The 56,434-nt window shown below is 56.4% G+C and carries 56 protein-coding genes; 28 read left to right on the forward strand and 28 right to left on the reverse strand.

Features of this window, described 5'->3' with window-relative positions; all coding sequences use genetic code 11:
- Positions 1 to 182: 182 nt before the first annotated feature.
- The 4 genes from yidD to Q0N43_RS07140 are packed head-to-tail and all read left to right on the forward strand — an operon-like array spanning position 183 to position 3,546.
- A complete protein-coding gene (gene yidD / locus Q0N43_RS07125; protein WP_125230636.1) occupies positions 183 to 395 on the forward strand; it encodes a membrane protein insertion efficiency factor YidD in 213 nt (70 codons plus the stop codon).
- 34 nt (positions 396 to 429) lie between these two features.
- Positions 430 to 2,202, forward strand: coding sequence for a membrane protein insertase YidC (gene yidC, locus Q0N43_RS07130; RefSeq protein WP_295444555.1), 1,773 nt, complete (start codon positions 430 to 432; stop codon positions 2,200 to 2,202).
- On the forward strand, positions 2,199 to 2,819 hold the full coding sequence (gene yihA / locus Q0N43_RS07135; protein WP_295444557.1) for a ribosome biogenesis GTP-binding protein YihA/YsxC: 621 nt from the start codon (positions 2,199 to 2,201) through the stop codon (positions 2,817 to 2,819). Before yidC ends, yihA begins: the two co-directional genes overlap by 4 nt.
- 58 nt (positions 2,820 to 2,877) lie before the next feature.
- Complete coding sequence (locus Q0N43_RS07140) at positions 2,878 to 3,546, forward strand: glutathione S-transferase family protein (RefSeq protein ID WP_295444560.1); 669 nt, start codon at positions 2,878 to 2,880, stop codon at positions 3,544 to 3,546.
- A gap of 7 nt (positions 3,547 to 3,553) precedes the next feature.
- Here the strand turns inward: Q0N43_RS07140 and aroC are convergent, their stop codons facing one another.
- The 5 genes from aroC to Q0N43_RS07165 are packed head-to-tail and all read right to left on the reverse strand — an operon-like array spanning position 3,554 to position 7,907.
- On the reverse strand, positions 3,554 to 4,630 hold the full coding sequence (gene aroC, locus Q0N43_RS07145) for a chorismate synthase (protein WP_295444563.1): 1,077 nt from the start codon (positions 4,628 to 4,630) through the stop codon (positions 3,554 to 3,556).
- A 50-nt stretch (positions 4,631 to 4,680) separates the two neighbouring features.
- Positions 4,681 to 5,508 carry an enoyl-ACP reductase FabI gene (gene fabI, locus Q0N43_RS07150; RefSeq protein ID WP_295444566.1) on the reverse strand — a complete coding sequence of 276 codons (828 nt, stop codon included), beginning with the start codon at positions 5,506 to 5,508 and terminating at the stop codon, positions 4,681 to 4,683.
- A 7-nt stretch (positions 5,509 to 5,515) separates the two neighbouring features.
- Positions 5,516 to 6,478, reverse strand: coding sequence for a YihY/virulence factor BrkB family protein (locus tag Q0N43_RS07155; protein WP_295444569.1), 963 nt, complete (start codon positions 6,476 to 6,478; stop codon positions 5,516 to 5,518).
- Positions 6,471 to 7,397 (reverse strand): DnaJ C-terminal domain-containing protein, encoded by a 927-nt coding sequence (locus Q0N43_RS07160; protein WP_295444572.1) that lies wholly within the window; start codon positions 7,395 to 7,397, stop codon positions 6,471 to 6,473. Before Q0N43_RS07160 ends, Q0N43_RS07155 begins: the two co-directional genes overlap by 8 nt.
- A gap of 54 nt (positions 7,398 to 7,451) precedes the next feature.
- Entirely contained in the window at positions 7,452 to 7,907 is a 456-nt protein-coding gene (locus tag Q0N43_RS07165; protein ID WP_295444574.1) for an ABA4-like family protein, read from the reverse strand.
- Positions 7,908 to 7,970: 63 nt separating this feature from the next.
- Between Q0N43_RS07165 and pdxH the strand changes: the two genes are divergently transcribed.
- Genes pdxH through Q0N43_RS07185 form a run of 4 tightly spaced genes read left to right on the forward strand, consistent with a single transcriptional unit; the run spans position 7,971 to position 10,647 of the window.
- Complete coding sequence (pdxH, locus tag Q0N43_RS07170; protein ID WP_295444577.1) at positions 7,971 to 8,567, forward strand: pyridoxamine 5'-phosphate oxidase; 597 nt, start codon at positions 7,971 to 7,973, stop codon at positions 8,565 to 8,567.
- Between the two features lie 10 nt (positions 8,568 to 8,577).
- The gene (locus Q0N43_RS07175; protein ID WP_295444781.1) at positions 8,578 to 9,531 is read left to right on the forward strand and encodes a cation diffusion facilitator family transporter; all 954 of its coding nucleotides are present in this window, start codon (positions 8,578 to 8,580) and stop codon (positions 9,529 to 9,531) included.
- Entirely contained in the window at positions 9,521 to 10,321 is an 801-nt protein-coding gene (locus Q0N43_RS07180) for a PhzF family phenazine biosynthesis protein (RefSeq protein ID WP_295444580.1), read from the forward strand. Before Q0N43_RS07175 ends, Q0N43_RS07180 begins: the two co-directional genes overlap by 11 nt.
- Positions 10,322 to 10,356: 35 nt before the next feature.
- Complete coding sequence (locus tag Q0N43_RS07185; protein ID WP_295444583.1) at positions 10,357 to 10,647, forward strand: hypothetical protein; 291 nt, start codon at positions 10,357 to 10,359, stop codon at positions 10,645 to 10,647.
- Positions 10,648 to 10,727: 80 nt separating this feature from the next.
- Here the strand turns inward: Q0N43_RS07185 and Q0N43_RS07190 are convergent, their stop codons facing one another.
- Entirely contained in the window at positions 10,728 to 11,177 is a 450-nt protein-coding gene (locus Q0N43_RS07190; protein ID WP_295444605.1) for a peptidylprolyl isomerase, read from the reverse strand.
- A gap of 201 nt (positions 11,178 to 11,378) precedes the next feature.
- Between Q0N43_RS07190 and mgtE the strand changes: the two genes are divergently transcribed.
- Positions 11,379 to 12,743 carry a magnesium transporter gene (gene mgtE / locus Q0N43_RS07195; protein WP_295444784.1) on the forward strand — a complete coding sequence of 455 codons (1,365 nt, stop codon included), beginning with the start codon at positions 11,379 to 11,381 and terminating at the stop codon, positions 12,741 to 12,743.
- A 24-nt stretch (positions 12,744 to 12,767) separates the two neighbouring features.
- Positions 12,768 to 13,172: a DUF1489 domain-containing protein gene (locus Q0N43_RS07200; RefSeq protein WP_295444608.1), complete on the forward strand. Its 405-nt coding sequence runs from the start codon at positions 12,768 to 12,770 to the stop codon at positions 13,170 to 13,172.
- Here Q0N43_RS07200 and Q0N43_RS07205 read toward each other — a convergent pair.
- The 4 genes from Q0N43_RS07205 to Q0N43_RS07220 are packed head-to-tail and all read right to left on the reverse strand — an operon-like array spanning position 13,169 to position 17,100.
- Entirely contained in the window at positions 13,169 to 13,843 is a 675-nt protein-coding gene (locus tag Q0N43_RS07205) for a DsbA family oxidoreductase (RefSeq protein WP_295444611.1), read from the reverse strand. The two genes, Q0N43_RS07200 and Q0N43_RS07205, sit on opposite strands and share 4 nt — an antisense overlap.
- A complete protein-coding gene (nudC, locus tag Q0N43_RS07210; RefSeq protein ID WP_366845951.1) occupies positions 13,840 to 14,742 on the reverse strand; it encodes an NAD(+) diphosphatase in 903 nt (300 codons plus the stop codon). The genes Q0N43_RS07205 and nudC overlap by 4 nt, the downstream gene beginning before the upstream one ends.
- The gene (locus Q0N43_RS07215) at positions 14,726 to 16,027 is read right to left on the reverse strand and encodes a serine hydrolase domain-containing protein (protein ID WP_295444615.1); all 1,302 of its coding nucleotides are present in this window, start codon (positions 16,025 to 16,027) and stop codon (positions 14,726 to 14,728) included. Before Q0N43_RS07215 ends, nudC begins: the two co-directional genes overlap by 17 nt.
- The gene (locus tag Q0N43_RS07220) at positions 16,024 to 17,100 is read right to left on the reverse strand and encodes an A/G-specific adenine glycosylase (RefSeq protein ID WP_295444618.1); all 1,077 of its coding nucleotides are present in this window, start codon (positions 17,098 to 17,100) and stop codon (positions 16,024 to 16,026) included. The genes Q0N43_RS07215 and Q0N43_RS07220 overlap by 4 nt, the downstream gene beginning before the upstream one ends.
- A 22-nt stretch (positions 17,101 to 17,122) precedes the next feature.
- On the opposite strand from Q0N43_RS07220, the gene Q0N43_RS07225 reads away from it, so the two are divergent.
- From Q0N43_RS07225 to Q0N43_RS07245, 5 genes are read left to right on the forward strand one after another with little or no spacing between them, the layout of a single operon-like run.
- Positions 17,123 to 17,662, forward strand: coding sequence for a DciA family protein (locus tag Q0N43_RS07225; RefSeq protein ID WP_295444790.1), 540 nt, complete (start codon positions 17,123 to 17,125; stop codon positions 17,660 to 17,662).
- 53 nt (positions 17,663 to 17,715) lie between these two features.
- Positions 17,716 to 18,390, forward strand: a complete 675-nt coding sequence (locus Q0N43_RS07230) for a thioredoxin domain-containing protein (protein ID WP_295444621.1) — start codon at positions 17,716 to 17,718, stop codon at positions 18,388 to 18,390.
- A gap of 41 nt (positions 18,391 to 18,431) precedes the next feature.
- Complete coding sequence (locus Q0N43_RS07235; protein ID WP_295444624.1) at positions 18,432 to 19,169, forward strand: thioredoxin domain-containing protein; 738 nt, start codon at positions 18,432 to 18,434, stop codon at positions 19,167 to 19,169.
- A gap of 52 nt (positions 19,170 to 19,221) precedes the next feature.
- Positions 19,222 to 22,635: an AAA family ATPase gene (locus Q0N43_RS07240; RefSeq protein ID WP_295444627.1), complete on the forward strand. Its 3,414-nt coding sequence runs from the start codon at positions 19,222 to 19,224 to the stop codon at positions 22,633 to 22,635.
- The gene (locus Q0N43_RS07245; protein ID WP_295444629.1) at positions 22,632 to 23,501 is read left to right on the forward strand and encodes an alpha/beta hydrolase; all 870 of its coding nucleotides are present in this window, start codon (positions 22,632 to 22,634) and stop codon (positions 23,499 to 23,501) included. Before Q0N43_RS07240 ends, Q0N43_RS07245 begins: the two co-directional genes overlap by 4 nt.
- Here Q0N43_RS07245 and Q0N43_RS07250 read toward each other — a convergent pair.
- Together Q0N43_RS07250 and Q0N43_RS07255 are read right to left on the reverse strand one after the other, a co-directional pair.
- Complete coding sequence (locus Q0N43_RS07250) at positions 23,498 to 25,066, reverse strand: cisplatin damage response ATP-dependent DNA ligase (protein ID WP_295444632.1); 1,569 nt, start codon at positions 25,064 to 25,066, stop codon at positions 23,498 to 23,500. The two genes, Q0N43_RS07245 and Q0N43_RS07250, sit on opposite strands and share 4 nt — an antisense overlap.
- Positions 25,066 to 26,073: a ligase-associated DNA damage response exonuclease gene (locus tag Q0N43_RS07255; RefSeq protein WP_295444793.1), complete on the reverse strand. Its 1,008-nt coding sequence runs from the start codon at positions 26,071 to 26,073 to the stop codon at positions 25,066 to 25,068. The genes Q0N43_RS07250 and Q0N43_RS07255 overlap by 1 nt, the downstream gene beginning before the upstream one ends.
- A gap of 118 nt (positions 26,074 to 26,191) precedes the next feature.
- Between Q0N43_RS07255 and Q0N43_RS07260 the strand changes: the two genes are divergently transcribed.
- Both Q0N43_RS07260 and Q0N43_RS07265 read left to right on the forward strand, forming a co-directional pair.
- A complete protein-coding gene (locus tag Q0N43_RS07260; RefSeq protein WP_295444634.1) occupies positions 26,192 to 27,433 on the forward strand; it encodes a putative DNA modification/repair radical SAM protein in 1,242 nt (413 codons plus the stop codon).
- Positions 27,430 to 28,818 carry a UdgX family uracil-DNA binding protein gene (locus Q0N43_RS07265; protein ID WP_295444637.1) on the forward strand — a complete coding sequence of 463 codons (1,389 nt, stop codon included), beginning with the start codon at positions 27,430 to 27,432 and terminating at the stop codon, positions 28,816 to 28,818. The genes Q0N43_RS07260 and Q0N43_RS07265 overlap by 4 nt, the downstream gene beginning before the upstream one ends.
- On the opposite strand, the gene Q0N43_RS07270 is transcribed toward Q0N43_RS07265, so the two are convergent.
- The gene (locus Q0N43_RS07270; RefSeq protein WP_295444640.1) at positions 28,800 to 30,998 is read right to left on the reverse strand and encodes an alpha-galactosidase; all 2,199 of its coding nucleotides are present in this window, start codon (positions 30,996 to 30,998) and stop codon (positions 28,800 to 28,802) included. The two genes, Q0N43_RS07265 and Q0N43_RS07270, sit on opposite strands and share 19 nt — an antisense overlap.
- Before the next feature lie 68 nt (positions 30,999 to 31,066).
- Here Q0N43_RS07270 and Q0N43_RS07275 point away from each other — a divergent pair, with 68 nt between their 5' ends.
- The 3 genes from Q0N43_RS07275 (at position 31,067) to dapE (ending at position 35,278) form a co-directional block, all read left to right on the forward strand.
- Positions 31,067 to 32,596, forward strand: coding sequence for an SLC5 family protein (locus tag Q0N43_RS07275; RefSeq protein ID WP_295444642.1), 1,530 nt, complete (start codon positions 31,067 to 31,069; stop codon positions 32,594 to 32,596).
- The gene (locus Q0N43_RS07280; RefSeq protein WP_295444645.1) at positions 32,593 to 34,059 is read left to right on the forward strand and encodes a glycerol kinase; all 1,467 of its coding nucleotides are present in this window, start codon (positions 32,593 to 32,595) and stop codon (positions 34,057 to 34,059) included. The genes Q0N43_RS07275 and Q0N43_RS07280 overlap by 4 nt, the downstream gene beginning before the upstream one ends.
- A gap of 79 nt (positions 34,060 to 34,138) precedes the next feature.
- The gene (dapE, locus tag Q0N43_RS07285) at positions 34,139 to 35,278 is read left to right on the forward strand and encodes a succinyl-diaminopimelate desuccinylase (protein ID WP_295444646.1); all 1,140 of its coding nucleotides are present in this window, start codon (positions 34,139 to 34,141) and stop codon (positions 35,276 to 35,278) included.
- Positions 35,279 to 35,431: 153 nt separating this feature from the next.
- Here the strand turns inward: dapE and Q0N43_RS07290 are convergent, their stop codons facing one another.
- The 3 genes from Q0N43_RS07290 to Q0N43_RS07300 form a co-directional block, all read right to left on the reverse strand.
- The gene (locus Q0N43_RS07290) at positions 35,432 to 36,754 is read right to left on the reverse strand and encodes a sorbosone dehydrogenase family protein (protein ID WP_295444649.1); all 1,323 of its coding nucleotides are present in this window, start codon (positions 36,752 to 36,754) and stop codon (positions 35,432 to 35,434) included.
- A 12-nt stretch (positions 36,755 to 36,766) separates the two neighbouring features.
- Complete coding sequence (locus Q0N43_RS07295; protein WP_295444653.1) at positions 36,767 to 36,949, reverse strand: hypothetical protein; 183 nt, start codon at positions 36,947 to 36,949, stop codon at positions 36,767 to 36,769.
- Positions 36,950 to 37,416: 467 nt separating this feature from the next.
- Positions 37,417 to 37,782 (reverse strand): glycine zipper 2TM domain-containing protein, encoded by a 366-nt coding sequence (locus tag Q0N43_RS07300; protein WP_295444656.1) that lies wholly within the window; start codon positions 37,780 to 37,782, stop codon positions 37,417 to 37,419.
- A gap of 163 nt (positions 37,783 to 37,945) precedes the next feature.
- Between Q0N43_RS07300 and Q0N43_RS07305 the strand changes: the two genes are divergently transcribed.
- Complete coding sequence (locus Q0N43_RS07305; RefSeq protein WP_295444658.1) at positions 37,946 to 38,971, forward strand: esterase-like activity of phytase family protein; 1,026 nt, start codon at positions 37,946 to 37,948, stop codon at positions 38,969 to 38,971.
- 38 nt (positions 38,972 to 39,009) lie between these two features.
- Here the strand turns inward: Q0N43_RS07305 and rpmB are convergent, their stop codons facing one another.
- Complete coding sequence (gene rpmB / locus Q0N43_RS07310) at positions 39,010 to 39,300, reverse strand: 50S ribosomal protein L28 (protein WP_295444661.1); 291 nt, start codon at positions 39,298 to 39,300, stop codon at positions 39,010 to 39,012.
- A gap of 131 nt (positions 39,301 to 39,431) precedes the next feature.
- Here rpmB and tadA point away from each other — a divergent pair, with 131 nt between their 5' ends.
- Positions 39,432 to 39,887, forward strand: coding sequence for a tRNA adenosine(34) deaminase TadA (gene tadA / locus Q0N43_RS07315; protein WP_295444664.1), 456 nt, complete (start codon positions 39,432 to 39,434; stop codon positions 39,885 to 39,887).
- Here tadA and yghX read toward each other — a convergent pair.
- Genes yghX through Q0N43_RS07330 form a run of 3 tightly spaced genes read right to left on the reverse strand, consistent with a single transcriptional unit; the run spans position 39,884 to position 42,733 of the window.
- Positions 39,884 to 40,789, reverse strand: a complete 906-nt coding sequence (gene yghX, locus Q0N43_RS07320; protein ID WP_295444667.1) for a YghX family hydrolase — start codon at positions 40,787 to 40,789, stop codon at positions 39,884 to 39,886. The genes tadA and yghX overlap by 4 nt on opposite strands.
- Before the next feature lie 10 nt (positions 40,790 to 40,799).
- Positions 40,800 to 41,600, reverse strand: a complete 801-nt coding sequence (locus Q0N43_RS07325) for a LytTR family DNA-binding domain-containing protein (RefSeq protein ID WP_295444669.1) — start codon at positions 41,598 to 41,600, stop codon at positions 40,800 to 40,802.
- Positions 41,597 to 42,733, reverse strand: a complete 1,137-nt coding sequence (locus tag Q0N43_RS07330) for a histidine kinase (protein ID WP_295444672.1) — start codon at positions 42,731 to 42,733, stop codon at positions 41,597 to 41,599. The genes Q0N43_RS07325 and Q0N43_RS07330 overlap by 4 nt, the downstream gene beginning before the upstream one ends.
- Before the next feature lie 89 nt (positions 42,734 to 42,822).
- On the opposite strand from Q0N43_RS07330, the gene Q0N43_RS07335 reads away from it, so the two are divergent.
- The 3 genes from Q0N43_RS07335 (at position 42,823) to Q0N43_RS07345 (ending at position 45,448) form a co-directional block, all read left to right on the forward strand.
- On the forward strand, positions 42,823 to 43,416 hold the full coding sequence (locus Q0N43_RS07335; protein ID WP_295444675.1) for an HD domain-containing protein: 594 nt from the start codon (positions 42,823 to 42,825) through the stop codon (positions 43,414 to 43,416).
- A 137-nt stretch (positions 43,417 to 43,553) separates the two neighbouring features.
- Positions 43,554 to 43,679 carry a hypothetical protein gene (locus Q0N43_RS07340; protein WP_295444678.1) on the forward strand — a complete coding sequence of 42 codons (126 nt, stop codon included), beginning with the start codon at positions 43,554 to 43,556 and terminating at the stop codon, positions 43,677 to 43,679.
- A gap of 425 nt (positions 43,680 to 44,104) precedes the next feature.
- Positions 44,105 to 45,448, forward strand: a complete 1,344-nt coding sequence (locus tag Q0N43_RS07345; protein WP_295444681.1) for a dicarboxylate/amino acid:cation symporter — start codon at positions 44,105 to 44,107, stop codon at positions 45,446 to 45,448.
- Here the strand turns inward: Q0N43_RS07345 and Q0N43_RS07350 are convergent.
- Positions 45,445 to 46,182 carry a class I SAM-dependent methyltransferase gene (locus tag Q0N43_RS07350; protein WP_295444684.1) on the reverse strand — a complete coding sequence of 246 codons (738 nt, stop codon included), beginning with the start codon at positions 46,180 to 46,182 and terminating at the stop codon, positions 45,445 to 45,447. The genes Q0N43_RS07345 and Q0N43_RS07350 overlap by 4 nt on opposite strands.
- Before the next feature lie 173 nt (positions 46,183 to 46,355).
- Here Q0N43_RS07350 and Q0N43_RS07355 point away from each other — a divergent pair, with 173 nt between their 5' ends.
- Positions 46,356 to 47,657: an MFS transporter gene (locus Q0N43_RS07355; RefSeq protein WP_295444687.1), complete on the forward strand. Its 1,302-nt coding sequence runs from the start codon at positions 46,356 to 46,358 to the stop codon at positions 47,655 to 47,657.
- On the opposite strand, the gene Q0N43_RS07360 is transcribed toward Q0N43_RS07355, so the two are convergent.
- The 6 genes from Q0N43_RS07360 to Q0N43_RS07385 all read right to left on the reverse strand — a co-directional run bounded on the left by Q0N43_RS07360 (position 47,654) and on the right by Q0N43_RS07385 (position 54,095).
- Positions 47,654 to 48,943 carry an adenylosuccinate synthase gene (locus Q0N43_RS07360; RefSeq protein ID WP_295444690.1) on the reverse strand — a complete coding sequence of 430 codons (1,290 nt, stop codon included), beginning with the start codon at positions 48,941 to 48,943 and terminating at the stop codon, positions 47,654 to 47,656. The two genes, Q0N43_RS07355 and Q0N43_RS07360, sit on opposite strands and share 4 nt — an antisense overlap.
- Positions 48,944 to 49,081: 138 nt before the next feature.
- The gene (locus Q0N43_RS07365; protein ID WP_295444692.1) at positions 49,082 to 50,194 is read right to left on the reverse strand and encodes an ATP phosphoribosyltransferase regulatory subunit; all 1,113 of its coding nucleotides are present in this window, start codon (positions 50,192 to 50,194) and stop codon (positions 49,082 to 49,084) included.
- Between the two features lie 56 nt (positions 50,195 to 50,250).
- Positions 50,251 to 51,834: a phosphoglycerate dehydrogenase gene (gene serA, locus Q0N43_RS07370; protein WP_295444694.1), complete on the reverse strand. Its 1,584-nt coding sequence runs from the start codon at positions 51,832 to 51,834 to the stop codon at positions 50,251 to 50,253.
- 128 nt (positions 51,835 to 51,962) lie between these two features.
- Positions 51,963 to 53,087, reverse strand: a complete 1,125-nt coding sequence (locus Q0N43_RS07375; RefSeq protein ID WP_295444697.1) for a phosphoserine transaminase — start codon at positions 53,085 to 53,087, stop codon at positions 51,963 to 51,965.
- A 103-nt stretch (positions 53,088 to 53,190) separates the two neighbouring features.
- A complete protein-coding gene (locus Q0N43_RS07380) occupies positions 53,191 to 53,505 on the reverse strand; it encodes a PepSY domain-containing protein (RefSeq protein WP_295444700.1) in 315 nt (104 codons plus the stop codon).
- A 2-nt stretch (positions 53,506 to 53,507) separates the two neighbouring features.
- Positions 53,508 to 54,095 carry a ferric reductase-like transmembrane domain-containing protein gene (locus Q0N43_RS07385; RefSeq protein ID WP_295444703.1) on the reverse strand — a complete coding sequence of 196 codons (588 nt, stop codon included), beginning with the start codon at positions 54,093 to 54,095 and terminating at the stop codon, positions 53,508 to 53,510.
- A gap of 103 nt (positions 54,096 to 54,198) precedes the next feature.
- Between Q0N43_RS07385 and Q0N43_RS07390 the strand changes: the two genes are divergently transcribed.
- Positions 54,199 to 54,858 carry an extensin family protein gene (locus tag Q0N43_RS07390; protein ID WP_295444708.1) on the forward strand — a complete coding sequence of 220 codons (660 nt, stop codon included), beginning with the start codon at positions 54,199 to 54,201 and terminating at the stop codon, positions 54,856 to 54,858.
- A 39-nt stretch (positions 54,859 to 54,897) separates the two neighbouring features.
- Positions 54,898 to 55,764: an LOG family protein gene (locus Q0N43_RS07395; RefSeq protein WP_295444711.1), complete on the forward strand. Its 867-nt coding sequence runs from the start codon at positions 54,898 to 54,900 to the stop codon at positions 55,762 to 55,764.
- Between the two features lie 10 nt (positions 55,765 to 55,774).
- Here the strand turns inward: Q0N43_RS07395 and Q0N43_RS07400 are convergent, their stop codons facing one another.
- On the reverse strand, positions 55,775 to 56,383 hold the full coding sequence (locus Q0N43_RS07400) for a cytochrome c family protein (RefSeq protein ID WP_295444714.1): 609 nt from the start codon (positions 56,381 to 56,383) through the stop codon (positions 55,775 to 55,777).
- Between the last annotated feature and the right edge of the window lie 51 nt (positions 56,384 to 56,434).

The following is a 56,434-nucleotide window of genomic DNA, read 5'->3' on the forward strand; positions in this document are numbered from 1 at the left end:
ACAGGAAATGCTCGGACAAAATGGCAAGGCTGGCGCCGATCATATCCTCATTGGCCGCGATAGCGGGATCGAGCGGGACTTTGGCGAATTGCGCGCGGATATGGTTAAGGCGTTGGGGAAGTTATGCGGTTGACGGACGATAAGCCGAATTCGCGCCTTCGACTTGCGATGGGATCGATGACATGATCGCCAAGCTCTTCATCCTTGTTGCGCGGGCGTGGCAGATCGGCCCATCGCGCATCTTGCCGCCAACGTGCAGATATAGCCCAAGCTGTTCGGCTTATGCGATTACTGCGCTACAAAAATATGGCGCAATTAAGGGTGGCTGGCTGGCCATCAAACGGCTATTGCGCTGCCAACCTTGGGGTGGGCACGGATATGATCCCGTGCCATGACGCTCCATTTACGGATTAACGGGGAATTTTAGACGTGGACGATAAACGCAACCTGATATTTGCAGTATTGCTGACGGGCCTCATCCTGTTCGGTTGGCCCTATGTCGCCAGCTATTTCTTCCCTACACCTCCTCCAGTCGCCAGCACTACAGCATCTTCCGCGACGCCAGCAGGCAGCGCAACGTCCGAAATTCAGGTCGAAGCCGCCCCCGCCAAGGTTCAGGCCATTCCACTCGGCACTGCCCTGCAATCTTCGGCACGCATCATGGTCGAAACGCCAAAGCTGAAAGGCTCGATCAATCTTGAGGGCGCGAAAATCGACGACCTCGTGTTGCTGACCCACCGTACGGAGTTGGCCAAGGATTCGGCTCCCGTTCGCCTTTTTGCGCCATCTGGTACCCAAAACGCCTATTTCGCGCGCTTCGGCTGGGCGGGCACAGGCATCATAGCGCCAGACGACAAGACCGTGTGGACACCCAGCGGTACTAAGCTGACGCCATCCACGCCCGTGACCTTAAGCTGGACCAATGCCCAAAGTCAGAAATTTGAAATCGCACTGTCGATTGATGACAATTTCATGATTACGGCAAAGCAGCGCTTCACCAATGGAAGCACAGCCCCCGCCGAAATCGCCAACTTCGCATTGCTCAGCCGCACCGGTAAGCCCGCCGACGCGACGTCGGGTGGCTCGATATTCACGCACATCCACATCGGCCCGATGGGCGTCTTTGATGACCAGCCCAATTATGACTGGGGCTATGTCGATGTTACCGAAAACAAAGGCGAGGCTGCGTTCACCAGCACAGGCGGCTGGCTGGGCTTTACCGACAAATATTGGCTCGGCGCGCTGATTCCAGATCAAAAAACGCCTGTCTCGGCCAAGTTCCGCGCGAGCGGCGATGTGTATCAAGCGCAAGTCATCCCAACGCGTTATACCAGCGTTGCCGCAGGCGCGGCATATGACAGCAATTCACGTCTGTTTGCCGGCGCCAAGGAAATGGCTGTCCTCGCCGCTTATTCGCAAGATTTGGGCATTCCGTATCTGGATTATGCCATTGACTGGGGCTGGTTCTGGTTCATCGCCATTCCGTTCTTCTGGATACTCAATTGGCTGTTTGGCCTACTCGGTAACTTTGGCTTTGCGATTATCGGGCTGACCATCATTGTCCGCGGGTTCATGTATCCGGTCGCGCAAAAGCAATTTGCTTCAATGGCGCAAATGCGTGCAGTGCAACCTAAGCTCAAGGCGCTGCAAGAACGCTGGAAAGACGACAAGCCGCGTCTGCAGCAGGAAATGATGGCTTTGTATAAGGAAGAGAAAGTGAATCCGCTCGCGGGCTGCCTTCCCGTTTTGCTGCAAATTCCGATCTTCTTTGCGCTGTATAAGATTCTCTTGTTGTCGATTGAAATGCGGCACCAGCCATTTATATTGTGGCTTCAGGATTTGTCCGCACCCGATCCCTCGGCGCAGTTGCTGTTCGATCTGCTTGGCACTGGCATCATCTTGCCAGCCTTCATCGCCATCGGTGTTCTGCCGATCCTACTCGGCGTGACAATGTGGTTGATGCAGAAGCTCAATCCGCAGCCAATGGACGATGTGCAAAAGCAGGTCTTTGCGGTGATGCCATGGTTCCTGATGTTCATCATGGCCCCATTTGCCGCTGGTCTTCAGCTCTATTGGGTGATGTCAAACCTCGTTTCGATTGCCCAGCAAAAATGGCTATATTCGCGCCACCCTGTCTTGCGTGAACAAATGGCGCGCGATGCCGAAGATAAGGCGCAGGCAAAAGCGAATGCCAAGGCGTGACCGAAACGACGACTAAGATTTTTTCAGGACCAATCAGCTTCCTGAAATCCGCGCCGAAACTTGAATTTCTGCCCGAACCAACGGTGCCGGAAATCGCCTTTGCGGGTCGGTCCAATGTCGGCAAGTCGAGCCTTATTAACGCGCTTGTTAACCGCAACAATCTGGCGCGCGCGTCAAATACGCCGGGCCGCACGCAGGAATTGAACTTCTTCGACGTGGGCGACCCTGCGACATTTCGCATCGTGGATATGCCGGGCTATGGTTACGCCAAAGCACCGATCAAGACCGTGCAGCAATGGCTTTACCTGATTAACGATTATCTGCGTGGCCGCGTGGTATTGAAACGGGTGTTCGTCCTGATCGATAGCCGCCACGGCATTAAAGATGTCGATCATGACATCATGTCGATGCTCGATAGTGCCGCAATCAGTTACCGTATCGTGCTGACCAAGACCGACAAGATCAAGGCCAGCGACTTGGCCGCGGTTGAAACCGACACGATGGCAAAGCTGCGCAAGCATGTTGCGGCTTATCCTGACCTATCGGTGACCTCCGCCGAAAAGCGCGGCGGGATTGAAGACCTACGAACTGCGGTGTTGGAAGCCGTGGCCTCTTAACAGGCTTTGCTGTTCTGCCCCCTCGACACAATCTCAAACAGCCGCCATTAATGCTTTCATGACCTTAAAACTGATCATTGGCAACAAGGCCTATTCAAGCTGGTCGCTGCGCGGCTGGCTCGCGGCCAAGCAATCCGGCCTGCATTTTGCAGAGGTCATTGTTCCGTTGTTTACGCCGGACTGGGAACAACGCAAACGCGGAGCAGACCTTGCGCCATCGTCGGGCAAAGTGCCGATCTTGTGGGATGGTGAGGCGGTGGTTTGGGACAGCCTTGCGATCATCGATTATCTCGCCGACAAGGTCGGGCGTGACCGTTATTGGCCCAAGGACGCGGTCGCGCGCGGCATGGCGCGGTCGATGGCTGCCGAAATGCATTCGGGCTACATGTCCTTGCGCCGCGAATGCCCGATGAACACGCGCAAGACCTTCACTGACGTAACATTGTCCGAAGAAACCCGCGCCGACGCGGTCCGCATATTGCAAAACTGGGCAGAGGCGCGGTCACGCTTTGGCAAGGATGGGCCATATCTGTTCGGCACGTTCAGCGCGGCCGACATCATGCTCGCGCCGGTGGTCACGCGCTTTGTGACCTACGGCTTTACGCTTCCCGGCTTTGCCCAAGCTTATGCCGATGCCATCATGGCGCATCCATGGATGGAAAAATATTATGCCGCCGCTGCGCAAGAGCCGTGGACGATAGAACGCATTGAGCGCGCTGTTACGTAATCCGCTTTTATCCGCACTGCGCCCGGTGCAGCAGCTTTTGATCCGCCAGCACCAGCGCCATCATTGCCGCGACCACGGGCGTGCCCCTGATACCCACGCAAGGGTCGTGGCGGCCCTTGGTGACGATGTCGGTGGCGTTGCCATCGCGTGTGACGGTTTCAACGGGCGTAAGGATGGAAGATGTCGGTTTGAACGCGACGCGCACCAAAATAGGTTGCCCAGTCGAAATGCCGCCCGCGATTCCGCCTGCATTATTCGCAAGAAATTCCGGGTGGTTTGACCCTTCGGTGGCTGGCCGCATCCGGTCAGCATTTTCCTCACCGCGCAAACGCGCTGCGCCAAAACCTGCGCCAATCTCCACGCCTTTTACCGCGTTGATGCTCATCATGGCCGACGCAAGCTCGCTATCGAGCTTTGCATAAAGCGGCGCGCCCCAGCCGGGGGGAACGCCCATGGCAACGCATTCGATGACTGCGCCCAGCGAGGATCCAGCCTTGCGCGCTTCATCGACCAATTTTTCCCAACGACCCGCCGCAACTTCATCCGGACAAAAGAACGGGTTTTTATCAATCTGTGACGCTTCAAAATTATCGCGATTAATCGCATCGCCGCCGATTTCGGCAACATAGGCCATGATGCCCACATCAGGTATGACGGCGCGCGCGACTGCGCCTGCTGCCACGCGCGCGGCCGTTTCACGCGCGCTGGACCGGCCACCGCCGCGATAGTCACGAAAGCCGTATTTGGCGTCATAGCTGTAATCGGCATGGCCGGGACGATAGGCCTTGGCCACGTCGGAATAATCCTTTGACCGTTGATCCACATTTTCGATCATCAGCGAAATCGGCGTACCTGTCGTCCGGCCTTCAAATACGCCGGACAAGATACGCACCGCATCGGGTTCCTGCCGCTGCGTGGTGAAGCGCGACGTGCCGGGACGCCGTTGGTCCAAAAATGGCTGAATATCCGCCTCAGACAAAGCAAGGCCCGGGGGACAGCCATCGACCAACGCGCCCAGCGCCGGACCATGCGATTCGCCCCATGTCGAAAAACGGAAGACGCGGCCAAAGGTATTAAAGCTCATTTGCTGTTTCCGTTTTCTTCATATGCGCCAAACGCTATGCCCCTCGAACATTAGGAGATAGCAATATCAGGAGCATCCTCCTGCTTCATGCCGACGGTGTGGTAGCCTGCGTCAACATGGTGGATTTCGCCCGTCACCCCTGCGGCAAGATCGGACAGGAAATACAGCGCCGAGGAACCGACATCATCAATCGTGACATTACGGCGCAGCGGCGTGTTCAGCTCATTCCATTTCAATATATAACGGAAATCGCCAATGCCCGATGCCGCCAGCGTCTTGATGGGGCCAGCCGAAATGGCGTTGACGCGAATGCCCTGCGGCCCCACGTCATTGGCCAGATATTTGACCGATGTTTCCAATGCAGCCTTTGCCACGCCCATGACGTTATAATGCGGCATAACCTTTTCCGCGCCATAATAGCTCAGCGTCAGCAGCGATCCGCCACCTTCGCCCGTTTCGGGATCGAGCGGCTTCATCATCGCGGCGGCACGCTTGGCGACAGCGGTAAAGCTGTAAACGCTGATGTTCATGGTCATCAGGAAGTCTTCCAAACCGACCTCAAAATACTTGCCGCGCAACGCCTCTTTATTGGTGAAACCAATGGCGTGCACAACGAAGTCGATAGTTGGCCATTTCTCAGCCAGCGTTTCAAACGCGCGGTCGAGATTGGCCATGTCCGCAACGTCGCAGTCGATCAGGAAATCACAATCAAGTTGCGCCGCCAACGGCCGGACGCGTTTCTCCATGACTGCACCCTGATAGCTGAAGGCCAGTTCAGCACCTTCGGCATGCAACCGCTGTGCGATACCCCATGCAAGCGATTTGTCATTGGCAAGCCCCATAATCAGCCCGCGTTTGGCCGCCATCAATCCGGTCATAATATCCTCATTCGTCAGCTATATTTACTTTGCCTTGCCTTAGTCCATTTTCATGTGCGTTGGCCAGCGCCGCGTTTAACTGCGCCCCTGTTACCAAGCCAAGGCCAATCAGGTAAAAGAAAATCAGAGCCAGCATCACCCCTGCCAGACTGCCGTAAGCAAGGTCATAGTTGCTCACACTGGATAAGATCATGGGCAGCAACGCGGTTAACCCAAGCCACCAAATGCTCACAAGGGCCGACCCGGGCCATTTTGGAAAATCCGAAGAGCGATATTTGGACGGCGTCAGCCCTGCGAAAATGACGTAAATTGCGGCAAACAAAGTGACAAAGGGAATGATGCGGCCCCATGCGAAGTAGCTCGCCACCGTCTGCGCCGTGGGGATGAACCGATAAACCAAATCCTCCGCCGCAGTGACCATCACCTGCGCGGAAAACGCGACCATCGCCAGCACGACCGAAGCAATAATCGCACCTAGCGAGCCCAACCGGTAATGCCAGAACGCACGCCGTGGTGTTGCGCCATAAGCGCGATGCAAAACGTCGCGAAAGGTTTCGATAAGGCTTGCCGCCGTCCAAAGGCTGACACCCGCACTGAACCACAATAACGGTCCCGAGCGTGCGGTCATGGCGGACTGGATAGGTTCTTGAAGGGCGCTAGCGACGCTTGGCGGTACCGTTTTAAAAAATGCGTCGATTAACGCGAGGCCAGATTCGGTTTGGCCAAATGCCCCGGCGATCGCCGCCGCCACGACGCAAAAGGCGAATAACGACAGCAACGACAGATAGGCAAAATTGCCCGCGTGAATGAAGCCATCGCTATAAACGCCAACGCCAACGCGCTTGATCACCTCAATGACCTGACCCGGAAGGCCAAGCCGCGAAAACCATGTGGCTTCGCTTTCATTGGGATGCGTTGTCGCCGGAAAGTGCGCCCGCGCCTCCGGTGACAGAGGCGAAATTTCAGACACGCATATTCTCCCGGACAGGGCTGTCCGACAGAATGTCACTTATCTGCGCAAGTTCCGCCGGGTCCGTCGGCAGATGGATCATCAACGTCACAAGTTGATCACCCCGCGCGCCGGTCTTGCCGGTAAAGCCGCGTCCCTTGATTCGCAGGACAGCGCCAGAATTGGTGCGCGGCGGCACGGTCAACATGACTGCGCCATCCACCGTTGGCACTTTGACTTTGCCGCCTGCCACCGCCTCTTTCAACGAAATCGGCAGGTCGATGCGGATGTTATCGCCATCACGCACCAAATGCGGATGCTTCCCAATCTGGAGCGTCACCATCGCGTCGCCATGGCCGCCGGGGCCAAGCTGTCCTTTGCCCGGAATACGGATTTGCTGTCCCGCAACCATGCCAGCGGGCAGTTTGAATTCCACCGTCTTGCCATCACTTAGGGTGATGCGTTGTGGCGCAAGCGTGGCGACGTCTGTGAACGACACCAAATGCGCATAGGCAATGTTCGCGCCCTTGGGCGGCGGCGCTTGCTGCGGACGTGGGCTGGGTCCAGCACCGGGGCGTGCACCACCTGCGCCACCAAATAGACCATCAAATATATCGCCCAAGTCAATGCCGCCACTGCCGAAGTCGAAATTGCCACCCGCCGGACCACCTTGGCCAGGGCCGCCACCGCCGCCAAAAGGATTGCCCGCAAAGCGTGGCTGCCCGTTTTCATCAATCTCAGCACGATCATATTGACCGCGTTTTTTGGGGTCGGACAATAGGTCATAGGCCTGCGTCACTTCGCTGAACCGGTCCGACGCCTTCGGATTGTCCTTGTTCTTGTCGGGGTGCAATTCCTTCGCCAGCTTGCGATAGGCGACCTTGATCGCCTTGTTGTCTGCCCCCTTGGACACACCTAATATGGAATAAGGATCTGCCATTCTTGTCCCTGTTACTCTGCCAAGCGTCTTACATTGGTATTACAGCGCCGGGAGTCAACTTGGAAGCACGGAATTATTGGGTTTTTCGCCCTTTATCTGGCGTAGCAGAAGATAGAGCAGCAAGCCAATCGGTCCCGCCATCAGGGTAAAAAACAATATCGGGGCCTGAAGCCAGCGGGATATTTTATGCGCGTCTGCGTTACGCGCGATCCAGATGCCGACGAACAGATCAAAGGCCAAATAATGTATCCAGCCAATCGTTGCGCCGCCGGGCGAGTCAAACAACGCCATCATGCCGGCCAAAGTGGTAAGGTCCGCTGGCGGGCGTCCCACGGGTCCACCGTCCGAAATCAGACCTGCCATCAACGGGATGATGAGGCCCGCATAAAGGCACGCGAGCAAGACCGCGCCTGCAAAAAACACTAAAGGAGCAATAATCGCGCGTTTCGGCGCAAGCGCCAGTATCACCCAGCCAAGCAACGCCCATGCATTGGCGATCCCAAATATCATGTCCCAGTTCATTTTATCGTCTAGCCCCTTTTAACCCGCATCAGTCTAGCCTATCGGTGGATTATGGAAAGACCTGATCCCTTTAGCCTGTTCGACGCATGGTTTGCCGAAGCGCGCACCACCGAAGTCAATGACTCCAACGCAATGGCATTGGCGACCACAGGCGCAGATGGGCAGCCTTCGGTGCGCATGGTCCTGTTAAAAGGCCATGGCCGCGACCTTGGCACACATGGCGGATTTGTATTCTACACCAATTTTGAAAGCCGCAAGGCCACGCAATTGTCCGACAATGCGCAGGTCGCTTTGCTATTTCACTGGAAATCTTTGCGGCGGCAAATTCGTATTGAGGGTGCGGCCAATCCCGTCGACGACGCGACCGCCGATTCCTATTTTGCCACGCGCTCACGCAATTCTCAGCTTGGCGCATGGGCGTCGGACCAGTCGCGCCCGCTTGCCGACCGCGCCACGTTTGAAGCGCGCTTTGCCGAGGTGGAGGCGCGCTTTGACGGCCAAGACGTCTCTCGCCCCCCACATTGGTCCGGCTGGATGGTGAACCCAAAACGTATCGAATTCTGGCAGGACCGTGAATTCCGCCTGCACGAACGCTGGCTGTATCAACGCGATGGCGACGGCTGGACAAGTGGTATGCTCTACCCATGATGTTACCGCGATGAGCCTGGGGCATAATCACCATCAATATGCGCATGGTGATTTAACAAAGCGCGCGGCCATAGCCAGCGTATCGGTAGCTCTGTTTCTGCTGGCGCTGAAGATTTTTGCGGCAACCGAAACCGGGTCGGTTGCGTTGCTGGCCTCATTGGCGGACACAGGCTTTGATGTTTTGGCATCCTTGCTAACCCTGTTCAGCGTCCGTTATGCCGCCATGCCCGCTGATGATGACCACCGGTTCGGCCATGGCAAGGCAGAGGCGCTGTCTGCGCTGTTTCAGGTGATATTGATCATCGTATCAGCGATATTGATAGCATGGCGCGCCATTATGCGCTTAGGCGCGCAGGAACAGACCGCGCATCCCGAATATGGCATTGGCGTTTCGGTCATTGCCATCGTCGCAACCTTGGGATTGTTGGCCTATCAACGGCACGTGGTCCGCAAAACCGGGTCAGTCGCGATTCAAGCCGACCATGTGCATTATCAAAGCGACCTTTTGCTCAATTTGGCGGTGATCGTTGCGATTGTGCTCGACAGCATGCTGAATGTGCGGGGGGCCGATCCTGCATTTGGAATTGCAATTGCCGCTTGGTTGTTGTGGGGCGCCTATCGCGCGGCGCGCTTGGCGCTTGACCAGTTGCTGGACCGCGAGTGGCCGGAGGAGAAACGTCAGCGTTTCATTGAAGTCGCGCTGCGCCATCCTGAATTGCGCGGTATTCATGACATACGCACCCGTTCCAGCGGCGCGCATGATTTCTGCCAATTCCATGCATGGGTTGACCCAAATATGACGGTTGCGGCAGCCCATGATATCATGGACGAGTTGGAACAAGCGTTGATGGACGAATTTCCGGGCGTCGAAGTCTTGATTCACCCTGACCCCGAAGGCCATAAGGACGAGATGGGCTATATCCCGTCAGAAACGATACAGCGTGCCGAGCAACATGACGATTGAACTGCCTTATTATCACGTAGATGCGTTTGCGGACCGCTGCTTCACCGGCAATCAGGCCGCCGTGATGCCGCTTTCGGAATATTTGGATGACGCCGTGCTTCAGGCGATTGCGGAGGAGAATAATTTCGCCGAAACCGCCTTTTATGTGCCAGACGCAACGGGCGCGGCGGATTATGAACTGCGCTGGTTTACGCCTGAGGTGGAAATTCGCCTTTGCGGCCATGCGACATTGGCAAGCGGGCATATCATTTTGAGCCAAAACCCTACGCTTGACCGCGTAAAGTTGCGCACGCGCAAAGCCGGGATTTTGGAAGTCCGCCGCGAAGGCGATGGATATGCTGTCGCGCTACCCGCCATTCCGACCGAAGAAGTCGACAATCCGGAGATGATGGCCGCGATGGGTGGCACACCTTTGTCGATGCGCAGCAACCCCGACAGCTATAATATGTTCGTCTATGCGACCGCTGCCGAGATATTGGCGCTTAAGCCCGATATGAAGGCGCTCGCGACGTTGGGCGATGACAGCTTCACCGCCACCGCGCGCGGCGACGACACCGACATCGTCAGCCGCGTATTCGTCCCCGGTGCGGGCATTGATGAAGACAGCGTCACGGGCAGCGCCCATGCGGTGATCGCGCCATATTGGGCATCGGTGCTTGGCCGCGACAGCTTCACCGCCTATCAGGCATCGGCGCGCGGCGGGTATTTAGGCTGCCAATTGGAGGGCGACAAAGTTTGGTTGTCAGGCCACTGTTTTACGGTAGTAAAGGGCGTGTTCAGCTTGCGCTGAATATCAACGACATTCCATAGTTCAAAGGATCATTCATGCTAAAGTCATTCGCCGTCTTATCGGCACTCCTGCTTTCAACCGCCGTCATGGCGCAAGATGCACCGCCGGCCCCACCAAGCGGTAGCGGACCACAGCCAGAGCAGATTGTCGCATTCATGGACGCCAATAAGGACGGCTTCATTGCCAGAGACGAGGCGCAAGGCCCGTTGGTTCAATATTTTGCGAATGTCGATGCCGATAAGGACGAAAAGATTTCAATGGAAGAACTGAAAACCGCTATGGCAGCGATGCGTCCGCCAGAGCCCACACAGAGCGGCAGCCAATAATCACTGCTTGATTTGTAACCACATAAAACGCGCGGGAAGCCAATAGGCCTCCCGCGCGTTTTTGCTTATATGTTTGCCTATCAAGCGACCTTCGCCTTGCGGATTACGCCGGGGTTCGCAGGTGGCTCACCCTTTGGCAAAGCGTCAACATGCTCCATGCCGCTGATCACTTGGCCCCAGACGGTGTATTGACGGTCCAAGAAGCTGGCATCGTCAAAGCAGATGAAAAACTGGCTGTTGGCGGTATTGGGATCATTGGTCCGCGCCATGGAACATACGCCGCGCACATGTGGTTCCGCGTTAAATTCCTGCTTCAGATTTGGCTTCGGCGAACCGCCCATGCCGGTGCCATTGGGGCAGCCGCCCTGCGCCATGAAGCCGGGGATGACGCGGTGGAACTTCACGCCGTCGTAAAAACCTTCACCAGCAAGTTCAGTGATGCGGGCTACGTGGTTAGGGGCAAGGTCAGGACGCAGCTTGATAACAACGTCGCCGCTATCGAGCGAAAGGGTAAGTGTTTCATCGGCCATATTGATATTCCTTCAGGCTTTTAAAATGGATGATGGCCGCCCTAGGGGATGGATACCAATGGTGCAAAGCCAAAATCATTGCTTTTTGACGCCGCCTGCGTAGGAGGGACGGATTCTTACTATAACGTCTCAGATGGAAACACGGGAGGCACGCAATTGACCAGCGACATCGCCAACCCGGCCATCATTGACACCGAAATCATGGAAACGCTGGACGAAGACAATCGCCTGACGCGCGATTATGTCGACCGCGTTCTCGATGCGGTCGAGGACGGCAATCTCGACGAAGTTTACCGGCTTGTCGAACCCCTGCACGAAGCCGACATTGCCGACCTTCTTGAACTGACGCCATCCGAACGGCGCGGCGTACTCGCCATTAGCCTTGGCGACCTTATGAGCGCCGAGGTGTTGGCCGAGGTCAACGACTATGTCCGCGAAGACATTATTGATGCCCTGCCCGCGTCACAAGTGGCGGGACTTGCCAGACAGTTGGATACCGATGACGCGGTTGCGATTATCGAGGATATGGAGGCGGCGGACCAGCGCGCCGTTTTGGCCGAATTGGACCCCGAAGACCGCGCAGTCATTGAAGATGCGCTGTCTTATCCCGACGAATCCGCTGGCCGCATCATGCAGCGCGAGCTGGTCGCGGTGCCGGAACATATGACCGTTGGTCAGCTCATCGATTATCTGCGTGACCATCAAGATCTGACCTCAGAGTTTTGGGAAATCTTTGTCGTCGATCCGCAGCATAGGCCCGTTGGCACATGCAAATTGAGCTGGATCATGCGCAGCCAGCGCAAGGTTCCGGTCAGCGAAATCATGATGCATGAACAAACGCTCATCCCGGTCGATATGGATCAGGAAGAGGTCGCATTACGCTTTCAGAAATATGCGCTCATTTCCGCCGCTGTTGTCGATGGTTCTGGCCGGTTGGTGGGGGTCATCACCGCCGATGACATCGTCCACATTGTTCAGGAAGAAGCCGACGAAGATATCCTGCGGCTGTCGGGTGCAGGCGAAGGCGACATTAACGAGCCCATTTCGGAAAGCTACAAGGCGCGCGTGCGCTGGCTGATTGCCAATCTGGGCACGGCGATGGTCGCAAGTTTCATCATTGCGCAATTTGGCGCGGCGATTGAAACGATGGTTGCGCTGGCGGTTCTGATGCCCATCGTTGCATCCATCGGCGGCAATGCAGGCACGCAGACATTGGCCGTGACGGTGCGCGCGCTGGCCACCAATCAGTTGACCCAATCCAACACTATGCGCTCGATTTGGCGCGAGATCCGGGTCGCCTTGCTTATTGGCGCAACGATCGCAGTGATCGCAGGTGTGGGTGCGGGCGTGATTTTTGGCAACTGGCTGCTGGGTAGCGTCATTGCGGTCGCGATATTGTGCAACATTTCGCTTGCTGGATTGTCCGGCGTTGCCATTCCAGTAGTGCTGGACCGGCTGGATCAGGACCCTGCGGTTTCAAGCTCGATCTTTGTGACGATGATAACCGATTCTATGGGCTTCCTCATCTTTCTGGGCCTCGCAGTGTTCAGCGGCCTTGCCGGTTAACCGCGCAGTTCCCAAATAACCCTTATGCCCTTGAATATGACCAAAATCGCCTTTGGCGCGCAAAGCCCGCAGCATTTGCGGGAACGGCTTGCCGCTTATGCCCAAGACGGCGAAGTGCGGATTACCACCCGCTATTTGCCCAAGCGTGTCGCAGAAATGGCGGGTGGTTCGCTCTATTGGATTCACACGCACACGATCATCGGCAGAAGCCCGATTATCGGCTTTATGGAAAATGGCGCTGGTCGGCATTGGATCCGCATTCAGCCCCAGCTCATCACCGTCCGCTCCACACCCAAGCGCGCGCATCAGGGCTGGCGCTATCTCGAAGAAGCCAACGCCCCGCCAGATCTCGACTCAATCGAAACCGACGGCCGCGACGAAATGTCGCCGAAGATGCTGAACGACCTGATGAAGATGGGGTTGGTTTAAGCCGCTGCCCGCTTCGCCAAGACCTTGTTAATCACATCGGCGAAGGTCTCGACGCTTTGGGCGCCGGGGACCATATATTTTTGGTCGAAGATGATCACAGGAACGCCAGTGATATTCTGGTCGGTCCAATGCGCCATTTCTGCCCGCACGCTGGTCGTGAGCGCGGCATCGTTGATCCATGCCAGGGCCACATCGCGGTCCATGCCCTGCGCTTCGGCGGTATCGCACAAAACGTCGGTGTCGCTGATATCGCGGCGGTCCTGAAAATAGGCCGTGAACAACGCCATTTTCAACGCGGTCTGCGCGCGCCATCCGCGTTCACTGCCAAAAATGGTCAGCAATTTATGCGCGTTGAAGGTGTTATAAATGCGCATGCCGTCGCCATAATTGAACGCAAAGCCGACATTGTTGCCGATGTCCGACAGCCTGTTCCGGTTGGAGCGGCTTTGTTCGGGCGTGCTGCCATATTTGCGCGCGATATGCTCTGCGGTATCTTCGCCTTCGGGCGGCATATTCGGGTTAAGTTCGAACGGATGCCAGCAGGTTTCGGCGGCAATGTCTTGGCCAACGAGCGTGAGCGCCTGCTCCACTTGCTTCAGGCCAATGATGCACCAGGGGCAGACCACATCCGAGACGATGTCGATGCGCAATGGAACCGCGTTGGGGTTCACTGCGACACCCAATGGCGCAGCAGGCTATGCGCGATGGCAAAGGGCGGCGGCGCGTTGAAGCGGCGGTCGGTGTACCCTGCCAATGCGGCAATCGCCTCATCCTTCGTCACCCACATCGCATCTTCAATCTCGTCCGTGTCGAGCGTGAGTACGTCGCCCAACGCATCGGCGGTGCAGGCAATCATCAACTGCGACCCGCCAAAGGGCCAAGGCTGGCTGGTCACATAACGCACCGCGCCGCAGGTCACGCCGGCCTCTTCATGGATTTCACGGCGGACGGCCTCTTCAATGCATTCGCCGGGTTCCAAAAAGCCCGCCAGCGCCGAATAATTGCCCGGCGGGAAGCGGGATTGCCGTCCGACCAGTGCCTTGCCTTCAAATTCGGCGAGCATGATGACCACAGGGTCAGTGCGCGGATAATGTTCCTTTTCGCAAGTGCCGCATTTGCGGCCCCAGCCAGCGCGGAACAGCACCGTCGCTGCGCCGCAGCGTCCGCAGAAACGATGCCCATTATGCCATTCGATCAGGCTACGCGCCGTGCCATAGATTGCGGCGTCCTCAGCGGGTAGCATGGATAAGGCGCGCCAGATGGCAGGCGAACGTAACGCATCGCCGGTTGCATCAACCAACGCCACAAAATGCGGCTTGCCATCGGACAGGCCAAGCAGGATGAGCTCTTCCGAACCGTCCAGTTCGGCCAAGGAATGCCAGTGCAGGCCGCCTGCATCGCTGACCCGCGGGTCAAGCCCGTCAAGCCCCAACAGCCGCGCCCGCCAGTCCCCCAGCAGCAGGCCATAAGCCTCTGCATCATTGCGCACGCGGTCAGCGCGGTCGAGCGGTGAACCCGTAAAACCTGGAGCCATCATCAGATCATGCACCGGTTCAGGCTGGAAAACCAAGGTCCTTCAGGACCCATTTGGCGAAGTCTTGATGGAACGGATAGGCACTGCTTGGCATATATTGCGCCATGCACACGGCGCGTAGCTTGCTTCTGGGGTCGACAAAAGCCACCGTTCCAGCCGCGCCGCCCCAGCCGAACACGCCTGCATTCATGCCCTTGCCAACCCGGCCACCCGCGCCAAAGCCAGCGCCGTCGGCATAGGTGCCGTCGGTTGAAACCGCCGATGGCAGTAAATCGGACATGGCAAGTTTTGCGGTCGCGGTCGACATCACGCGGACGCCATCCAACTCACCATGATTAGCGAGCATATTGAGGAAACGGTCATAATCGCGCGCCGAAGTCACCATGCCAGCGCCGCCAAAGGCAAAGGGCGACTTATCGAGGTAAATGCTGGTCGTTGCCGGATCGATTGGGAACAAGACGCCATTAACCGGCGCGTAATTGGACACGAAGCGCTTGGTTTCCGACTTGGGCACTTGGAAATAGCTGCTGGTCATTTTCAACGGTTCAAAAATGCGCGCCTTCAAAAACGCCTCAAAATCCATACCGCTTGCCACTTCAATCACACGGCCAAGCAAATCGAGCGAAATAGAATAGATCCATTTTGTGCCCGGCTCGGCAACCAATGGCAGCTTGGCCAGCCGTTCGGAAAATGTCTTGATATCTGGGGTCGGCGCGCTTGCTGCCTGACCGGGAATAGGAAAGCGGCTGACGATGCCCGGCGTGATACCATTGTCCAGATAGGCCTGCAGCAATGGTCCCTTTGTGATAATTGAGTAGCCCAGACCGGCGGTATGGGTCAGCAAATGGCGCAGGGTAATCTGCGTCTTGGCTGGCACCGCATCCAGGCTGTTGTCCGGATCGGTCAGCACAGTCATATTGGCAAATTCTGGCAGGAAATCGGCAATCGGCTGATCCAGCTTCATCTTGCCTTCATCCACCAGGATCATCGCGGCAATGCCGGTGACAGGCTTTGTCATCGAATAAATGCGCCACAATGTGTCGATATTCACAGGCGTCGTTTCGCCCAGCCCTTGCGTGCCAACGGCGACAACATCGGGCATTCCGGCTGCACGACCAATGGTAGCAAGAACACCGGGGAGCTTGCCCGAAGAGACATAGCTTTCAAACTGCGTCCGGATGGTCGGATACAAATCGGCCGCCTGTGCCCAAGCGCGCGCAGGCGCAAATGCGCTTATGGCACCTGCTGCTGCCAATTGGCCGCCCCATGTCAAAAACCCGCGTCGACCAATCATGGCCTGACCACTATCCTGCATATTCATACTCGCTCCCCTGCGTTCAAAACCGCCTCTGCTGCTTTTCTGAATAGGGTTGGCAGACCGGCCTTGTCGAGCGATTTTAATGGCCACCAGACGCCATCGCCGGGGTCGTCAGCGTCCATGGGCCATGACGTAACGGCAATGTCGAGAAGAAGCGAAAAATGGGTAAAAACATGCGACACATTCACGGGCAATTTTTGCCAGTTGGCAGGGACAGGGGGGATCGCATCGCCATCCAATCGTGCGGTCCATTGATCATCGGGTAAAGCGCGCATCCCTGCCAAAAGGCCCTTGTCGTCGCGGCGCACCAACCAGACATGTCCATCCCGCTCAATCCAGTAGGCGCGCCCGGTCCGTTGCGGCTTGGCGGCCTTGGGCGTTTTGGCGGGATAGACCTCCGGATTGCCCAAACGCGTGGCATCGCAGGCAAAGGCAACAGGGCAAAGCAGACAAGACGGCGCGCGCACCGAACATATGCCCGCCCCTAAATCCATCATCGCTTGCGCAAAGTCGCCAGAATGGGTGTCGGGCGTGATGCCATCCGTCGCTGCGCGAATCAGCGGCTTTGACTGCGGCAGCGGCGTGGAGACCGCAAATAGCCGCGACACGACCCGCTCGACATTGGCATCCACCACCACCGCCCGTTGCCCGAACGCAATCGCAGCGATGGCAGCGGCGGTATAGGGACCAATGCCGGGCAGTTTCAGCAACGCCGCCTCGGTCTGCGGCAAGCGACCTGCATACTCCGCCACAACCACCCGCGCGCATTTCAGCAAATTGCGCGCGCGGGCATAATAGCCAAGACCCGCCCATGCCGCCATGACATCTGCATCCTGCGCCGCCGCCAAAGCCTCAAAGTCCGGCCATGTTTGCGTGAATTTTTGGAAATAGGAACCCACCGCCGCGACCGTCGTCTGCTGCAACATGATTTCCGACAGCCAGACATGATAGGGGTTGGCAAATCCCTGACCCGGCGGCGTGCGCCAAGGCAGGGTCCGTGCATGCGCGTTATAATGCGTAAGCAAGGCCTGCGCGATATCCCCAGATTTATAGAAGGCTTGTTGGACGGCTGGCATGAAAAATGGCATGAATGACGGGATGGACAAAGGCAAGTCACCACCACCGCCAAAAGGCACCAAAAAGGCGCTGACGCCCAAAACATTTCAGCGCCCGCGTGGTGGTGAGGCGAAATCTGTGTCGTCGCTTATGCCCGACATCGGCCGTGCCGCGTTTCGGAAATTCGGCTTCGTGCAAAGCTCTGTCGTGAGCCGTTGGGACGAGATTGTTGGCGCGCGCTATGCCGCTGTCTCCGCGCCTGAGGCAATCCGCTTTCCAATTGGCAAGAAATCCGACGGCACACTTGAACTCACGGTGGAGGGCGCGCACGCCACGATGATTCAGCATGTGCTTCCCGAAATCATTGACCGCGTGAACCGCTTTTTCGGTTATGGGGCCGTGGCGCGAGTCAAAGTCCGCCAAGGCCCCGTCGCCAAGCCGAAAGTCCGCCAACCAACCGCCGCGCCCATGTTGAAACCTGTACCAATGGAATTGGGTGAATCCTTGCGTGAAATTGGCGATCCGGAGCTTTTTGCCGTCCTCGAAAGCCTCGCAAAAAGCCTTGCCAAAGGCGGCAAGTAATACCAGATGCGCAAGATAAAGTTCAAAGCATGAGGTCCATCGGTATGTCGCATATGAAAAAATATCTAGGCGCAATTTTGGTGGGCGCACTGACGCTCTCGACCGCGCTCATTGCCGCGCCTGCACCAAGCAAATGGCTGTCGACCGTGACGGTGACGGACAAGGGCGCGCATATCCTCGGCAACCCGGCTGCGCCAAACAAAGTGGTCGAATATTTAAGCTACACATGCGGGCATTGTGCAGACTTTGAAGTGAAGGAATCGCCTGCATTCAAGGCGCAATTTGTAGCCACCGGCAAGGCCAGCCTCGAAATCCGTAACATGGTGCTCAATCCGGTCGATCTGACTGCTGCCATGTTGGCGCGCTGCGGCGGTAAGGCAAAATTCTTCGGTAATCAGCGGCATTTGCTCGCGACTCAGGCGATCTGGTCTGGCAACACCAATAAAATCAGCGCCGCCACGCGCGACAAATTAAAGGCGCAGGATTATACTGGGTTCATGGTCGGCACCTTTGACGAAATCGGCCTTGGCCCGATCATGCAACAACGCGGAATCACGCCAGTACAGGCAAAAATCTGCTTGGCCGATAAGGCTGCGTTTAATATTGTAGTGGGTATGACAGAAGCAGGATCCGCGCTTGGCGTGCGTGGCACGCCATCATTCATAGTGAACGGCGTTTTGCAAGACCATGTCCATAATGCTGCCGAATTACAGGCGGCCATGAAGTAAACCGACATCCCCGACAAAAAGGCCAGACAGAAGGATATCACATGCGTATCAAGACATTCATTTTGACAACTGCCGCCGCCATGGCCCTCGCTGCTTGTGGCGGAGCAGATACCGCTGGCGCACCAAAAGGAGAGCCGCTTGCCAAGGTTGCCGCCCCTGCGGATAAGGCGTGGGTAGATGTCGTCACCAAAACCGAAATTGGTGGCTATCAAATGGGTAACCCCAATGCAAAATTGAAGCTGGTCGAATATGGCGCGATTTCGTGCCCGGGCTGTGCGCAGTTTTCGGTGCAGTCGACCGAGGAATTGCACAAGCTGGTTAATGACGGCACCGTGTCGATGGAGTTCCGTCCATTCTTGGTCCATGGTATTCAGGACATTCCCGGCTTTCTTTTGGCACAATGCAGCGGTCCGGAGGCATTCTTCCCCCTGACTGACCAGCTCTATGCCGAACAGGCGTCATGGCTCAGTAAAATCAGCAGCGTGACCGAAGCGGACCAACAGGCGATGCAGAAAATGTCGCCTGAACAAATCTCAACTTTGCTTGGCACCAAAATGGGGCTGATCGAATTTGTGAAGTCGCGTGGCATTAGCGAAGATCAAGCCAAAGCCTGCTTATCTGACAAGGCCGCGATTGACGGCCTGATCAAAACAACCGAGCGCGGCACGAAGGAAGACAAGGTTTCTGGCACGCCATTCTTCCTGCTGAATGGCGCGAAGTTGGACGCCAGTTCATGGGTGCAGGTGAAAAGCAAGCTGGTCGAGGCCGGCGCACGCTAAATATGGCTTGGGGAGGTCATGACCTGCCATCATCCGCAACGGGGGTTGCCTGTTGCGGATAAAGAAGCTGAAACTTGTCGGCTTCAAAAGCTTTGTCGAGCCCGCTGAACTCCGGATCGAAAGCGGGCTTACCGGCATTGTCGGGCCAAATGGCTGCGGCAAATCTAACCTGTTGGAAGCCATCCGTTGGGTGATGGGTGAAAGCAGCGCCAAATCAATGCGCGGCGCAGGCATGGAAGATGTGATCTTCGCCGGGACCGCGTCACGTCCGCCGCGCGATTTTGCTGAGGTCACGATATTGGCCGAACGCAGCGACGACACTGCCGACAGTGCCAGTGACGAAGAATTGGAAGTCACCCGCCGGATCGAGCGCGGGGCAGGTTCCGCCTATCGGTCCAATGGCCGCGACGTCCGCGCGAAGGATGTGGCGCTTATCTTCGCGGACGCCGCAACGGGTGCGCATTCCCCTGCTTTGGTGAGCCAAGGCCGCATTGGCGCAATCATCTCGGCCAAACCGCAGGAACGCCGCCAGATGTTGGAGGAAGCGGCTGGAATCTCCGGCTTGCATGTCCGGCGCAAGGATGCCGAACAAAAGCTGCGCGCCGCCGAAAGCAATTTGGCGCGGCTGGCGACCACCCTTGCCGATATGGACGCGCGCGCAGGCCAGTTGCGCCGCCAAGCCAAGCAAGCCGAACGCTATCGCACGCTGACCAAAGACATATTGCAAGCAGAGGCCCGTTTGATCTTCGTGCGCTGGCGTGAGGCCAAGGCAGCGGCAGAACTGGCACGCGCTGAGGCCAATATCGCGGCTAAAGCCGTTGAGGACGCTGCCGTCGCTCAACGCGCCCTCACGGACAAGCAGCAAGAGGCGGTGCGACAACTTGCCGACGCGCGGGCACTGGCGATGGCGGCGCGCGATGCGGCCAGTGAACTGTCGAACCAGCTTGTCCAACTGACGGGCGAACATGAACGCATAATCCGGCGCCAATCCGACCTAGCGGCGCAAGCGGCGCGCATGGCCGACGATGGCGCACGCGAGGGCAGGCTGACGCATGATGCGGCAGATGCGCTTGCCCGGTTGCAGGCCGAAAGCGTAAAGCTGGCCGACCAGATTAAAGCGCAAGAGGAGGAACGCCCTGCTTTGCTGCGCACCGCAGAAAACGCCGAACGGCAAGCGCGTGAGAGCGAAATAGCCTTGGCCAATGCATCCGCAGAGCAAGCACGTGCGGATGCCGAGTTGCGTGTTGCACATGCTGCGCTGGCGGCGGCAACGACGCGTGAAGGGCGGGCTGAGCAAGCCTGCGCGCGGATCATATCGGAACGCGATGCGTTGGGGGATGAGGCGCAATATGCCGGAGCCAAAAGCCAAGCCGATACAGACGTGCAACGCTTGCAGACACAATTGCAAGCGGACAATTATGCGCATGAAGCCGCCGAGGCGCAGCGTGCCGCTGTCATCTCCGCCCGCGATGTTGCCCAAGTCGCAATCGCAAGTGCCAAGGCGGAACTGGCCGCGTTGTTGACCGAACAGAGCGCGCTGCAGCGGTCCTTGACCAAAAGCCAAGGCAACAAAGCGATTGACCGCATTTCGGTCAAGCACGGCTATGAACACGCTTTGGCCGCTGCCCTGGGTGAGGATGCAGATGCCAGCATTGGTGGGGAAACCGGACGCCGCTGGCTTGGCGGGGCTGCTGCGCTTGATAAGGTCGCCGATACGGCCCTGATACATTTTGTCGATGCGCCGCCAGAGCTTGCCGCGCGATTGTCTATGGTGCGCGTCGTTGAGGCAGATAATGGCCAAGCGCTTGCCCCAGGCGAACGTCTGGTGACGTTGACAGGCAGGCTGCGCCGATGGGATGGTTTTGCGACCGATGGCGATGGCGCGACGATTGCAGAGCAATTGGTCCGCGCCAACCGTTTGGCCGAACTGGATATGCTCATCGCGCCTGCGCAAGACGCGCTGAATGCGCAGGCGCAACGCCTGTTGCAGATGACGGATAAGATTGAAGTTGCGCAGGACGCGGTTCGCGCGGCGACGGCGGCGCGTGTAGTGACTGAAGGCCAGTTGCGCCAAGCACTGCGCGCTGTGGATCAAGCCGAAGACGCGTTGACGCGGCTAAAATCTGCAAAGGCGGCGCTTGGCGACCGGATGGCAGCCGCCGAGCAAGATTTGGCCGAGGCGCAAGCGGAGCGCACAGCAGCCGAGACGGCTCGCGATGCCCTGCCCGATGGGTCGCATCATGCCGACCGCGTCCAAAACCTTGCTGCGGCACATGATGCAACGCGCGATTTGTTGGCGCGCAATCAGGCGGACCTGTCTGCACTCGAACAACGCATAGCGCAAAGTCGCGAGCGCCGCGCCGTGGCGATGGCCGAAATTCGCAGTTGGCAGGAACGCGCAGGCGAAGCCGAACGCCGGATCGCCGAAATGAACACACGCAGCGCCGATATCGCTACTGAGCAAGCAGAGCTGTCGGGAAGGCCGGAAATACTGGTCCGCGACATTGCTACTTTGCGAGCCGATAAAGCGCAGTTGGCCGAGAAGCTCGCTGGCCTGCAAACCACAGAAACGGCGCATGAGACAATGTTGCGCGCACTGGAAAGCGAATTGTCGGCAGCAGCCGAGATGCTATCTGTTGCCCGCGAAACCCGCGCAGGTGCAGAAGCGCGTGCCGAAAATCAGGAACAGCGCCGCGTCGAAATGGGCCGGATTTCGGGGGAACGATTCGAATGTCCGCCGCCAGTCCTGCCCGAAAAACTGAACTTTGATGAAGATGCGATGGACGATACGGATCGGGAATCGAACCGCCTCGACGGCCTACAAAATGACCGGGAACGGATCGGGCCTGTAAACCTGATCGCCGCCGACGAACTGGCCGAACTGGAAACGCAGCAAGGCGCAGGCCTTGCCGAAAGCGAAGAGCTTACCCTTGCCATCAATCGCTTGCGCGGTGCCATCGGCAGTCTGAATCGCGAAGGCCGCGCACGGTTGCTTACGGCTTTTGAGGCGGTAGACGGCCACTTCCGCCGCCTGTTTTCGACTTTGTTCAATGGCGGACAAGCGCATCTGGCGTTGATCGACAGCGATGACCCGTTGGAGGCTGGCCTCGAAATTTTCGCGCAACCACCGGGCAAGAAACTGCAGTCGCTCACGCTTCTGTCGGGCGGCGAACAGGCGCTCACCGCTGTCGCGCTCATCTTTGGGCTATTCCTCACCAACCCAGCCCCTATTTGCGTCCTCGACGAAGTTGACGCGCCTTTGGACGACGCCAATATCGAACGTTTCTGCGATTTGCTAGACGCGATGACGCAAGAGACTGAAACTCGCTATTTAATCGTCACCCACAATGCCGTTACGATGAGCCGGATGCACCGTTTGTTCGGCGTGACGATGATTGAACAGGGCATTAGCCGACTGGTATCGGTTGACCTTGGGGGCGCAGAGCAATTACTGGCCGCAGAATGACTTTACATGGCCCCATCACCAACAGCTTTATCTCGCAACGCCTTCGGCTAAATTATGTCGACTGGGGCAACCCCGACGCGCCGCCTTTGCTCTTGGTCCATGGCGGCCGCGATCATGCGCGCAGCTGGGATTGGGTGGCGGAGGAATTGCGCCACGACTGGCATATCATTGCGCCCGACCTCAGGGGCCATGGCGACAGCGCCTGGTCGCCCGATGGCAGCTATGAAATGTCGACCTTTGTCTATGACATGGCGCAATTGATCCATCAGCTGAACCTTGCCCCCGTCAGCATCATCGCGCATTCAATGGGCGGCAATATCGCGACTCGCTATGCCGGCCTCTTCCCAGAAAATGTCCGCAAGATGGTCAACATCGAAGGACTGGGCCTGTCCCCAAAGATGCAGGCCGAGCGTGATGCCATCGGCATTCAAAACCGTTTTCGCCAATGGATCGAGGACAAACGCAACGCCGCCGGTCGCACGCCTAAACGCTATCCCAATATCGAAGCCGCGTATGAACGGATGAAGACCGAAAACAGCTATTTAACCGACGAACAAGCGCGGCATTTGACGGTGCATGGTATCAGCCGCAACGAGGATGGTAGCTGGAGCTGGAAGTTCGACAATTACCTCAATATCTGGGCGATCTTTGATATGCCGCGTGAGGATTTATTGGCCATTTGGCAGTCGATCACTTGCCCCATGTTGATGATGTATGGCGCAAATAGCTGGGCCTCAAACCCTGAAAAGGATGGCCGTATCGCGCATTTCCCGACGGCAGAGGTCGTGGAATATGAAAATGCCGGCCATTGGTTGCACCATGACCAGTTCGACCGCTTCATGGCTGATGTCAGGGCATTCCTCTAACCAATCATCGCGCGTAAGGCCGCAATAGTATCCGCCTCATCGGCTGGCTTGTCGCTGCGCAGGCGCGAGATGCGCGGGAAACGCATTGCAATGCCCGATTTATGGCGTTTAGATTCGTGCACCGCGTCAAACGCGACCTCAAGGACCAGCGACTTTTCGACTTCACGCACTGGACCAAAGCGGGCAACCGTGTTGTCGCGCACGAAACGGTCAAGCCATTTCAGTTCCGCATCGCTGAACCCGGAATAAGCCTTGCCCACGGGCAACAAAGCGCCGTCGGGGGTCCAGCAGCCAAAGGTATAATCCGAATAATAAGACGAGCGTTTCCCGCTCCCGCGCTGCGCATACATCATCACGCAATCGGCGATGAGCGGTTCGCGTTTCCATTTGTACCAGAGGCCAACCTTGCGGCCCGCCAGATAAGGCGAATCGCGCCGCTTTAACATGACGCCTTCAATCGCCGCCTCACGCGCACCGGAGCGCATTTCCGCAAGATGGTCGAAATCGCGCGCTTCGATGATCGTGGACAGATCGAACCGAACCGTGTCAAGTTTGGCAGCGAATAATTCCAGCCGTTCCCGCCGCGCACTCCAAGGCTGGCTGCGCACATCCTGCGTCCCGTCGAACAATATATCGTACAGGCGCACAAACACCGGATATTCCGCCTGCATCGCCGCGGTCACATTCTTGCGGCCCAAGCGTTGTTGCAGCGCGTTGAAGCTTGCCGCCTCCCCGCCTTGCACATCGCCGCGAACCAACAATTCGCCATCGACAACGCCGATGCCGTCAAAGGCAGCGGCGATTTCCGGAAACGCTGCGGTCACTTCATCGCCACCCCGGCTAAACAACCGCGTTTCGCCGCCCGTTGACGCAATCTGGATGCGGATGCCGTCCCATTTCCACTCAGCCGCAAATACGCTGAGCTGGACAGTGCAATCCTCCAATGGATGGGCAAGCATGAAGGGCCGGAAAAACGCGCTGTCCGCAGGATCGGGGCGTTCGGACTTGCCCTCGCCCCACGCAAACAGCTCCGCATAAGGCGGACGAAGCACGTGCCAGACCTCTTCAACATCGTCCACTGAAAGGCCAAAGGCCATCCCAAAGGCGGTTTTGGCCAACCGCGCCGATATGCCCACGCGCATGCCGCCTGTTGCCAGCTTCAGCAGCGCATAACGGCCATTGGCATCCAGCCTGTCCATCAGTTCCGCCAGAACGATTGGCGCGCGCGCACGGCTTGCGCTGTTGAGCAGGTCAATGACTTCAGACACCGTCGGTGCCACGGCATCCGTTTTAACATCGGGCCACATCAGCGCGACGGTTTCCGCTGTGTCGCCGACATAATCGCGGCTCATGCGGAATAGCATAGGGTCAAAGCGTTCCTCGGCCATAATGCGAATCGCCGCCGATTTCACCGTTGCAATGCTGAGCGTGCCCGCGAGCGCCGCCAGCGCCCAACCGCGATCCGGATCAGGCATATCGCGCAGATATTCTGTGATCAACCGGATCTTAAGGTCGCGTGATCGTGTGTAGATCAGCCCATCAATCAACGCGGCGAAAGCCTGCATCAGCTCTCATCCTCGTCTTCACGGCCAACAAGATCGAGCGCGCGCGCTTTCAACTGATGGAGCTCACACCACCGACCAAGCGCGTCAGTGCGGCCATGGGTAATCCATGTTTCTGTGGGCCGAAGCTCCAACAAAGTTTCGGTCAGCTCGTTCCAATCTGCATGGTCGGAAATGACCAAAGGCAGTTCAACATTGCGTTGTCGCGCCCGTTGCCGCACCCGCATCCATCCCGATGCCATGGCGGTTATCGGGTCGGGCAGACGCTGCGCCCAGCGGTCATTCATCGCCGATGGCGGGGCAATGACAATCGCGCCTTTCATCTCTGCCTTGGCAAGTCCCGTTGCCAGTATGAGATCGCCCAAGGGAACATCATGCGCCGCATATAGATCACACATTTTCTGCATCGCGCCGTGGATATAAACTGGCGCGTCATAGCCAGCGCGCCGTAGCTCTGCGATCACCCGCTGCGCCTTGCCCAGCGCATAGGCCCCTATCAATATGCACCCATCGATATTGGCCCCGCGCGCGGCGAGCAATTTGGCAATCTCAACCTCAATCGGCGGATGCGTGAACACGGGCAAGCCAAAGGTCGCTTCGGTTATCAGGATATCGCAAGCCACAGCTTCAAACGGCGCGCAGGTCGGGTCGAACCGCCGTTTATAGTCGCCTGTCACCACCACGCGCTCGCCTGCATATTCTAACAGGATCTGCGCCGACCCCAGAACATGCCCGGCGGGGTGAAAGCTGATCTTCACACCATTTGCTTCAAACCCGTCGCCATAGGGCGTGGGCGTGCCTGTTTCGGTGCCATAACGCAGCGCCATGATAGCCAGCGTCTCTGGCGTTGCCCAGACGGCTCCATGCCCACTGCGCGCATGGTCGGCATGGCCGTGCGTCACCAAAGCGCGTTCGGCGGGGCGCGACGGGTCAATCCACATGTCCGCTGGCTTGACATAGATGCCATGCGCCTGAGGCTCTATCCAATGTTGGGCAAGGGTTTGCGCGATAGTGACGGTCCTTTTCTAACGCCAGATATGGGGCGCAGTGGGGCCGATGTAAACCAATTGCACCGAATGATCTGCATTGTGCATAGACATTGCGAGATTTAGAACATAAATAGAACAAATGTCACAGATTCAGATATCCGAAAAGCTGGCCATTCTTGCCGATGCGGCGAAATATGATGCGTCCTGCGCGTCATCCGGCACATCGAAACGATCAAGCAACAAATCGGGCGGGATTGGTTCGACCGAGGGCATGGGTATTTGCCATGCTTATGCCCCCGATGGTCGGTGCATATCGCTGTTAAAAATTCTGCTGACCAATAGCTGCATTTTCGACTGCCATTATTGCATCAACCGTAAAAGCTCCAACGTCCGCCGCGCGCGTTTCACGCCTAAGGAGGTGGTTGATCTCACGCTCAATTTCTACAAACGCAATTATATTGAGGGGCTGTTTCTGTCATCAGGTATCATCAAAAGCTCCAATTACACGATGGAGCAAATTGTTGAGGTCGCGCGTAGCTTGCGTGAAGACCATGATTTTCGGGGGTATATCCACCTAAAGACGATCCCCGATGCAGACCCAGAATTGCTTGAGGCTGCGGGCCGACATGCCGACCGATTGTCCATCAATGTCGAATTGCCCACGCGCGCTGGCTTGCAAAAGCTGGCGCCCGAAAAATCGGAAGAGCGGATTGAAGGCGCGATGGGCGGCCTTAAAGAGGCCATTCTCGATGGGCGCGATGCGAAGAAGAAATATCGCAGCGCACCAAATTTCGCGCCTGCGGGACAATCGACACAAATGATTGTTGGTGCCGACACCGCAACAGACAGCGACATCGTGCGCCGCGCCAATGGGTTATATGATCGCTTTGGCCTTCGCCGCGTCTATTATTCGGCGTTCAGCCCCATTCCAGACGCAAGCGCGGTTTTGCCGCTGCAACGCCCGCCGTTAATGCGCGAACATCGCCTGTATCAGTCCGACTGGCTGATGCGTTTTTATGGCTTTGCCCCGCACGAGGTGATCGACGCGGCAGAGGCCGATGGCAATTTGCCCTTGGACATTGATCCTAAGCTTGCATGGGCATTGAAGCATCGCGCCCAATTTCCGGTAGATGTGAATGCTGCGCCAAAGGCACTGCTGTGGCGTGTGCCCGGGCTTGGCACCAAAGCCGTGGACGCAATCGTTAAGGCGCGGCGTTGGCGGCGGCTGCGGCTGGAGGATGTGGGCAGACTTACCGTGTCGATTACTAAGATCCGCCCGTTCATCACCGCCGAAGGGTGGAGCCCCGGCGCGCTGACCGATATGGAACATTTGCGCGCATCGGTTGCGCCCAAGGTGAATCAGTTGGAACTGTTTGCGTGATCACCGCGCGGTTGGACAGCGAAGATGACTTTGACGGGTGGCGTGCGCAATGTCGCGGCCTACTGCGTCTGGGTGCAAAGCCAGCCGATGTGGTGTGGCAGGTGGGCGCTCAGCGCACCGACCTGTTCTCCAATCCGGACAGCAAGATTGCGGCCGCACCCATTGCTGTGCCCAAGGGCTTTGCCGAACTATCGCGATCCGTCATCTGCCATAATGATCCGGCGCGTTTTGGGCTTTTGTTTCAATTGCTGATCGACCTAAAGGCTGGACGGCGGCATATGGGCGACCGGGCTGACCCGTTGTTGCGCAAGCTTGATATCATGGCAAAAACCGTCCGGCGCGACATTCACAAAATGCGCGCTTTCGTCCGTTTTCGGCGGATCGAGGAAGAGGGCGACGAACATTTTATCGCGTGGTTTGAGCCTGAACATCATATCGTCCGCGCCAACGCGTCCTTCTTCATCCGCCGTTTTGGGGGCATGCGCTGGTCCATACTGACGCCTGCACTTTCAATCCATTGGGACAAGAACATATTGTTGGAAGGACCAGCCGCGCGCAAGGAAGACGCGCCGTCCCAAGACGCAATTGAGGCGCAGTGGAAGACCTATTACGGGTCAACCTTCAACCCCGCCCGCCTAAAGGTGAAGGCGATGTTGAAGGAGATGCCCAAGAAATACTGGCACAATATGCCCGAGACCGCTTTGATCTCTGAACTCATCCAGTCTGCACGAAACCGCGAACTGGCGATGATTGAGAAAGAGATTGCAGCGTCCGTCGCCGATACATTGGCGACGTTACAGGCCGAAGCCGGACGCTGCCGCCGTTGCCCTTTGTTTGGGCCAGCCACGCAGATTGTCTTTGGCGAAGGGCCAGAGCGCGCCAGGCTGATGTTCGTGGGTGAACAGCCTGGCGACCAAGAGGATATGCAGGGGCGACCCTTTGTGGGGCCTGCGGGACAGATATTCGATGCGGCCTTGGCCCAAGCTGGGCTGGACCGCGCGCAAGCCTATGTCACCAACGCCGTCAAACATTTCAAGTTCAAGCCAGAGGGCAAGCGACGCATCCACGAACGGCCGAATATCAGCGAAGTGAACCACTGCCGATGGTGGTTGAAACGCGAGATTGAGATATTGCAGCCCGACCTGATCATTGCCTTGGGCGCGACGGCGGCACGCAGTCTCACGGGGCGCAATGTCGCGATTACCAAAAGCCGGGGCAGCATATTGGAAAGCGAGGAAGGCGTGCCTGTTTTGGTCACCATCCACCCAAGCTACCTGCTGCGCCTGCCCGATGCCGAAATGGCCGCGCAGGAACGGCGCAACTTCGTCGCAGACCTCATGCAAGCGCGCGACCACATTGAAGCGCTTCAAATGGCGGCGACGTAAAACAGCAAGCAGGTTTCGGGATAGGCATGCGGCAATTGCAATCCATTGTGCATCAACGCCGCGCCGCTGAATATTGCGCCCTTGCCAGTCAGGTTCAACGTTTCAATCGCCGACGGTCCTTTCACCGCCTGCCAGTTGTTTGGCCAAATGAGTTGCAGCCGATATTGGCGCTCCGGATCAAGACCATCAAACTTCAAACGCCCCGGCAAAACCTTTGTGTCGCTGGCGACATAAGCGAGCGAATATAATGCTTCGGATTTATCGCGCGCAACGACGCCGCTGGCGATCAACTGCGACGCGCTGTCCAAACGATAAAGGTCGCCTGTATGCAGCAAAGCACGATGTTTTTTATGCAAATCTATGGCATTTTTGAGCATATCAAGGTCCGCCGCCCGCTCGGTCAGCAAATTCAGCTCAAGCCCCATATGCCCCATAAATGCCGTCGCCGCGCGCATTTCCATCGACAGCCGCCGCCCCGTCACATGACATTTTGCTGGCCCTATATGACAACCTAGCACTTCGAGAGGCAGGAAAAAGCTGGCCCCGCGTTGGATTACTTGGCGGTCTAGCGCGTCGTTGCTGTCGGACGTCCAAACACGGTCGCTATGCGCCAAAACGCCCATGTCGGCCCGCGCGCCACCCGAGGAGCAGCTCTCAATTTCCACATGCGGATGCGCGCTGCGGACGCGGTCAAGCAAGGCGTAAAGTGCCTGAACTTGGGCAAAAGCGCGTGCTGTGCCGCCTTGCCCACCGGGATGGCTGAGGTCGCGGTTCATGTCCCATTTGATGTAGCTGATGTCATGATCGCGCAAAATCGCGTCGATGGCATGGAACAGATAATCAGCGACTTCGGCGCGGCTAATGTCCAACGCCAATTGCGAACGGAAAGGGACTTGTTCGACTCCTTCCAAGCCCAATACCCAATCGGGATGTGCGCGATACCGGTCGCTGTCAGGGTTGACCATTTCGGGTTCGAACCACAATCCGAATTCCATGCCAAGGCCCGTGACATGATCGACCAACGGGCCAAGGCCATCGGTATAGACGTCCCGCGATACGGTCCAATCACCCAGCCCCGCACGGTCATGGCGGCGGCCACCAAACCAGCCATCATCCAAGACAAAGCGCTCGACACCGATCGCCGCGGCGCGGGTCGCAAGCTCTTTCAGCTTGGCGACATCATGGTCGAAATAGACCGCCTCCCATGTGTTGTAATGCACCGGGCGGGGCTTGACCCGAGTTTCAGGCCGCAGCAATTTTGTCCGCACATATTCGTGATATTTGCGGCTGAGCGCGCTTAGCCCGCTGTCACTATAAGCCGCAATAATCTCCGGACTTTCATAGCTCTCGCCCGGCGCTAGCCGCACTTCGCCGGGTAAAAGCAGCGCGCCAAGGCTGGCCAACACCCGCCCATCGGTGAGCGAGTCCACCCGCAGGCGATGATTGCCGCTAAATGCCAGATGAAAACCATAGGCCTCGCCCGTGCTTTGTTTGGTATCGGCGGTGGCCAGCAGGATAGCGGGGTAGCTGAAATGCGACGTCCGCCCACTGCGGTTCTCGCGCAGATAGGTTGCTGCATTGCGGGCCACCCGCTCTTGCGTAAGCTCCTGCGTCCAACGTCCCGTAAAGCCGATAATGTCGGTCATCGCGTCCGGTACGGGCAGGCACGCGGTCATCATGTCGTTTAGATCAAGCGGCGTTGCCCCATAATTGGTCAATGTTGACCGCAAGCGCAGCACGCCGCTGCACCCATCAAAATCAATCTCATATTCCAGCCCAAGCCGCGTGCGTTCGTCGCGACAAACGATTTTGGCCCCCTGACCGCGCGGTTCAACCTTGGCGACCTCAAACAGGCTTCCCCAATCCTTGCCCGCCCGCTGCACGGCAAAGCCATGAAACATCGGATGACCAAGCCCAGGCTCCATCGCCAAGGACAAAGGCAAGGACATATCGGCAACGCCGTGCATCCCTTGCCGTTCGGACAGCCGCTCCAACGCGGCAACATCAACGCCCAAGGGCAAGGCCGCGCCCCAATATAACACCGACAACGGCGCACCCCTGGCGCAGGCCAATATCAAGCAGCTATCTGGCGCATCAAAACGCATGTGGCGCAAAATATTCTCTCCCTCGGGCGCAGTTGCGACAATCGCGCACATCAGACGCATTGCCTTTTCAAACACATGCTCTAGTTTCGCAACCAACAAAAGCGCAGAGCAATTTGACGCGTCAAGCAATAAGGGGAATTGCGATGTTCGAAGCCAGTCAATCGGCCGTTCAATTCGGTATTTTTGTGGGCCTCATGGTCCTTATCGGCGTGTTTACATGGGTCAAGGTGCGCGGGAAAAATAACGCGGGGGGCGACCAGAGCAAAACCGACAAAGACATATTTCTGGCAGGCGGCGGGCTGAACTGGTTCTTGGTGGCCGGTGCCATTACGCTCACCAATCTTTCCACCGATCAATTGGTGGGCATGAACGGCAATCAAATGCTGTTGCTCGCGTGGTGGGAACTGGCGGGGTTTGTTGGGTTGCTGATCTTGGCCTTTGTCTTTGTGCCCATTTACTATCGTAACAATTGCACGACGGTGACCGAATTATTGGAAAAAAGATATAATGGTGGGAGCATTCGCACTGTCATTTCGGCGCTGTTTCTCATTGGCAATGTCTTCATCTATTTGCCCGCTGTCATCTATAGCGGGTCGCTGTTCATGCAGTCATTATTTGGCACGGACGTGCCCGTCATCGTCATCGCCAGCATCTTTGCGGTCGTCGGTGCGGCATATGCGATTTTGGGTGGGCTGCGCGCCGTCGCGGTGCTGGATAGCTATAGCGGCGTTGGCATATTGGGGTTGGCGCTGGCGGTGGTTATCTTGGCCCTGGCAGCGGTTAATTTCGATCTGTTTACCGGCGTTCCGGCCGAACGGATATCGATGATCGGCAGTTTGGATTCTCCCATCCCGTTCCATACTTTGTTTACAGGGATGATATTCATTCAGATATTTTATTGGTCCACCAATCAGAATATCACGCAAAAGGCATTGGCCGCGCCGACGGTGCGAGAGGCGCAGAAAGGGGTAATGGCCGCCGCGATTGTCCGCGTGCTCATTATCCCGCCGATTGTCGTCATCCCCGGCGTCGTCGCTTACAAATTGTTCGGCGATGTTGGCGACCGGGCCTATGGCATGGTGGTCGCGCAAGTATTGCCAAATTGGACCAGCGGCATGTTCGCCGCGATGATTGCAGCGGCTGTGCTCACAACTTTTTCGGCGGTTCTGAACGCGACAATCACGCTCTACACGGTCGATTTCCATCGTAAATTTATCAATGCCCAAACCAGTGCGATTACCCTCAACCGCGCGGTCGGCATTGGCGCAAGCATCGTCGCGATTATGTTGGTGCCTTTATATGCTGGCGCCAGCAGCATCATCAACTTGCTGCAGGAACTGAACGGCCTGTCCTCCATGCCGATCTTGTCTGCCTTTATCGCTGGGCTATTGTTCAGCAATGTGGATGCGCGGGCGGCGATATTCGGTCTGGTCTATGGCGTTGGCATTTATGCGCTGCACAATTTTATACTCTACCGCCCGGACACCTTATATGCTGGCGAGACATTTTATCAGCATTTTGGCCTGCCTTGGCTGCATTATATTGACGTCATGGTCTTTGTGCTGGTTAGTTCGGTGCTGGTGGCGCTTGCGGTCAATCGTTTGGTTTTCGGCAACCGCGCGATATTCATTTTATCCAAGGAGGGACGCGCATTACGCGCGGCAGAGGCATGAGCGAATATATATTGGTCATTGACGAAGGCACGACATCTACGCGCGCCGTATTATTTACCAAAGACGGGACCGCCGTCGACAGTTGCCAGCGCCCGCTAACGCAGCATTATCCGCAACCTGGCCTTGTCGAACATGATGCGCAAGAAATCTGGAACCTGACGCTTGCTTGTGCGCAAGCGATGGTGGCCAAGGCTGGCGGCGCTGACCGCATCGCCAGCATCGGCATTACTAACCAGCGCGAGACCGTGGTGTTTTGGGACAAACGCACCGGCAAACCGCTCGCGCCCGCCATTGTATGGCAGGACCGGCGGACGGCGGACATTTGCGCCGCGATGAAGGCGCAAGGCGAAGAACCCGTGGTTCAGGCGAAAACCGGATTGTTGCTTGACCCGTATTTCTCGGGATCGAAAATCGGTTGGGCGCTGGAAAATTGGTCGCAGTTAAAGGATGCGGGCGCACATCTGGCGGTGGGCACGGTCGAAAGCTACCTTGTCTACCGGCTGACGGGCGGAAGCCATATAAGCGACGCCAGCAATGCCGCGCGCACCGCGTTGATGGCGATTGGTAGCGGCGGATGGGATGACGGGTTGATGGACCTGTTCGGGGTTCCACGCGATATATTGCCAGAGATCACCGATTGCGCAGGCGACCTTGGCACGACCTTGCCGGAGCATTTCGGCGGCGCAATCCGAATTTCGGGCATGGCGGGGGATCAGCAAGCCGCAACCATAGGGCAAGGTTGCTTTGCCGTCGGGCAGACCAAGGCGACCTTTGGCACCGGCGCGTTTGTGCTAACGCAAACTGGGACGACACTCCGCCAGTCGCGCCACCGCTTGCTCTCGACGATTTTGTACCAGTTGCATGGCGAACGTCATTATGCGTTGGAAGGGTCAGTGTTTGTCGCGGGCAGCCTTGTGCAATGGCTGCGCGATGATCTGGGGCTTATCGCGCATGCCGCCGAAACTGAGCCGCTGGCGCGCAGCGTAACCGACAATGGCGGGGTTTATCTGGTACCTGCGCTTTCAGGCCTCGGCGCGCCGCATTGGCGTCCAGATGCCCGCGCCACGATCAGCGGGCTGAGCTTTGCGGCCAAAAAGGCGCATGTCGCCCGCGCTGCGCTGGAGGCGATGGCGCATCAGACCTATGACCTTAAAACCGCCTTTGCCGCCGACGGTGCCGATTGGGCCGAGTTGCGCATTGATGGCGGGATGGTCGCGAATGACTGGATGGCGCAAGATCTGGCGGACATGCTGGCGATTGATGTCGAACGCCCGGCCTTTGTCGAAACAACGGCGCTTGGTACAGCCATGCTCGCGGCGGTTGGTTGCGGACTATTCCCCTCGCTTGAGGATGCAGCCAGCATGCGGGGCGGGGTAACGCGTTTTGCACCGATACTTGGTGCAGAAGCGCGCGAAGCCCGCTTGGCTGGGTGGTCAAACGCGCTCGCCCGCGTTCTGCAATGATGCGCTGACCCAGACAGCTTATTGTAAGGCTGATGTCTGACTTGTTTTGGCGCGCATTTATCCGTAACGAATGGGATTAATGACTGATGCTCTTGCACTGACTTATGCCCAACGACTGATCGCTTGCGAAAGCGTCACGCCCGCCACTGGCGCGGTGTTTGACGCGCTTGAACAGATGCTTGTCCCGCTGGGCTTTACCGTCGAACGTCTCATTTCAGGCGAAGGCGACACGAACCCCGCGCATGGCGCGCCTGTTGAAAATCTGTTCGCCATTCGTGCGGCAAGCGGAGGCCATTTTGCGTTCGCTGGCCATGTCGATGTAGTGCCGCCCGGCAATGGCTGGGCGAGCGACCCGTTTGTGCCAGAGATCAAGGGCGATTTGCTGCACGGACGCGGCGCTGTCGATATGAAGGGCAGTATCGCCGCCTTTGTTGCTGCGCTGCACGATATCCCGAAGGATGCAGGCACGATCAGCCTGATCATCACTGGCGACGAAGAAGGGCCAGCCATCCACGGCACACGGGCACTCATCACCCATATGCAGGCACGCGGTAGCATCCCTGATTATTGCCTCGTTGGCGAACCCACCAGCGTCAACCGCTTGGGTGACATGATGAAAATCGGCCGTCGCGGCTCCGTGAACATGTGGATTTCGGTCGCTGGCACACAAGGCCATGTCGCGTACCCGCATCTGGCGGACAACCCGATTCCTAGACTGATAGCGATTTTGGCGGCGATCGAAGCGATCACGCTCGATGAAGGCACCGACTGGTTTCAGGCGAGCAATATAGAGATTACCGACCTAAATGTCGGCAACACAGCAACCAATGTCATTCCGGCCAAAGCTGAAGCGCGATTGTCGATCCGGTTCAATGATCTGCAAAATGGCGATGCGCTTGTTTTAAGGCTCCGTGCGCTTGTAGAGCACCATGGGGGCAACTTGACCGCTATGATATCCGGAGAGGCCTTCCTGACACCTCCTGGGGGTTTCTCAGCGGCTATAGCAGAGGCGGTGGAGGCTGTCGTCGGCATCGCACCCGAAGCATCGACGACGGGCGGCACTTCGGATGCGCGGTTCCTGACGAAAATATGCCCCGTGGTCGAATTTGGCCTGTGCAATGCAACGATGCATAAACTGGATGAAGCGGTAGCCATTGCCGACTTGACCGCGCTCACGGAAATTTACCGCCGCGTGGCGCTCAAAATGCTGGCTGCTTAGGGTCAGGACCACTTAAATCCACCTTCGCGGTTTGAGGCCATTTTGTTCAGTGCAAGGCGGTAAGCGCATGCTTAGTGGTTCTAAGTCCAAGCTTGCCAACGCGGCATGGACAAAATGGGCCAAATCCGAAGGTGGATTTAAGTGGTCCTGACCCTAGTTTTTCGCCCGTACGCGCCAGATGATATTGCCGACGTCATCGCTGACCAACAAGGCCCCATCCTTTGCCATCGCCAGCATCGTCGGGCGACCTTGCGCATTGCCATCCCTGTCCAAAAAGCCTGTGAGGACATTGACTGGCTTGCCGGCAGGTTCGCCCTTTGCAAAGGGAACGAAGATCACATCATAGCCCGACACAGGCTTGCGGTTCCACGACCCATGGCGGGCAACAAACGCCCCTTCGGTCAGGCTAGCACCCAGCTTGCCGTCATAGCCAAAGGCCAAGCCAAGCGGCGCTGTATGCGCGCCAAGTGCATAGTCCGGACGGCGTTCATATTCGCGCTTTGCCGGCTTTGGCGGTGACACGCGGGCGTCGGTAAAACCGCCCCAATAATGTTGCGGCCAACCATAATCGGCACCAAATTCAACGAGCGCCAGATAGTCAGGCACCATATCGGACCCGAGCATATCACGTTCGTTTACCACGCTCCACAAACGACCAGATTTATCCCAACCCAGACCAACGGGGTTACGCATCCCAATCGCATAGGGAATTTTCTTGTCCTTCGCGATGTCATATTCCAACACCATGGCACGGCCGTTTTCGACCTCCATACCAAGCTCGCCAATATTGCTGTTCGACCCCACCGCGATGTAGATTTTTTTGCCATCGGGTGACGCGGCAAGATTGCGCGTCCAATGGTTGTTCGGCGCAACAGCGTTGAACTTTGTCAGCTCCTTACCCTTAACCGTAATTTTTGTGTCGCCTGGCTTATAGGGAAAGACGATCAAGCCATCGGTATTGGCAACATAGAGCTCCTCACCAATCAGGACCATACCAAATGGCGAATTCAGTCCCGTCAGGAACGGCGTTTTCAGTTCGGCCTTTCCATCACCATCGGCGTCCCGCAACAAGGTGATGCGGTTGGCAGAGGGGACATCCGCACCCGCCTTGCCCATCAGCCATTTCATCACGAAACCCTCAATACCGCCAGCTTCGCGCGCTGGCGAATTTGTCTCGGCCACCAAAACGTCGCCATTGGGCAGCGTGTATACATTGCGCGGGTGGTCGAGACCGTCTGCAAAGCGTTCAACGATAAGACCCGGCGCGGCAATCGGTGCCTCGCCAGCTTGCCAGCGATCGACCTCCGCTATCTTTATGGTCGGGAAAATCTGCGGGCGCGGCGCGGTAATTTCGGGCGAAGCACCGGTAACCGCATCAAGCGAAAGTTTGGCAACATCGGGCCGGGTAATGTACCAAGTACCGGCAAGCGCCAGAACAATGACGATTAAAACGATGTTGCGCACGTGTTTCCACATATGATTTATCCCTTAACGACGTTTGCGATCCATGAGCCAAATCAGCACTGCGATAATAATACCGACTGCCATGCCGATGACTGTCCCAGCAGAGGCCTGATCCATGGCGACGCCAAAAATGGCCCCGATTAATAGCCCGAAGGCGATGAAGATGCCGCCGGCAAAGCGGGGCGGACTGTTTTCTGTTCCGGACATATGCCCCCTTTGCCACCAACTATGATGCCCAAGCAAGCGCGATGTTTATCTGTCATATACGCTAACATATTGCTTTGCAGTTGGCCGATTGGTCAAGGCTACAAAAACCGGGGCCGAACTTCCGTCATCCAATGACAGCAACGGCAGCGGCATAGGATTTGAAATAATATTCTACATCCGCCTGTGTTCGCGCCGCTTCACCAAACATGGCACAAGCACTTCGGCTTCAGACTTGCGATGATAGGGCCGGATGGACAAGCGAGCGGTTTCGAGCGATGCGTTCATAGCAGCACTTTGCCGGATAAAGCGGTGGCAGACAAGTTTCAGTGGTAACGAAAAAGCCAGCCTTCTTCAGAAGACTGGCCTTAGCGTCAGAGCCTAATGATATAGGGCGAAACCTGAATGCGGCTTCTGCCCGGCGCTTAACAAGGTTAAGGAGCGGCGCCGGGCAAAATTTGTTAAGCTTGTTAGCGATAGCGACGGCAGTTATTGTCCGCCTTGTCGATGGCACGCCCCGCCAAGGCACCGACGGCTGCACCAATGATGCTGCCTTCGGTCTTGTTGCCGCGACGTGCGACTTCGTTACCAAGCAAACCACCTGCAACCGCACCGATTATGGTGCCGCCTGTACCCTTGTCGCAACGCGCGTTATTGCGGTAATTATTATTACGATAAGCACGTTCAGCACGTCGGTCATAGCTGGCCTGACGATCATCACGGCTGTAATAGCCGTCATTATAATGTTCGCGCGCCATCGCTGGCGCTGCCGAAAATCCGGTTACAGCCGTGGTGGCAAGGACCAGTGCGCCGATGCTTTTCTTCAAATGTGTCATTTTCGATACTCCATGTTTTTTCAGCTTCGGCGCGCGTGCAGCAAATCGGCGATTTGTTTTGCTATCGATTGCCTTATGCACAGCCGCTATTGCACCGAAGCTGAATGCGATTGTTATCGTTCGTTCATCTATCGGCGCAGAAAAAGGAATGGTTGGGAGTGTCATGACGGCAAGGATGAAACGTCTCGCGCTTGGTATCATCTTGGCGGTGCTCACCGTTGGCGGCGTTCGCACGATCTATCCTAACGACAGCCAAGACATAAAAGTGCGACGACTTGCCCTCAATCCCGATAACCCCGCCCAAGGGCAGGTAGGCGCTCTGGAATTTATCGCGGCATGGGAATTACGCAGCCGCAACGAGGATTTTGGAGGGATTTCAGCACTAGTTTCTGTGGGAAATAATCATTTTGTCGGGATTGGCGATAAAGCGACTGTCATTGGCTTCACATTGACCAAACATGGACGGATAGATGATTCTTTCATCGCGCCGCTGCCAAATTTGCACGGCCCGAATGTAAGTTACAAAGACCGCGATAGTGAGGCACTGGCTTATGATCGCGATAGCGGCCAATATTGGGTCAGTTTTGAGGGCAAGCACGCGATCCGGCGCTATTCAGTATCCTTTGCCCAACAAACGGGAACGATACGGCCCGCAATATTGCAGAATTTGCCCCGCAACAAAGGCGCGGAGAGCATGGTCCGCCTGCACGATGGCCGGTTTATCATTATCGCCGAGAGCCTTGACGATGAAATACACAGCGCATGGCTATTTTCTGGCGACCCAATTGAAAGCGCCACCACCACAACGCCTTTCAAATTCCATCCGCCCGCTGGCTACCGCGTGACTGATGCTGTGCAACTGCCCGACGGGCGAATCGTCCTTCTCAATCGCGCCATCGGGTTTCTGCGGGGCTTTTCGGCCAAGGTGTCGCTCTTAAGTTTCGAAAGCATACAGGGCATAGGGCGCGACAGCATGCTTTCGGCGGACGTGATTGCGTCGCTGGCGCCCCCATTGCTCGTCGACAATATGGAGGGGATTGCCGTCACCAGCGATGGCGACAAGCTGTTCCTCTGGCTGATCTCGGACAATAATTTCACCCTGTTACAGCGGACGATATTGATGCAGTTTCGTCTGCCTCATCAACCCGACAGCAAAAAGCCGGAGGCATATACTGCCCCCGGCTTATGATTCGCCTGAGCAAAAGGCCGCGTCAGCAGCCTAAAGCTTCACGCCGCAGCTTTATGCTTCTTGGCGATTTCTTTTTTCACTTTGCGCGCATTGGTCGAAAGCTTCTCGTCTGAAGTCTTCAACAACCAATTGTCGAGGCCACCAACATGTTCAACCGACCGCAGACCGTGGGTCGACACGCGGAACTTGTAGCCTTGCTCAAGCGAGTCCGACAACAACGTCACATTCTGCAGATTCGGCAGGAATGTGCGCTTCGTCTTGTTGTTGGCGTGGCTCACATTGTTGCCGACCAGACGGCCTTTACCGGTGAGTTCGCAGATGCGCGCCATGATATATGTCCTGTATAAAATGAGTGTATGCGGAATCACTGACCCGCGAAAGTCGCTGCCTCTAACCTTCCACACCGAAAAGGTCAAGCCGATGTGTGGCCAAAAGGGGGAATCTGCGCTAGCAAAATCACATGTCCCTGACCAAAGCCCGCGAAATGATGCATGAAGCGCTCAATCTTGCCCGCGCAGCGGCTGCGCACGGTGAAGTGCCCGTTGGCGCAATCGTCGTCAAGGACGGCGTCATTATCGGGCGCGGGTCGAACCGCCCGATGGAAAGCCATGACCCCACCGCGCATGCCGAAATCATCGCCATTCGTGCGGCGGCGGCGTATCTTGGCAATGACCGCCTCACCGGATGCGACCTGTGGGTAACGCTAGAGCCCTGCGCGATGTGTGCAGGCGCGATTGCCCATGCCCGCATAGTGCGGCTCTATTATGGCGCTGACGATGCAAAGGGCGGCGCTGTGGCGCATGGTCCGCGTTTGTTTGAACACGCGACGCTACACCATAGGCCGGAGGTGTATGCCGGCATCGCAGCAGAGGAATCTGCGGCCTTGCTCAAAAATTTCTTTGCGGAACGCCGTTAACGCAGATTTTTCCCGAAAAACGCAAGCGTTCGGGCCCAAGACAATTCTGCCGCCTGTGTGTCGAAACGCGGCGTGCTGTCATTGTGAAAACCATGCTGCGTGCCGAGGTAGAAATGCACCTGAAACCGTTTCTGCTTTGCAATGAGCGCGGCCTGATAGGGCAACCAACCGGCATTAATCCGTTCGTCCACCTCGGCATAATGGACAAGCAAAGGCGCGTTAATCGCGGGCACTTCTTCCACTCGGGGCTGGCGACCATAATAAGGCACCGATGCCGCCATTTCGGGATAGGCCACCGCCAGCGCATTGCACACGCCGCCGCCATAACAAAACCCAACTGCGCCCACCTTGCCCGTGCTTTCGGGATGATCGCGCAGATATTCAAAGCTGGCAAAGAAATCCTCCAGCAACTTGGCCGGATTTAGCTTCGCCTGATATTCCCGGCCCGTTTCATCATTGCCGGGATAGCCGCCAACGGAGGAAAGGCCATCAGGACCAAGCGCCGTATAGCCCGCCTTGGCCAAACGCCGGACCACATCCTCAATGTAGGGGTTAAGCCCACGATTTTCGTGGATCACAAGAACGGTCGGCAACTTGCCCTTGGCCTTTGCGGGTTTGGCCAGCAAGCCATTGATGCTGCCATGGCCGTCGGGACTTGGCACCGTCACGCGAGACGTGATGATCGCGGGGTCATCCGCTTTAACTTGCTGCGCCAGCGCGTAATCAGGCTTGAGCTGATTGAGAATCATCAGGCCCGTAACACCAGCCGCCGCAAATTTACCCGCCTCGCGAATAAATTCGCGCTTGGTCAGCTTGCCATGGACATAGCCATCAAAAATTTCGAGAGTATAGGGATGAAAGTCGCTGGCCTTCATACGGGTTGGCGTATCGGGTTGCGTCATGCCTATGTCCTTAATATACGAACCGGGCGACTACATCGCGATATGACCGGCTAACCTTCACCTGCGCGCCCGATTCCAGCACCAAAAAGCATTCGCCATTGGTATGCGGCTTAACCTGACGGACCTGATCCAAATTGACGATCGTAGAACGGTGCACCCGTTGGAAGGTTCGCGGGTCCAAGCGTTTTTCCAAATCCTTCATTGTCTCGCGCAGGATCAGCGAGTTATCGGCGGTGTAAATGCACATATAATCGCCCGCCGCATCAATCCGTTCAATGCTTTCAACATCGACACGGAAAATCTGGCCGCGATCCTTAATATTTATCAGCTTTTCAAAGCGGGTGGATGCCACATCGTCATCCAATGACCCCAAATTGTCCGCCGCATTTGGCGCGACTTCGTTGATAACCGTTCGCAGGCGGTCGAGTTCTTCCGATGTCCGCTTGTCGGACAGCCTGCCGCGCACGCGGTCCATGGTATCGGCCAGCCGTTCGGGTTCCACCGGTTTCATCAAATAATCGATGGCCTGCGCCTCAAACGCCTTGATGGCATGTTCGGAATAGGCGGTCACAAATACGAACAAGGGCGGGTCGATATCCATCACCCCCTGCACAACCGAAAAGCCATCAAATCCGGGCATTTGAATATCCAGGAAGACCAAGTCCGGTTTTAACGTCTTGATCTTGCGAATGGCCTCACGACCATTGCTGCAGATGGCCACAATTTCGATATCGTCAAAAGGTTGAAGCCGTAATTCGAGACCCTGAATAGCCAGCTTTTCATCGTCTACCAATATTGTACGAATGCTCATGCGGATATTTTTCCTTGCCGTTGCGCCCCCGCTTGATTGCCTTCCCCTGCTGTAATCCTGCTTTGATACGGGAGTTCCAACAAAACCTCAAATCCGCCCCCGGCTTTTACATAATGTTCAAAGCGTTGGTTCTCGCCATAGGCCTGCAACAAACGCTCACGCGTGTTCGCCATGCCGACACCTGTGGACAAGCTTTGGTCTTGTTGCCCCGGCTGCAAGCCCGGGCCAGTGTCCGAAACGGTGATCCGCACCCTTTGGCCGACGAGTTGAGCGGTCACAGAAATATCTGCGCCCTCTTCCTTCGGCGTCACGGCATATTTGATGGCATTTTCCACAAGTGGCTGAAGCAACAGCGACGGGACCAAGGCGTTTTCTACCGCAGGTTCGATGATGAAATATGTCCGCAAGCGTTCTTCAAACCGCATTTTTTCAATATCGAGATACAGCTTTAGCGTCTCAATTTCCTGGGTCACCGGTACTTTTGCCGCAGCTTCGTTGATAAGCGTAAACCGCAAAAATGAGGACAGCCGCGACAGCATGGCATTGGCTTGTTCCGTCTGTTTCAACAGCACTAAGGTCGAAATGCTATTCAATGTGTTGAAAAGGAAATGGGGGTTAAGCTGATAGCGCAGCATCGTAAGCTGCGCGCTGGTCGCCTGCGCCTCCAACCGCATCATCTGGTCGGCTTGCTCTTCAGCGCGCACGAAATAATTGATGGCGTAATATAAAGCGGACCATGCACCAACAAGCAGGCTGTTCTTGAACAACGCGCCTAACAACAATTGGGCAAAGGGCGATTGGTCTGCACCCTCTCTGATCGTTTGAACAACCCATGTATCAATATACGCGTACAGCAAAGTTGCGCTCATGACCGCGAGTAAAGTCGTCCCCCAGGTTACAACTGGACGCTTTTCAATGACATATCGGTATATAACCGATAGAATCAAGGTGACAGAATACCCAGTGACCGCAGAAATGAGCACTGGAACCAGAAAACTTAACGGCTGTCCGTTTGCAATAACCGTAACCGCATAGAGGGCAGTAGCGCCTCCCCAACCGGCCGAGTGCAAGTTCCAAAAAGCGCGGTTCTTGTCCGCGAAGAAGGGTTTATCCGAAAGCTCTAATATGGCCATTTAATCGATCTAGCCGCATTTCGCGCGCTCATGAAGCCCTTGTTTCGTCTGCCAACGCTGTTAAACGTCGATAGCGAGAGGATAGCAGAATGGACAGCCAAGAAGACCGCGCACAATTTCATGATATGTCGCAGAGCACGCAAGAGGATTGGCAAATCATCATGCGGCACAATATCCCGTTTTCGCAAGATGGCGGACGGCGGATTTTGGAGCATTTGAAATTGCTTGATGGAGATTTTGGCGGATTTGCAGTCGACAGGCTGACGCACTCCTTACAAACCGCGACGCGCGCGCATCGTGATGGCCGGGATGAGGATTATGTCGTGATGGCGTTGCTGCATGACATTGGTGATACGCTGGGCGCGGCCAACCATCCGGACATCGCCGCTGCCATATTAAAGCCGTTCGTTTCGGAAAAGCTCCTTTGGATTGTGCAAAATCACGGAATTTTCCAAGGGCAGAATTTCTTCCACCATCTGGGCCTTGACCGCGACATGCGGGAGCAGTTTCGCGGGCATGAGTGGTTTGCCGATACCGAAGAGTTTATCGACAAATATGACTGCCCATCCTTTGATCCGGAGTATGACACGCTTCCGCTCTCATTTTTCGAACCGATGGTGATGAAGCTTTTCCGTAGCCCGCTCAATAGCATCTACAAGCGGGCGACAGAGGCCGTCGCTTAAACCAGCCGGTTGCCCAGCGTGCTAATATTGCCAGCGTCCTTATAAACAGGGCCGTTGATGCTTATCTTTACAATATGTGGGTCAGCGCATCCTGAACAAAGCTGCACTTACGTACGCCTCCTCCAAAGGAAAATATCATGGCCAAGAGCCAAAAGAAATCGAGCCGCGAAGTCCGCAAGCCAAAGGCCGAAAAGCCCAAAAAGCAAAACGCCTCGAACCCATCAACAAAGGGCAATCCAGCGGGCTTAGCGACAAAAAGCTGAGGCTTTAATGTTCAGAGGCTGTATGGACAAAGCGGAGGGGCACCCAAAAGCCGCCGAGAACGCCTTCCGGCCAAACTACCCCAGCTTTTCCCAATCCCCGTCGTCCCAGCGAAGGCTGGGGCCCATCACGTCTGTCAGTCTCGCACGATAGGCGACATAGGCTCCAGCCTGCGCTGGAGCGACGGTGCTTATGGGGGAGCGGATTTTGCCGGTATTTTTAGCAATTTTGGCGGCCGACATGAAATGATCTCCTCAGCCCGCAAGCATCTGATTATGTGCCATGCTCAACGACAAATTTCGCTGTAATTTTATTACAAGACTTATGACGCGCTTCTGAAGCTTAAACAAGTCGCGTCTGTAACTTGTTGCGACGACCATTGCTCCTGTGTAGCGTCGCGCGAAACATACAATATTCGGAGGATTGCGTGGATAAACGGCTTACATTGTGGATATTGGCAGGAATGATCCTCGGCGTGGCCGTGGGTTACGCGGTCCATGTCAGTTTCGCGCCGGACAGTGTGCAGTTCGAATATCTAACCAAAACATTCAAACTCCTTTCTGATATATTTTTGAACTTAATCAAATTGTTGGTTGCCCCCCTCATTCTATCGACCATCGTCGTCGGCATTGCGCATATGGGCGACAGTTCGGCGCTTGGGCGTATCGGTTTTCGCGCAATTACATGGTTTATCATTGCCAGCTTTATCTCCATTGGCCTCGGCTTGTTGATGGTTAACCTGTTTCAACCGGGCGTTGGCGCGCCTGTTGACGGGATTGCAAATGCCGCAGCAACGATTGGAGAGGTCAAGAAGCTCGACTTTTGGGAATTCATTCTTTCGATTTTCCCCAAAAACGCTTTCGAGGCGATGGCCACTAATAACATCTTGCAGATTTTGGTGTTTGCATTGTTCGCTGGCATCGCGCTTTCGGCCTTAGGCGAAAAGGGTGCACCTTTGGTGCGCGGTGCCGAGTCACTTGCGGAGATGATGCTTCAGATCACGCATTATGTGATGCGTTATGCCCCAGTAGCGGTGTTTGGCGCACTGGCCGCCGTTGTAGCGAAAAGCGGCCTAGCGATCCTTGCGACCTATTTGGAACTGGTCACTGAGTTTTATCTGTCGCTGGCGTTGCTCTGGATAATTCTCTTGACCATCGGCGCGATCTTTCTGGGGCGACGCATATGGACGCTCATCCGCTACATTCGCGAACCAATGCTTATCGCTTTCTCGACCGCCTCAAGCGAAGCGGCGTTGCCAAAATTGTTTGAACAGCTTGACCGCTTTGGTGTCCCCCGCCGAATTTCGGGCTTCATGCTGCCCTTGGGTTACAGCTTCAACCTTGATGGTTCGATGATGTATATGAGCTTTGCGACCATCTTCATCGCGCAAGCTTATGGCATTGACCTATCCATCGGCACGCAGATCCTGATCCTGCTTACGCTGATGATTTCGTCCAAAGGCGTCGCCGCCGTGCCGCGTGCGTCGTTGGTGGTCATCACCGGCACGCTGGCGATGTTTGACCTGCCCGTTGAGGGTGTCGCGCTGATCCTTGCGATTGATCAGTTTCTCGATATGGGCCGCACCGCGACCAATGTCGTCGGTAACGCCGTCGCAACGTCCGTCATTACGAAATGGGAGGGGATGCTTGAGGTCGAAGAGCCCGCGTATATCGAATCCCCGCATGCACCAGCGCACACCATTGCCGATGGTAAAGCGGGGCTAGACCTCGCCAGCGATATGGTCACTGACGAGCGATCGACCAAAATTTAAGCGGGGTGCTTGTGCCCAAGCAAGGTGCCCTTGGCCCCTTTGCTGTCGAGCGTGAAGTCCATGTTCGCATGTTCTTTGCGCCAGCGCCGCGTCACGACACGCTCGCCTGGTCGCGCAGCGTCATCCAGCAGCACCCTGCCGCCGGGACGAATAAGCGGGAACAGGCTTGCGGCCACGCCCCGCACATGCGGATGGATGGCCCAAGGCGGGCCATCAACGATGAGTAAGTCAATCTCATTAGGCACATCGGACAGTTGATACCAGTGCCCCGGCCAGCCTGATGGTGGCGCGCCCAGCGGAGCATAACGGATTTCTGCGTCCATATCATTGTCGCGGATCCAGTCTTGAGTCGTTTGCGCGAACGCAGCATGTTGGTCAAAGCTGACAATTTTGCCGCCACCAAAAAGCTGCAGAGCGCGCGCCGCAACAAAGGTGGACGCGCCGCAGCCAAGCTCAAGTACTTGCGCCGGTCGCATCTCTTCGATTGCAGAAACGATATGCCACAAAAAATGGGTATCAGCTTTCCAACTGCCCAGATTAGGCAGCGCATCCAGCGGCAACCCAAGATAGGCGAGCAAAGCAGCCTTGTCTTTTTTGCGCCCACCATGGAGGCTGCGTAGCAACCACGGCCATTGAATAGCACCATAGGCCATGACCATGAAGCGGTCGCTCAACGACAAGCTAAGGTCCAAATCATGGAGAGGCATGTACGCCGTCGTTTCGCGTGTCGTCATCTCACCCCAAGAGCGGTGAAGCGGACAACAGTCAATCAAAGAGTGCTAGGGCTGTCTGATTTTACGCAAGCATGGCAAAGCCCGCGATTGACCCTGTGCGCGCAACGAACCTTTCAAGGCTTTGACAATGTCGAAATTTATCCCATAACCCAGCGCAGGAAGAGGAGACAATCATGGACGAAGGCCCAAGGGCGCACGTTGCCAAACCGACCGTTACCAATCCAAAATTGCTGCTGTGGATATTGATGGTTGTTTATGTCTTGAACTTCCTTGACCGGCAGATCGTCAATATTTTGGCTGAACCCATCAGCAGGGATCTCAACCTTTCCGATACCCAAATTGGTTTGTTGACTGGCCTTGCCTTTGCGCTTTTCTATACATTGTTGGGCATCCCCATTGCGCGCTATGCGGACAATAGCAGCACCAACCGCGTTGGCCTGATCTCCACATCCCTGGCGGTCTGGTCCGCCATGACGGCCTTATGCGGATTGGCGCAAAATTTTGCGCAATTGGCGCTCGCCCGCGTGGGCGTTGGCGTAGGTGAGGCAGGGTGCACCCCCGCCGCCCACTCGCTCATTACCGACAGCGTTCCACCCGAAAAAAGATCATCGGCCATCGCTTTTTACGGCCTTGGTATTCCGATTGGCAGCTTATTGGGTTTGGTAATCGGTGGTGTATTGAACGATGCTTATGGCTGGCGCGTAGCATTTATGGCGGTCGCCATTCCGGGTCTCATATTGGCGGCCTTATTGCCCTTCATATTGCGCGAACCACGCAAGGCCGAGGCCGCTGCCCGCGCATTATCCGGCGATAAAGCGCGCGAGGTTCTTTCGACTAAAAACGCGCTCAAAGAGGTTTTTAGTTCGCGCGCCTTTGTGATGTTGGTAATCGCGGCATCATTCACGGCGTTTCTGTCTTACGGTAAAAGCGTGTGGGCGGTCATATTGTTCATCCGTTCGCATGGCCTTAGCCCCGGCGAAACCGGCCTTTTGCTTGGCCTTGTCTTGGGCGTGGCGGGCATTATCGGCACCTGGATTGGCGGCATGATGGCCGACAAGTTCGGCAAAATCGATAAACGTCATTTGTTGACCACACCTGCCATTGGGATGGTCATTGCAACGCCCATATTGTTCTTGGGCTATTTCGCAACCGACTGGCGCGTGGCGATACTCATATTGTTTGTGCCAACGGCATTGAACGCGGCTTATTACGGCCCGACCTATGCCACTGTGCAAGGCCTAGTAAGACCGGAGGCGCGCGCAGTCGCCGCCGCGTTCATGCTGTTCGGCCAAAACCTCATTGGACTTGGGTTAGGACCGTTGTTGTTCGGCATGATGTCGGACGCGTTCAAGCCGCTGGCCGGCGACGATAGCGTCCGTTGGGTGCTTTACGGCGCAGCATGGCTTGGCCTCATCCCCGCCTTTTTCTTCTGGCGCGCAAGCTTGCGGTTAAATGCGGAGCTTAAAAGCGGTTAATCGGCAAACGGATCGCGCACCAAGATCGTATCTTCGCGCTGCGGCGAGGTTGATACCAAGGCAACGGGCGTTTCGATCAATTCCTGCACACGCGTGATATATTTGATCGCTTGTGCCGGAAGGTCGGCCCAACTGCGCGCGCCTGCGGTCGTTTCCTGCCAGCCGGGCATTTCTTCGTAGATTGGCTCCACGGCGGCTTGCTCTGCGGCATGCGCTGGCAGATAATCATAGACCTTACCGTTCAGGCGATAGCCGGTGCAGATCTTGATCGTGTCGAACCCGTCAAGCACATCGAGCTTAGTTAGCGCAATGCCGGTCACGCCGGACACAGCGCAGCTTTGACGCACGATCACGGCGTCAAACCAACCACAGCGGCGCTTGCGGCCCGTGACAGTGCCAAATTCATGGCCGCGTTCACCCAGCCTTTGGCCGGTTTCATCCTCAAGCTCGGTCGGGAATGGCCCTGACCCAACCCGCGTGGTGTAGGCCTTGACGATACCAAGCACAAAGCCCGCCGCACTTGGCCCAAGGCCGGAGCCGGCCGCCGCTGTGCCTGAAACAGTGTTGGACGACGTCACGAACGGATAAGTGCCATGGTCAACGTCAAGCAAGACACCTTGCGCGCCTTCAAACAATATCCGCGCGCCGGCCTTGCGCACCTTATTCAATCGCCGCCACACCGGCTCGGCATATTCCAGAACAAAGGGTGCGATTTCCTTAAGCTCGGCAATAAGGCGCGCGCGATCGACTGGCGGTTCGCCAAATCCGGCACGCAAGGCATCATGGTGCGCACATAGACGGTCAAGCTGCGTATCCAGCGCATCCAGATGCGCCAGATCACACACGCGGATCGCGCGGCGGCCGACCTTGTCTTCATATGCGGGGCCAATGCCGCGGCCAGTCGTGCCAATCTTGCCCGAACCCGCTGCGGTTTCCCGCAAACCATCCAAGTCGCGGTGAATCGGCAGAATCAACGCGCAGTTATCGGCCAGCGCAAAATTCTCGGTCGTGATGGAAACGCCTTGCCCACGCAGCTTCGTCATTTCATCGCGCAACGCCCAAGGGTCGAGAACCACGCCATTGCCAATAATCGACAGCGTTCCGGTGACGATCCCCGACGGCAGCAACGACAATTTATAGACATTGTCGCCAACGACCAAAGTGTGGCCGGCATTATGCCCGCCTTGAAAGCGGACAACGGCATCGGCGCGTTCCGCCAACCAGTCGACAATCTTGCCTTTACCCTCGTCGCCCCATTGCGCGCCAATTACGGTTACATTCGCCATCAGATATTCCCTGTCAAAGCCAGATAGCTCTGGGGCCTTTTTCTGCGCAGGAGATTTTTCCTGCGAAGGGATCCGCCGTAAGCTCCGTTATGATTATGCGCGGCTGGCGTCCACCCTAAAGCTGCATGAAGGACGATTTCAGACGGGAATGGCTTGACCATTTGTCCAAATATGGGTGCAGCTCAGCACAGCGGCGCTGTCATTCTCATCCAATGCGGCCACCGTCGCCCAACCTTCATGGCGCATTTTTGCCGCGGTCGCGGCGTCTGTGCCCAGTGGCAGAAAAACACGCCGGACGAGGCTTTCGTCAGCCAGATCAATCAACGGGTCGGGATAGAGTGAGAAGCCAGTCGCCGGTTCCGATGGTCCATCGGCACGATCGATGTAATAAGTGCCACCGCGACCAAGCGCAGCGCTGTAGCCTTTGGCAAAAATCGTAAAGCCGAACCAGCTTTGATATTCAAAGCCATGCCGCTCGGTCGGGTCAAGTGTCACATTGGCGCGGCCCGCAATATTGCCAGCAATGGCTTCCAAGGCACGGATTCGCGACGCGAGCGCCCCGCCTGCATCAATCGCCCGCAATTTCTCAACCGCTTCTGTGAATGGGCCAGTCGCCGCGAGCAGCGGCAAATAGGCATCCGCCCCCAACGCACTTAGTCCGCCTGCGTCCTTCATATCCAGTTCGGACCGAATGGCATCAATCTTGTCCGCCGCCAAAGGCAGTGCCTTTTCCGCCAGCCGTTCCACAAGGTCAGGCAAGGTGAAATCGATGGTGATGTCTTTAACGCCCGCCGCCTCAAGCGCATCAATGGCAACGCCAACAATTTCGCAAGCGGCAGCCACGCTGTCATTGCCGACCAATTCTGCACCCAATTGCGTCAGTTCCCGTTCAGGGCGCAACTGCATGGCGCGCAACCGCAGGATCTGACCATGATAGGCCAAGCGCAGCGGTCGCGGCGCGTTTTTCATCCGCGTTGTGGCGATGCGCCCAACCTGCACCGTGATATCACCGCGCAGCGCAAGCGTGTGGCCGGACACAGGGTCGGTAAACCGCAAATGCTGATTACGGTTGGCATCGCCGCTATGCTTGGCGAGCACCGATTCAAATTCCGCCAAGGCGGGTGCCACGCGGGCATAGCCGTAGCTTGCCAACACGTCGATCATCGCCCGCGATACCCGCGCCGCAACCTCCGCTTGGGGAGGAAGTCGGTCGCGGAACCCTTCGGGCAGCAAATCAGGTTGAATATTCATGCGCACTCTTTACCGCAAAAGTCCAAGCGGGGAAGCCCTGCTTAGGGCCAGGACCACTAAAACTTCAGCGCCTTTACGGTTTTAACACCGGGAAGCGAACCAAGCTGTTGAAGGACAGCTTCTGGGATCGCCGCATCCATGGACAGAAGCAAAACGGCCTCACCGCCCGCGCTACGACGGCCAAGATGGAATGTGCCGATATTCAATCCAGCCTCACCCAAGGTCGTGCCAACACGGCCAATAAAGCCCGGCGCATCTTCATTGACGATGTAGAGCATGTTGCCTTCAAGCTCCGCCTCAAGGCTGATGCCGAAAATCTCGACAAGCCGGGCTTCGCTATTGGCGAACAACGTCCCTGCAACCGAACGTGGGCCTTGCGCCGTGTTGACGGTGACGCGCACCAATGTGTGATAGGCACCTGCCTTGTCATGGCGGACTTCGCGAATGTCAAAGCCACGCTCTTTGGCTAAAAACGGCGCATTGACCATGTTCACCGCGTCGGAAAAACGCCGCATGAAGCCAGCGAGAACCGCGGCCGTAATGGGTTTAATGTTCAGTTCCGCCGCAGCGCCCTCAACCTCAATCGCAATATTGTCGAGATTATCATGCGCCAACTGGCCAACCAGCGAACCCAATTTTAGTGCAAGGGTCGTATATGGCTTCAACTTCGGCGCTTCTTCAGCAGAAAGGCTTGGCATGTTCAGCGCATTGGTAACGCCGCCATTGACCAGATAATCCGCCATTTGTTCGGCCACCTGAAGCGCAACATTGACCTGCGCCTCATTGGTCGACGCACCCAGATGCGGGGTGCAGATGAAGTTTGGCGTGCCGAACAGGGGCGATTCCTTCGCTGGCTCAGTCGCAAAAACGTCCAAAGCTGCGCCGCCGACTTGGCCGCTGTCCAACGCCTCTTTCAGCGCCTCTTCATCGATCAACCCGCCACGTGCGCAGTTAATGATGCGGACACCCTTTTTGGTCTTCGCAAGATTTTCCCGCGACAATATGTTGCGGGTTTGGTCGGTCAGCGGCGTATGCAAGGTGATGAAGTCTGCCTTGGCAAGCAACGTATCGAGGTCAGCCTTTTCAATGCCCATTTCAATTGCGCGATCGGCGGTGAGGAAGGGGTCAAAGGCCACGACCTTCATCCGCAATCCCAGCGCGCGGCTCGCGACAATCGATCCGATATTGCCAGCGCCGATAAGTCCAAGCGTCTTGCCGGTAACTTCAATACCCATGAAATCATTTTTTGGCCATTTGCCAGCTTGCGTTTGCGCATTGGCCTCAGGCAATTGACGCGCAAGGGCGAACATCAAGGCGATGGCGTGTTCAGCCGTTGTGATCGAATTGCCAAAAGGCGTGTTCATAACGACAACACCTTTGGCCGACGCATTGGGAATGTCGACATTGTCGACGCCAATGCCGGCGCGACCAATAACCTTTAGGTTTGTAGCCGCGTCCAAAATCTGCTTGGTAACTTTCGTCGACGAACGGATTGCAAGACCGTCATAGTCGCCAATCATTGCAGCAAGTTCATCCGGCGTTTTGTCAGTGATGACATCAACATCACATCCGCGTTCAGCAAAAATCTTTGCTGCGTTGGGGTCCATTTTGTCGGAAATAAGTACGCGTGGTTTTGTCATGGTGGGTTCCTATTCGTATATCGTTGTCATCCCCGACTTGATCGGGGATCCATGGTCTGAACTGAATGTTTACGCAAAGATGTCAGCCAAAGGATTCCCGCGTTCGCGGGAATGACACTATCGGGGTTTTAAGCTTTAGCGGTTTCGTAGGCCCAATCGAGCCATGGCCCGAGCTCCTGAATATCGGCGGTATCAACGGTTGCACCGCACCAGATGCGCAAGCCCGGCGGGGCGTCGCGATATCCGGCGATGTCATAGGCCGCATGCTCTGCCTCAAGCAAAGACGCCATTTTCTTGATCATCGCTTCGTCCGCACCCTTGACGGTCAAACAGACCGAAGTGGTCGACCGGATAGCAGAGTCAGCAGCAAGAAATCCTAGATAATCGCGTGTCTCGACGATTTTTGCGAGCGCAGCAGCATTGGCGTTACTGCGGGCCATAAGCCCCTGCAAACCACCAACGGTTTTCGCCCACTCAAGTGCGAAGATCACATCTTCCACTGCGAGCATCGACGGTGTGTTGATTGTCTCGCCCTTAAAGATGCCTTCGGCGAGCGCGCCTTTGGCCATGAGCCGAAAAATCTTCGGCAGCGGCCATGATGGCGTGTATGTTTCGAGCCGCTCGACAGCGCGTGGTCCGAGGATGATTACGCCGTGCGCACCCTCCCCGCCCAGAACTTTCTGCCAAGAAAAGGTCGTCACGTCGAGCTTGTCCCAAGGCATGTCATACGCAAAAACCGCGCTGGTCGCGTCGTTGAAGGTCAGACCTTCGCGGGTATCGCTGATCCAATCGCCATTGGGAACGCGCACACCCGAGGTGGTCCCGTTCCAAGTGAATAGCACATCGTGGCTTTGGTCAATCGACGCCATGTCGGGCAATTGCCCGTAATCGACACGGATTACCGTAGGATCGATTTTAAGTTGCTTGACTGCGTCAGTTACCCAGCCTTCGCCAAAACTTTCCCACGCCGTGGCCGTCACTGGACGCGCGCCGAGCATGGTCCACATAGCCATTTCATAAGCGCCGGTGTCAGATGCCGGAACAATTCCGATACGGTGCGTGTCGGGCACCTGTAACACTTCGCGCATCAGGTCGATAGCGCGCTGCAGGCGTGATTTGCCGATTTTCGCACGATGCGAACGGCCAAGCGATTCGGTTTGCAGTTTTTCCGCGCTCCAGCCTGGCGGTTTCGCGCAGGGACCGGAAGAAAAGAACGGACGTGCCGGTTTAACGGCGGGGGGTACTATAGTCATGTAAGCGTCTCCTTGCAGAGAGCAGCGCGGCGTTGGGGCCGCGTGGCCCGGAGCCGCGTTTACGCACAGCCCCAGCTTTGTCAATGACTATCGTTAAATGCTATCAATAACCCGTCTTGCGAAACAATACTTCGCCACGGCGGCTGACATATAATTTTTCAAGGGTTACGGGGTGGAAATAGGCTTCCACACGGTCGCCTTCAGGGGTGGTGCCATAAACTTCATAGCAGCCGCCATCGACTTTCGATTTACGCAAAGTCCAGCCGTCTTTGGTCAGCTTGTCAGTCAGTGCCTTTTGGCTTTTCCATCCGGAAACGGGCCCTGATTTACAGGTGATTGCGCCGGTTGCTGATGCGGGGACCGATACAAAGGCGATAGTGGCCACAGCGGCCAGTGAAAGAGGTGTCCATAAACGCATATTCATGCTCCTTTAAAAATCGTTCGGTTAGCAAAAAAATATCGTGCGGCAATGAGAAGCACGAGTGGGATGAAGTGCAGAAGCGCTGGTCCTAAATTATTGTGGATGAATATCCAATGGACAAGAACCAATACGGCGGTGGGATAAACCAGCCGCTGAAGACGCTTCCACCCAGCCCTTAGCGCGCGCATCGAGGCATCATTGCTGGTCACCGCCAAAGGCACAAACAATAACATCGCGGCCCAACCGGTCCAGATACCCAGCGCAAGAAACTCGGCGATCATATCATCGAGATTGCCCATATCGATGATGTAGAAAATGAGATGCAAACTGGCATAGCCAAAAGCGGCAACGCCCAATGCCCGGCGGCGCTGAATGAGCCAGCTTAGCCATGGCCGGGGCCCAATCAGTGCCAATAAGGGGCTAAGCAACATCGCGGCAATCATGAAGCGTGCCGACCATTCGCCCGTTGGATGCAGCATATCCATCGCGATCACATCGCCGAAAAAATACGGGCGCATCATCACCGCAGCGGGCAAGCACAAAAGCGCCCAGAATGTCGGCTTCTTATTAAGAATGTTTCGCAACATGCATGGGCGATAATCGCCTGTCGCGCCCTATGCAACGCGCAAATTGCACTATCGGCCGTCATTTTTTGGCTGCGCGGACTAATTTATGCGTTAATACGCGATCATGTCGATGCGCTACTTTAAAAGATTTCTGCTGGTCGCTGGCGTCTTTGCGCTGGCGTCGTGCGGTGGACGGGAAAAACTGCAGTCGCCGCGATCCAGCGAAAATATGACGTCGCAATATACCCACCAATGCCTGGCTGGCCTTAAGTCCAAATCGGTGCGCTTTGCAGGGCTGCCTAGCAAAAGTTTCGACGGCGGATGCCGCATGATAGACACGATCAAGCTGATGGATTTTGGCACGCAGACAACAAATTTGGGTGCAATGACCTGCCCGCTTGCGTCAAGCTTTACCGATTGGGCCCGTTATGCCGTCGTACCTGCTGCCAAGCAATATTTGGGCAGCGAGGTTGTGAAGATTGAAACCATGGGCACATTCAACTGCCGCGCTGTTAACGGCAGCAGGTCTGGCAAATTGTCCGAACATGCATTTGCAAATGCCGTCGATGTGTCCGCCTTTCTCCTGCGCGATGGGCGGCGCGTGTCTGTGTTAAACGGTTGGCGCGGATCATCCGAAGAACGCGCATTCCTGCGCCGCTTACACCAATCTGCCTGCAAGAGATTTGGTACCGTTCTTGGTCCCGAATATAACGCCGCGCATGCCAACCATTTTCATTTCGACATGGCCCGTTCCAACACCAACGGAACACCCTACTGCCGATAAGGGTGGCAAATTCTGTGCCTTCGCCTTACATGCAGGGTAATGACAGACACAAAAATTAATGATCGCCGCTTCTACAAAGCACAACAAGAAGCGGATTTTGCTGAACAGCAACTCTCTACACCGCAAACGCAAAGCAAGTCGTATCGACTGGCCTTTCAGGATACAGACTTCCTGCTGCGCGAAGACCTGCGCCCTGTGCGTTTCCAGTTGGAACTGCTCAAAACCGAAATGTTGCTGGATGAGGCGAATATCGGGTCGATGCTGGTCATCTATGGTTCAGCGCGTATTCCTGAACCCGACGCCGCCGACGCATTGTTAGCCGCTGCGCAAGATGCGCGCGCAACGATCATCGCCGAACGGATGCAGGAAAAATCCCGCTTTTACGAACAAGCACGCCATTTGGCGCAATTGGCTGGAAAAGCCAATGTGACCGACGAAGAAGGCCGTCGCCATTTCGTCGTATGCTCCGGCGGTGGTCCATCAATCATGGAAGCCGCCAATCGCGGCGCGCATGATGTGGGCGCAGAATCGGTTGGCCTGAACATCGTGTTACCGCATGAACAAGCGCCCAACCTTTTCGTAACGCCGCGATTAAGCTTCCAATTCCATTATTTCGCTTTGCGCAAAATGCACTTCCTGCTGCGCGCGCGCGCGGTCGCGGTTTTCCCCGGCGGATTTGGCACATTTGATGAATTTTTTGAGCTGCTGACGCTGGTTCAGACCGGCAAGATCAAAAAGATGCCAATCCTGTTGTTCGGGCGCGAATTTTGGAATCGCGTTGTGAATTTTGAGGAGCTTATGCTCGAGGGCGTTATCAGCCCGCGTGATCTGGAACTTTTCCAGTTCGTAGAAACCGCAGAAGAGGCATGGAGCGCCATCTGCGATTTCTACGAGGTGTCACATTGATTTAGGCGAATTACTTCGCCGGGGCTGGTGCGGCAGCATCACTTGCGGGCGCTGCGGCAGGGGCAACTGCTGCATCGGCGGCGGGGGCTTCTGCTGCAGGGGGTGTTGGCAATGGCAAGTTTGAACCTTGCGCGTTCATATACAAGATCAGGTTCGCGCGCTCTTCCGGATTGCCCAGACCCGCAAAAGTCATCTTGGTACCCGGTGCATATTTTTTAGGGTTGGCCAACCATTTGTCCATGCCTTCCCAATCCCAGTTACCTGGAACGCTTTTCAGCGCATCGGAATAAGCAAAACCGGCGACATGTCCGTGCGGCTTACCCATGGCTGCCCATAGATTCGGGCCAATGCCGTTTGCGCCGCCTTGTGCAATGGTATGGCAAGCCGCGCATTTCTTGAACACCGCTTCACCCTTGGCAATATCTGCGGTTGCCAGCAACGTTGCGATTGGCACAACAGCAGCGCCGCCCGCTTCGCCTGCCGCCTCAGCCACAACAGCAAATCCCTCTTTCTCAGGCCCCTCTGGGTGGAAATACATGCCTGTGACGATGCTCAGTCCAAGCGCGACGATGCCGCCTGCCAAAACCCAGCCAGCAATTGTGTTACTACGATCATCCATTGTTTATCAGCCTTGAAAGCGCGTTAAAACACCGGCGTAGAATGACGGCCG

It is taken from the genome of Sphingorhabdus sp. EL138 (assembly GCF_945882965.1).
Lineage (GTDB): Bacteria > Pseudomonadota > Alphaproteobacteria > Sphingomonadales > Sphingomonadaceae > Sphingorhabdus_B.

Coding starts and splice junctions, on each gene's coding strand:
- aroC (WP_295444563.1), bottom strand. CDS start 4,630: ATGAGCTTTAATACCTTTGGCCGCGTCTTCCGTTTTTCGACATGGGGC.
- Q0N43_RS07390 (WP_295444708.1), top strand. CDS start 54,199: ATGTCGATGCGCTACTTTAAAAGATTTCTGCTGGTCGCTGGCGTCTTT.
- fabI (WP_295444566.1), bottom strand. CDS start 5,508: ATGACCGGATTGATGGCGGCCAAACGCGGGCTGATTATGGGGCTTGCC.
- Q0N43_RS07245 (WP_295444629.1), top strand. CDS start 22,632: ATGACTTTACATGGCCCCATCACCAACAGCTTTATCTCGCAACGCCTT.
- mgtE (WP_295444784.1), top strand. CDS start 11,379: ATGGAAACGCTGGACGAAGACAATCGCCTGACGCGCGATTATGTCGAC.
- Q0N43_RS07250 (WP_295444632.1), bottom strand. CDS start 25,066: ATGCAGGCTTTCGCCGCGTTGATTGATGGGCTGATCTACACACGATCA.
- Q0N43_RS07185 (WP_295444583.1), top strand. CDS start 10,357: ATGCTAAAGTCATTCGCCGTCTTATCGGCACTCCTGCTTTCAACCGCC.
- Q0N43_RS07290 (WP_295444649.1), bottom strand. CDS start 36,754: ATGTGGAAACACGTGCGCAACATCGTTTTAATCGTCATTGTTCTGGCG.
- Q0N43_RS07355 (WP_295444687.1), top strand. CDS start 46,356: ATGGACGAAGGCCCAAGGGCGCACGTTGCCAAACCGACCGTTACCAAT.
- Q0N43_RS07385 (WP_295444703.1), bottom strand. CDS start 54,095: ATGTTGCGAAACATTCTTAATAAGAAGCCGACATTCTGGGCGCTTTTG.
- Q0N43_RS07190 (WP_295444605.1), bottom strand. CDS start 11,177: ATGGCCGATGAAACACTTACCCTTTCGCTCGATAGCGGCGACGTTGTT.
- Q0N43_RS07340 (WP_295444678.1), top strand. CDS start 43,554: ATGGCCAAGAGCCAAAAGAAATCGAGCCGCGAAGTCCGCAAGCCAAAG.
- Q0N43_RS07260 (WP_295444634.1), top strand. CDS start 26,192: ATGTCACAGATTCAGATATCCGAAAAGCTGGCCATTCTTGCCGATGCG.
- Q0N43_RS07350 (WP_295444684.1), bottom strand. CDS start 46,182: ATGACGACACGCGAAACGACGGCGTACATGCCTCTCCATGATTTGGAC.
- tadA (WP_295444664.1), top strand. CDS start 39,432: ATGTCCCTGACCAAAGCCCGCGAAATGATGCATGAAGCGCTCAATCTT.
- Q0N43_RS07325 (WP_295444669.1), bottom strand. CDS start 41,600: ATGAGCATTCGTACAATATTGGTAGACGATGAAAAGCTGGCTATTCAG.
- Q0N43_RS07300 (WP_295444656.1), bottom strand. CDS start 37,782: ATGACACATTTGAAGAAAAGCATCGGCGCACTGGTCCTTGCCACCACG.
- Q0N43_RS07360 (WP_295444690.1), bottom strand. CDS start 48,943: ATGGCGAATGTAACCGTAATTGGCGCGCAATGGGGCGACGAGGGTAAA.
- Q0N43_RS07215 (WP_295444615.1), bottom strand. CDS start 16,027: ATGAATATGCAGGATAGTGGTCAGGCCATGATTGGTCGACGCGGGTTT.
- Q0N43_RS07225 (WP_295444790.1), top strand. CDS start 17,123: ATGGACAAAGGCAAGTCACCACCACCGCCAAAAGGCACCAAAAAGGCG.
- Q0N43_RS07175 (WP_295444781.1), top strand. CDS start 8,578: ATGAGCCTGGGGCATAATCACCATCAATATGCGCATGGTGATTTAACA.
- rpmB (WP_295444661.1), bottom strand. CDS start 39,300: ATGGCGCGCATCTGCGAACTCACCGGTAAAGGCCGTCTGGTCGGCAAC.
- Q0N43_RS07365 (WP_295444692.1), bottom strand. CDS start 50,194: ATGAATATTCAACCTGATTTGCTGCCCGAAGGGTTCCGCGACCGACTT.
- dapE (WP_295444646.1), top strand. CDS start 34,139: ATGACTGATGCTCTTGCACTGACTTATGCCCAACGACTGATCGCTTGC.
- Q0N43_RS07295 (WP_295444653.1), bottom strand. CDS start 36,949: ATGTCCGGAACAGAAAACAGTCCGCCCCGCTTTGCCGGCGGCATCTTC.
- Q0N43_RS07160 (WP_295444572.1), bottom strand. CDS start 7,397: ATGGCAGATCCTTATTCCATATTAGGTGTGTCCAAGGGGGCAGACAAC.
- Q0N43_RS07305 (WP_295444658.1), top strand. CDS start 37,946: ATGACGGCAAGGATGAAACGTCTCGCGCTTGGTATCATCTTGGCGGTG.
- Q0N43_RS07375 (WP_295444697.1), bottom strand. CDS start 53,087: ATGACTATAGTACCCCCCGCCGTTAAACCGGCACGTCCGTTCTTTTCT.
- Q0N43_RS07220 (WP_295444618.1), bottom strand. CDS start 17,100: ATGCCAGCCGTCCAACAAGCCTTCTATAAATCTGGGGATATCGCGCAG.
- Q0N43_RS07400 (WP_295444714.1), bottom strand. CDS start 56,383: ATGGATGATCGTAGTAACACAATTGCTGGCTGGGTTTTGGCAGGCGGC.
- Q0N43_RS07200 (WP_295444608.1), top strand. CDS start 12,768: ATGCCCTTGAATATGACCAAAATCGCCTTTGGCGCGCAAAGCCCGCAG.
- Q0N43_RS07275 (WP_295444642.1), top strand. CDS start 31,067: ATGTTCGAAGCCAGTCAATCGGCCGTTCAATTCGGTATTTTTGTGGGC.
- Q0N43_RS07235 (WP_295444624.1), top strand. CDS start 18,432: ATGCGTATCAAGACATTCATTTTGACAACTGCCGCCGCCATGGCCCTC.
- Q0N43_RS07165 (WP_295444574.1), bottom strand. CDS start 7,907: ATGATATTTGGGATCGCCAATGCATGGGCGTTGCTTGGCTGGGTGATA.
- Q0N43_RS07230 (WP_295444621.1), top strand. CDS start 17,716: ATGAAAAAATATCTAGGCGCAATTTTGGTGGGCGCACTGACGCTCTCG.
- Q0N43_RS07330 (WP_295444672.1), bottom strand. CDS start 42,733: ATGGCCATATTAGAGCTTTCGGATAAACCCTTCTTCGCGGACAAGAAC.
- Q0N43_RS07380 (WP_295444700.1), bottom strand. CDS start 53,505: ATGCGTTTATGGACACCTCTTTCACTGGCCGCTGTGGCCACTATCGCC.
- Q0N43_RS07140 (WP_295444560.1), top strand. CDS start 2,878: ATGACCTTAAAACTGATCATTGGCAACAAGGCCTATTCAAGCTGGTCG.
- Q0N43_RS07395 (WP_295444711.1), top strand. CDS start 54,898: ATGACAGACACAAAAATTAATGATCGCCGCTTCTACAAAGCACAACAA.
- serA (WP_295444694.1), bottom strand. CDS start 51,834: ATGACAAAACCACGCGTACTTATTTCCGACAAAATGGACCCCAACGCA.
- yidD (WP_125230636.1), top strand. CDS start 183: ATGATCGCCAAGCTCTTCATCCTTGTTGCGCGGGCGTGGCAGATCGGC.
- yghX (WP_295444667.1), bottom strand. CDS start 40,789: ATGACGCAACCCGATACGCCAACCCGTATGAAGGCCAGCGACTTTCAT.
- pdxH (WP_295444577.1), top strand. CDS start 7,971: ATGGAAAGACCTGATCCCTTTAGCCTGTTCGACGCATGGTTTGCCGAA.
- Q0N43_RS07280 (WP_295444645.1), top strand. CDS start 32,593: ATGAGCGAATATATATTGGTCATTGACGAAGGCACGACATCTACGCGC.
- Q0N43_RS07335 (WP_295444675.1), top strand. CDS start 42,823: ATGGACAGCCAAGAAGACCGCGCACAATTTCATGATATGTCGCAGAGC.
- Q0N43_RS07180 (WP_295444580.1), top strand. CDS start 9,521: ATGACGATTGAACTGCCTTATTATCACGTAGATGCGTTTGCGGACCGC.